This is a genomic window from Leyella stercorea (assembly GCF_021531355.1).
Lineage (GTDB): Bacteria > Bacteroidota > Bacteroidia > Bacteroidales > Bacteroidaceae > Prevotella.
Genome location: NZ_JADYTS010000021.1, coordinates 1 through 41,272, shown reverse-complemented (window position 1 = coordinate 41,272; position 41,272 = coordinate 1). Strand labels below are relative to the sequence as shown.

At 46.4% G+C, this 41,272-nt stretch carries 39 protein-coding genes, 5 tRNA genes and 1 pseudogene; 22 read left to right on the top strand and 23 right to left on the bottom strand.

Annotated features, from left to right (window positions below; all coding sequences use genetic code 11):
- The first annotated feature begins 370 nt into the window (after nucleotides 1-370).
- Nucleotides 371-2,413, top strand: coding sequence for a ComEA family DNA-binding protein (locus tag I6E38_RS06600; RefSeq protein ID WP_235393202.1), 2,043 nt, complete (start codon nucleotides 371-373; stop codon nucleotides 2,411-2,413).
- Between the two features lie 393 nt (nucleotides 2,414-2,806).
- Here the strand turns inward: I6E38_RS06600 and I6E38_RS06595 are convergent, their stop codons facing one another.
- A complete protein-coding gene (locus I6E38_RS06595) occupies nucleotides 2,807-3,646 on the bottom strand; it encodes a carboxylesterase family protein (RefSeq protein ID WP_235393201.1) in 840 nt (279 codons plus the stop codon).
- A 121-nt stretch (nucleotides 3,647-3,767) separates the two neighbouring features.
- Between I6E38_RS06595 and rfbC the strand changes: the two genes are divergently transcribed.
- The 3 genes from rfbC to rfbB all read left to right on the top strand — a co-directional run bounded on the left by rfbC (nucleotide 3,768) and on the right by rfbB (nucleotide 6,538).
- Nucleotides 3,768-4,337: a dTDP-4-dehydrorhamnose 3,5-epimerase gene (gene rfbC / locus I6E38_RS06590; RefSeq protein WP_235393200.1), complete on the top strand. Its 570-nt coding sequence runs from the start codon at nucleotides 3,768-3,770 to the stop codon at nucleotides 4,335-4,337.
- A gap of 123 nt (nucleotides 4,338-4,460) precedes the next feature.
- The gene (gene rfbD / locus I6E38_RS06585; protein WP_235393199.1) at nucleotides 4,461-5,327 is read left to right on the top strand and encodes a dTDP-4-dehydrorhamnose reductase; all 867 of its coding nucleotides are present in this window, start codon (nucleotides 4,461-4,463) and stop codon (nucleotides 5,325-5,327) included.
- Between the two features lie 80 nt (nucleotides 5,328-5,407).
- A complete protein-coding gene (gene rfbB / locus I6E38_RS06580) occupies nucleotides 5,408-6,538 on the top strand; it encodes a dTDP-glucose 4,6-dehydratase (RefSeq protein WP_235393198.1) in 1,131 nt (376 codons plus the stop codon).
- A gap of 105 nt (nucleotides 6,539-6,643) precedes the next feature.
- Here the strand turns inward: rfbB and I6E38_RS06575 are convergent, their stop codons facing one another.
- From I6E38_RS06575 to I6E38_RS06565, 3 genes are read right to left on the bottom strand one after another with little or no spacing between them, the layout of a single operon-like run.
- Complete coding sequence (locus I6E38_RS06575) at nucleotides 6,644-7,096, bottom strand: DUF4293 domain-containing protein (protein WP_235393197.1); 453 nt, start codon at nucleotides 7,094-7,096, stop codon at nucleotides 6,644-6,646.
- Nucleotides 7,096-7,440, bottom strand: a complete 345-nt coding sequence (locus tag I6E38_RS06570) for a DNA-directed RNA polymerase subunit omega (protein WP_235393196.1) — start codon at nucleotides 7,438-7,440, stop codon at nucleotides 7,096-7,098. Before I6E38_RS06570 ends, I6E38_RS06575 begins: the two co-directional genes overlap by 1 nt.
- 38 nt (nucleotides 7,441-7,478) lie before the next feature.
- Nucleotides 7,479-8,303 (bottom strand): outer membrane protein assembly factor BamD, encoded by an 825-nt coding sequence (locus I6E38_RS06565; RefSeq protein ID WP_235393195.1) that lies wholly within the window; start codon nucleotides 8,301-8,303, stop codon nucleotides 7,479-7,481.
- A 194-nt stretch (nucleotides 8,304-8,497) separates the two neighbouring features.
- Between I6E38_RS06565 and uvrB the strand changes: the two genes are divergently transcribed.
- The 4 genes from uvrB (at nucleotide 8,498) to I6E38_RS06545 (ending at nucleotide 14,026) form a co-directional block, all read left to right on the top strand.
- Entirely contained in the window at nucleotides 8,498-10,585 is a 2,088-nt protein-coding gene (gene uvrB, locus I6E38_RS06560) for an excinuclease ABC subunit UvrB (RefSeq protein ID WP_235393194.1), read from the top strand.
- Nucleotides 10,586-10,668: 83 nt separating this feature from the next.
- Complete coding sequence (locus tag I6E38_RS06555; RefSeq protein WP_235393193.1) at nucleotides 10,669-11,349, top strand: DUF4468 domain-containing protein; 681 nt, start codon at nucleotides 10,669-10,671, stop codon at nucleotides 11,347-11,349.
- Between the two features lie 44 nt (nucleotides 11,350-11,393).
- Nucleotides 11,394-11,648, top strand: coding sequence for a hypothetical protein (locus I6E38_RS06550; protein WP_235393192.1), 255 nt, complete (start codon nucleotides 11,394-11,396; stop codon nucleotides 11,646-11,648).
- An 8-nt stretch (nucleotides 11,649-11,656) separates the two neighbouring features.
- Nucleotides 11,657-14,026 carry a putative porin gene (locus I6E38_RS06545; protein ID WP_302973717.1) on the top strand — a complete coding sequence of 790 codons (2,370 nt, stop codon included), beginning with the start codon at nucleotides 11,657-11,659 and terminating at the stop codon, nucleotides 14,024-14,026.
- A gap of 77 nt (nucleotides 14,027-14,103) precedes the next feature.
- Here I6E38_RS06545 and menA read toward each other — a convergent pair whose 3' ends face one another.
- Nucleotides 14,104-15,033 carry a 1,4-dihydroxy-2-naphthoate octaprenyltransferase gene (menA, locus tag I6E38_RS06540; RefSeq protein ID WP_235393191.1) on the bottom strand — a complete coding sequence of 310 codons (930 nt, stop codon included), beginning with the start codon at nucleotides 15,031-15,033 and terminating at the stop codon, nucleotides 14,104-14,106.
- Nucleotides 15,034-15,153: 120 nt separating this feature from the next.
- On the opposite strand from menA, the gene I6E38_RS06535 reads away from it, so the two are divergent.
- The gene (locus I6E38_RS06535) at nucleotides 15,154-15,795 is read left to right on the top strand and encodes an HD domain-containing protein (protein WP_235393190.1); all 642 of its coding nucleotides are present in this window, start codon (nucleotides 15,154-15,156) and stop codon (nucleotides 15,793-15,795) included.
- Nucleotides 15,796-15,909: 114 nt separating this feature from the next.
- Here I6E38_RS06535 and I6E38_RS06530 read toward each other — a convergent pair.
- The 4 genes from I6E38_RS06530 to I6E38_RS06515 form a co-directional block, all read right to left on the bottom strand.
- A tRNA-Glu gene (locus I6E38_RS06530) sits at nucleotides 15,910-15,981 on the bottom strand.
- Between the two features lie 61 nt (nucleotides 15,982-16,042).
- Nucleotides 16,043-16,114, bottom strand: a tRNA-Glu gene (locus I6E38_RS06525).
- Nucleotides 16,115-16,140: 26 nt separating this feature from the next.
- Nucleotides 16,141-16,227 (bottom strand) — tRNA-Ser (locus I6E38_RS06520).
- Nucleotides 16,228-16,376: 149 nt separating this feature from the next.
- Nucleotides 16,377-17,411, bottom strand: a complete 1,035-nt coding sequence (locus I6E38_RS06515) for an ABC transporter substrate-binding protein (RefSeq protein WP_235393189.1) — start codon at nucleotides 17,409-17,411, stop codon at nucleotides 16,377-16,379.
- A gap of 168 nt (nucleotides 17,412-17,579) precedes the next feature.
- Between I6E38_RS06515 and I6E38_RS06510 the strand changes: the two genes are divergently transcribed.
- From I6E38_RS06510 to I6E38_RS06495, 4 genes are read left to right on the top strand one after another with little or no spacing between them, the layout of a single operon-like run.
- Nucleotides 17,580-17,786: a hypothetical protein gene (locus I6E38_RS06510; protein WP_235393188.1), complete on the top strand. Its 207-nt coding sequence runs from the start codon at nucleotides 17,580-17,582 to the stop codon at nucleotides 17,784-17,786.
- A 19-nt stretch (nucleotides 17,787-17,805) separates the two neighbouring features.
- Nucleotides 17,806-19,269 carry an SLC13 family permease gene (locus I6E38_RS06505; protein ID WP_235393187.1) on the top strand — a complete coding sequence of 488 codons (1,464 nt, stop codon included), beginning with the start codon at nucleotides 17,806-17,808 and terminating at the stop codon, nucleotides 19,267-19,269.
- A gap of 9 nt (nucleotides 19,270-19,278) precedes the next feature.
- The gene (gene dprA, locus I6E38_RS06500; RefSeq protein WP_235393186.1) at nucleotides 19,279-20,409 is read left to right on the top strand and encodes a DNA-processing protein DprA; all 1,131 of its coding nucleotides are present in this window, start codon (nucleotides 19,279-19,281) and stop codon (nucleotides 20,407-20,409) included.
- Nucleotides 20,410-20,426: 17 nt separating this feature from the next.
- Complete coding sequence (locus I6E38_RS06495; RefSeq protein WP_235393185.1) at nucleotides 20,427-21,668, top strand: hypothetical protein; 1,242 nt, start codon at nucleotides 20,427-20,429, stop codon at nucleotides 21,666-21,668.
- Here I6E38_RS06495 and coaW read toward each other — a convergent pair.
- The 14 genes and pseudogenes from coaW to I6E38_RS06425 all read right to left on the bottom strand — a co-directional run.
- Nucleotides 21,663-22,499, bottom strand: coding sequence for a type II pantothenate kinase (gene coaW / locus I6E38_RS06490; RefSeq protein ID WP_235393184.1), 837 nt, complete (start codon nucleotides 22,497-22,499; stop codon nucleotides 21,663-21,665). The genes I6E38_RS06495 and coaW overlap by 6 nt on opposite strands.
- 50 nt (nucleotides 22,500-22,549) lie before the next feature.
- Complete coding sequence (locus tag I6E38_RS06485; RefSeq protein WP_235393183.1) at nucleotides 22,550-23,215, bottom strand: B3/B4 domain-containing protein; 666 nt, start codon at nucleotides 23,213-23,215, stop codon at nucleotides 22,550-22,552.
- Between the two features lie 31 nt (nucleotides 23,216-23,246).
- Complete coding sequence (ligA, locus tag I6E38_RS06480; protein WP_235393182.1) at nucleotides 23,247-25,316, bottom strand: NAD-dependent DNA ligase LigA; 2,070 nt, start codon at nucleotides 25,314-25,316, stop codon at nucleotides 23,247-23,249.
- An 8-nt stretch (nucleotides 25,317-25,324) separates the two neighbouring features.
- The gene (locus I6E38_RS06475; protein ID WP_235393181.1) at nucleotides 25,325-26,338 is read right to left on the bottom strand and encodes an iron ABC transporter permease; all 1,014 of its coding nucleotides are present in this window, start codon (nucleotides 26,336-26,338) and stop codon (nucleotides 25,325-25,327) included.
- A 29-nt stretch (nucleotides 26,339-26,367) separates the two neighbouring features.
- Entirely contained in the window at nucleotides 26,368-27,255 is an 888-nt protein-coding gene (gene dapA / locus I6E38_RS06470) for a 4-hydroxy-tetrahydrodipicolinate synthase (protein ID WP_235393180.1), read from the bottom strand.
- Between the two features lie 125 nt (nucleotides 27,256-27,380).
- Nucleotides 27,381-28,298 carry a DMT family transporter gene (locus tag I6E38_RS06465; protein ID WP_235393179.1) on the bottom strand — a complete coding sequence of 306 codons (918 nt, stop codon included), beginning with the start codon at nucleotides 28,296-28,298 and terminating at the stop codon, nucleotides 27,381-27,383.
- Between the two features lie 56 nt (nucleotides 28,299-28,354).
- A complete protein-coding gene (gene truA, locus I6E38_RS06460) occupies nucleotides 28,355-29,086 on the bottom strand; it encodes a tRNA pseudouridine(38-40) synthase TruA (protein ID WP_235393178.1) in 732 nt (243 codons plus the stop codon).
- A 21-nt stretch (nucleotides 29,087-29,107) separates the two neighbouring features.
- On the bottom strand, nucleotides 29,108-29,548 hold the full coding sequence (locus tag I6E38_RS06455) for a hypothetical protein (RefSeq protein ID WP_235393177.1): 441 nt from the start codon (nucleotides 29,546-29,548) through the stop codon (nucleotides 29,108-29,110).
- 20 nt (nucleotides 29,549-29,568) lie between these two features.
- A complete protein-coding gene (locus tag I6E38_RS06450) occupies nucleotides 29,569-29,982 on the bottom strand; it encodes a hypothetical protein (RefSeq protein WP_235393176.1) in 414 nt (137 codons plus the stop codon).
- Nucleotides 29,983-30,094: 112 nt separating this feature from the next.
- Nucleotides 30,095-30,622: an RNA polymerase sigma factor gene (locus I6E38_RS06445; protein WP_235393175.1), complete on the bottom strand. Its 528-nt coding sequence runs from the start codon at nucleotides 30,620-30,622 to the stop codon at nucleotides 30,095-30,097.
- A gap of 8 nt (nucleotides 30,623-30,630) precedes the next feature.
- Entirely contained in the window at nucleotides 30,631-32,109 is a 1,479-nt protein-coding gene (locus I6E38_RS06440) for a L,D-transpeptidase family protein (RefSeq protein ID WP_235393174.1), read from the bottom strand.
- A gap of 101 nt (nucleotides 32,110-32,210) precedes the next feature.
- The gene (locus I6E38_RS06435; RefSeq protein WP_235393173.1) at nucleotides 32,211-32,531 is read right to left on the bottom strand and encodes a T9SS type A sorting domain-containing protein; all 321 of its coding nucleotides are present in this window, start codon (nucleotides 32,529-32,531) and stop codon (nucleotides 32,211-32,213) included.
- Nucleotides 32,532-32,650: 119 nt separating this feature from the next.
- Complete coding sequence (locus tag I6E38_RS06430) at nucleotides 32,651-33,157, bottom strand: C-GCAxxG-C-C family (seleno)protein (protein WP_235393204.1); 507 nt, start codon at nucleotides 33,155-33,157, stop codon at nucleotides 32,651-32,653.
- Between the two features lie 24 nt (nucleotides 33,158-33,181).
- A pseudogene (locus I6E38_RS06425) lies at nucleotides 33,182-33,754 on the bottom strand (HAD family hydrolase); the annotation flags it as partial.
- 309 nt (nucleotides 33,755-34,063) lie between these two features.
- Here I6E38_RS06425 and rlmN point away from each other — a divergent pair.
- The 9 genes from rlmN (at nucleotide 34,064) to I6E38_RS06380 (ending at nucleotide 41,102) form a co-directional block, all read left to right on the top strand.
- Nucleotides 34,064-35,110 carry a dual-specificity RNA methyltransferase RlmN gene (gene rlmN / locus I6E38_RS06420; RefSeq protein WP_235393172.1) on the top strand — a complete coding sequence of 349 codons (1,047 nt, stop codon included), beginning with the start codon at nucleotides 34,064-34,066 and terminating at the stop codon, nucleotides 35,108-35,110.
- A gap of 91 nt (nucleotides 35,111-35,201) precedes the next feature.
- Nucleotides 35,202-36,218: a DUF4837 family protein gene (locus I6E38_RS06415; RefSeq protein WP_235393171.1), complete on the top strand. Its 1,017-nt coding sequence runs from the start codon at nucleotides 35,202-35,204 to the stop codon at nucleotides 36,216-36,218.
- Between the two features lie 27 nt (nucleotides 36,219-36,245).
- Entirely contained in the window at nucleotides 36,246-37,445 is a 1,200-nt protein-coding gene (locus I6E38_RS06410) for a PdxA family dehydrogenase (RefSeq protein ID WP_235393170.1), read from the top strand.
- A 99-nt stretch (nucleotides 37,446-37,544) separates the two neighbouring features.
- On the top strand, nucleotides 37,545-38,828 hold the full coding sequence (locus I6E38_RS06405; protein WP_235393169.1) for a sigma-54 interaction domain-containing protein: 1,284 nt from the start codon (nucleotides 37,545-37,547) through the stop codon (nucleotides 38,826-38,828).
- 45 nt (nucleotides 38,829-38,873) lie between these two features.
- Nucleotides 38,874-39,371, top strand: coding sequence for an LptE family protein (locus I6E38_RS06400; RefSeq protein ID WP_235393203.1), 498 nt, complete (start codon nucleotides 38,874-38,876; stop codon nucleotides 39,369-39,371).
- Nucleotides 39,372-39,409: 38 nt separating this feature from the next.
- Nucleotides 39,410-40,192 carry a tetratricopeptide repeat protein gene (locus tag I6E38_RS06395; RefSeq protein ID WP_235393168.1) on the top strand — a complete coding sequence of 261 codons (783 nt, stop codon included), beginning with the start codon at nucleotides 39,410-39,412 and terminating at the stop codon, nucleotides 40,190-40,192.
- Nucleotides 40,193-40,279: 87 nt separating this feature from the next.
- Nucleotides 40,280-40,672 (top strand): preprotein translocase subunit SecG, encoded by a 393-nt coding sequence (secG, locus tag I6E38_RS06390; RefSeq protein WP_235393167.1) that lies wholly within the window; start codon nucleotides 40,280-40,282, stop codon nucleotides 40,670-40,672.
- Between the two features lie 234 nt (nucleotides 40,673-40,906).
- Nucleotides 40,907-40,982 (top strand) — tRNA-His (locus I6E38_RS06385).
- A 44-nt stretch (nucleotides 40,983-41,026) separates the two neighbouring features.
- Nucleotides 41,027-41,102, top strand: a tRNA-His gene (locus tag I6E38_RS06380).
- Nucleotides 41,103-41,272 lie beyond the last annotated feature (170 nt).

Below are 41,272 nucleotides of genomic sequence, written 5' to 3'. Positions count from 1 at the left end.
TCTTATGTAAATCTTTTCAAAGAACTCTTTCTTTTAAAACTTTCTTCACCAAACTTATCTCGTTTTGCTTGAGATATCGTTCGTTCTCGAAAGCGGATGCAAAGGTAGTACTTTTTCTGTTATCTCCAAAACTTTCAAAGAGAAAACGCGCAATTTTATCACGATTTTAACATTGCTTTACAATTATGACTTTAAAATGTGGGCGTACACATTATATAATATATATCATATACATTTAGGCATATTTGGAAGAAGAAGGTGTTTAGAAAGAATTTGCAAAAAAATCGGCTAAAGACATGTTCAGTTCGAAAATATTATATAAATTTGTAAAAGAAGTTGCTAACCTATACCACAACCTAATATAAAAGACATGCTTAAAACCACAATTACACTGCTTCTATCGGCAATAACAGTCGTGTGTTCAGCCCAAACTGATAACAAACAAACCATGCCTCGCTCCACATGGCAACAATATTTCGACCAGCTGAACGACATTGACGATATGGAATCGAGCAACCTTGAGGAACTGTACGACCAGATGTGCGAACTTGAAGACTCGCCCGTCAATCTGAATAGCGCCACTGCCGACGACATTAAACGCCTGATGTTTCTGAACGCTGCGCAGACAGAAGAGTTGACCGAATACATAGACCGTCATCGTCCGTTGCGCTCCATAGGCGAACTCGCTATGATAAAATCTATTGATCCCATACGTCTTCAGCTGCTCATGTGTTTCACATACATTGGCGAAGAGACCGACAAGAAGGGCTATCCCAAATTGGGCGACATCTTGAAATATGGCAAACACGACGTTGTGGCTACCGCAAAGATTCCTTTCTATACTCGCAAGGGCGACCGCGAGGGCTATCTTGGTAGCAAATACAAGCACTGGACAAGATATACTTTCCGCTACGGACAGTATCTGCAAATAGGTTTACTGGGGACGCAGGATGCCGGCGAACCCTTCTTTGCCCACGGCAACAGCATGGGCTACGACCATTATGCCTACTACGCTGTGATAAGAAAACTGGGACGTCTGAAGACACTTGCGCTCGGACAATATAAGTTGCGCTTCGGCATGGGGCTGGCCATGAACACCGGATTCACACTCGGCAAGACAACGGCAGCCACTATGTCAGTGCCCAACAACAGTATTACGCCCAACTCGTCGCGCTCGGATGCCTACTATCTGCAGGGAGCTGCCACCAGCATTGAAGTAAGCCGAAATATGGACATTACGGCTTTCGCATCATACCGAAAGATTGATGCTACACTGAATAAAGACGGAACAATAAAGACATTGCTGAAGACTGGCTATCACCGCACCGAGAGTGAGATGCAACGCAAGCATAACGCCTCGCAGACGACCACTGGCGGCAACATACGATGGCACAGCGGCGGATGGCACGTGGGGCTGACCGGCGTATACACAGCTTACAGCGACTCGCTCAAACCCGACAAGCGACAAGCCTACCGCAAATACAACCCTACAGGAATACACTTCTACAACACAAGCATTGACTACGGATATATCAATCATCGCATGAACATCAACGGCGAGACAGCCTTGAACGACAAGGGAGCTGTAGCAACCATCAATGCTATTACGCTGAAAGCCAGCCAGTCGCTCACGCTCACTGCCATACAACGTTTTTACAGCTACCGCTACTACTCGATGTTCAGTTCGGCATTCAGCGACGGTGGCAAGGTGCAGAACGAGAGCGGTATATACCTCGGTGCAGCGTGGAACCCATCGTCAAGACTATCTGTCTTGGCATATAGCGACTATGCCTATTTTCCATGGGCACGCTATCTGGTGAGCGAGAAAAGCCATTCGTTGGACAATCTGATTCAGGCTTCATATCGCCTGTCACCACTGCTGACGCTCAACTCACGCTATCGCCTTAGGATGCGCGAGGAAGACTATAACGACAAAGAGTTGAAATCGAAGTATCTGATAGACAAGACCGAGCATCGAGCACGCCTGTCGCTGGTATACGCCAACACCCACTGGTCGGCAAAGACGCAGGGCGACGTATCGTATGTTGTATATCCCGACGAACTAAGCGACAAGCCGAGCAGCTTCGGATGGATGGTGTCGCAAAACATGGCTTATACCAACAGCTGGATATCCGCCGCCGCAAATGTCGGCTATTTTCACACCCACGACTACAACTCACGAATATACACATACGAGAATGGCACTCTATACACGTTCTCTTTCCCAATGTTCTATGGTGAGGGTATGCGCGGAGCAATGCTTTTGCGTGGCAATATTGGGTCGCACCTTATCATATTATATAAGGTAGGGGCTACAAAATACTTCGACCGCGACAAGATTTCGAGCTCATACCAGCAAATAAACTCGTCGTGGCAGGCTGACATAGACCTGCAAATAAGGTGGAAATTCTGATGCAAATATAAGACAGGCAGTAAAAAAGTGTTACAAAATAAAAATCAATTATAGAGTTTCGTGAAGCTGTTTTTACTGTCTTTTTATTGGAGTTTAGCCACCCCACTCTTCATTTAAGCCTTCTTTGCCTTCCAACTGTAGCCCTTTTGCATTGTAAAAGGACTACAGTTGAAGAGCAAAAGGAGTACAATTAGAACATAAAAACCCTCCATTTGAAATGAAATGGAGGGTTTTTATGTTGATAGACATTTTAAAATTCAGCCGCAAATCATGCAACTATCTGAATATAAGCACCTTAACCATATACGCTTAAAACTCAAGAATTTCGGACCAAAGATTTCTTTGTGCGTTCAACTGACAGTATTGAGCGATAAAAATGCAAATATTGGGATTTTAATATTCGTGGCCCTCACCTTTTATTACGCTCGGACCCTCGATGAGTTCGGGTGCTCCGGCATTGCGATTTACATCGCCATAGGCACGGCGCAGATCGTCGAGACCGATGGTAAAGTCGCGACATACTGGGCGGTCTTTGTCGCGCAGGCTATGCGAGAAGAGCCAGTCGTAAGTCTTGCGAAGATAGAAGATGCGAGCCGGTGCACCATGATTGGCACCTTTGAGCCAATCGTACAAGAGGCGCGTATCGTTGCCATCGCGCTTCAGACTCTCAACCACCGTCTTCGACTTGCTTACCGGTACAGCTCGGTCGGCTGTGCCATGAATAATCCAGAACGGCAACCGCCCCAATCCGCTGACATCCTTGAGCGACGAGCCTCCACACAACGCCATGCCAGCAGCTATGCGGTCGGGATAAGTGCCGCATACATCCATAGTACCATAACCGCCGAGACTCATGCCCAAGACATAGACACGCGTAGTGTCGCAAGCATAGCGACTCTTCACCCAGTCGAGCACATCCATTATCTTCTTCGGGCTCCATGCCCCGCCGGGATTCTGAGGAACAATTGTCAGGGCATCGATGTCGCGCCCCTTGACAATGGCATCAAGCGGACCGTATCGGCGCACCCGCTCAAGATTTCGACCACAAAGGCTGGCACCATGCAGGAAGATGATGACGGGAGTCTGCTCCTGCGAGTAGAAATAATCAATCGGGGTATATACCCAGAAGTTGTAGCCTCCGGGGATGGAATCCTTGACTGCACGCAAAAAGTCGTAAGCCGAAGCCTGCATTGTAGAAACAAGCAACAGCAGCATCAATAAAGTCTTCTTCATATATAGATGTTAGAATAATTAATAGAAACCTTATATTTCACAAAGGTAATAATAATAACATTAACTATTGCACTTAGTTGAAAATAAATAAGTAACTTTGCATATATATAACATACTATATATGGAAATAATAAAAACAGAAATAGAGGGCGTGGTTATTATCGAGCCACGCATCTTCAAAGACGCAAGAGGCTACTTTTTTGAGAGCTACTCGCAACGTGAGTTCAACGAAAAGGTAGCACCTATCGACTTCTGTCAGGACAATGAGAGCATGTCGTCGTACGGAGTGATGCGCGGTCTGCACTTTCAGCGTCCGCCATTCACGCAAAGCAAACTTGTGCGCTGCGTAAAGGGTGCCGTGCTCGACGTGGCTGTTGACATACGCAAAGGGTCGCCAACATACGGCAGGCACGTAGCCGTAGAACTGACTGAGGACAACCACCGACAGTTTTTCGTGCCACGAGGTTTTGCCCACGGATTTGCGGTGCTGAGCGACGTGGCTGTGTTCCAATACAAATGCGATAACTTTTATCACCCAGAGGCCGACGGTGGCATTTCGATACTCGACAACTCATTAGGAATAGACTGGCGCATACCTACCGACAAGGCCATACTAAGCGAGAAGGACACAAGACACGAAATGCTGAAGGATTTCGACTCGCCGTTCAGCATTGACGAACCGTTATACTAATTAAGTTTACAAGTTGACAAGTTAACGAGTAGACGAGCTGACGAGTAAACACATCTCCTCATCAACTCGTATCTCGTAAAACAAGCAGCTCGTCAACTTGTAAACTCGTTAACTATATAAAAAATGAACATTCTTGTTACAGGTGCCAACGGACAGCTCGGACACGAGATGCAACGTGTGGCAAAATCAAGCAATCACAACTATATCTTCACCGACGTAGCCGACGGCTACGAGAAACTCGACATAACGAGCCTTGAGGACATTCGCGAAACAGTGAAGAAGAACGATGTGGACATAATCGTAAACTGTGCTGCATATACCAATGTAGATAAAGCGGAGAGCGACTACGACACAGCCAATCTGATAAACAACACGGCTGCCGGCAATCTTGCAGCTGCCATGAAGGAAGTCGGCGGGACACTGATACACATCAGCACTGACTACGTATTCCAGGGCGACCGCAACACTCCATGCCAGGAAGACTGGGCTACAAAACCACTCGGCGTATACGGCAAGACCAAGCTGGCAGGCGAAAAGGCTATAGAGGCTACTGGCTGCAACCACATCATAATACGCACAGCATGGCTCTACTCGCAATGGGGCAAGAACTTCGTGAAGACCATGCAGAGCCTGACAGCATCGCACGACACTCTGAAGGTGGTGTTCGACCAGGTGGGCACACCGACATTTGCAGGCGACCTTGCCGACGTTATCGACCACATCATAAACAGCGGACAGACCGACAAGACGGGCATCTACCACTTCTCGAACGAGGGCGTGTGCTCATGGTATGACTTTGCCAAAATGATATGCAAACTGTCGGGCAACACATGCGACATCACCCCATGCTACAGCGAAGAGTTTCCAAGTCCGGTGAAACGTCCGCACTTCTCTGTGCTCGACAAGAAAAAGATAAGAAACACCTTCGGCATAAAGGTACCATACTGGACTGACTCGCTCGAAGTATGCATAAAGCAGCTTGAAAAATAGTTGACAAGTTGACGTGTTGACAAGAGACGAGGAGATATACGATATTTAATTTAATTATATACTTTAATAAATCAAACATTATGCAAAGCATCATCATCACAGGAGGCGCTGGATTTATCGGGTCACATGTAGTGAGACTGTTTGTGAACAAATACCCCGATTACCACATAATCAACCTTGACAAGTTGACGTATGCCGGCAATCTCGCTAATTTGAAGGACATTGAGGACAAACCCAACTACACATTCGTGAAAGGCGACATCTGCGACTACGAGCTGATACTCGAACTAATGAAAAAACATAACGTCACGGGCATAATACACCTTGCAGCAGAGAGCCACGTTGACCGTTCGATCAAGGACCCATTCACCTTTGCACGTACCAACGTAATGGGAACATTGTCGATGCTGCAGGCTGCCAAGACCTACTGGGAGAGTCTGCCGGAGGGATATGAGGGCAAGCGATTCTATCACATCTCTACCGACGAGGTGTACGGAGCGCTCGAACTGACCAATCCGGAGGGCATCGAGTCGCCGTTCACGACAAAGGCTTCGTCGGAACATCACCACGCATACGGCACTGAGTTCTTCCTGGAGACAACAAAATACAACCCCCACTCGCCCTACTCGGCTGCAAAGGCATCGTCCGACCACTTCGTGCGAGCATTCCATGACACCTACGGCATGCCTACCATCGTGACCAACTGCTCGAACAACTACGGTCCGTATCAGTTTCCCGAGAAACTGATTCCGCTCTTCATCAACAACATACGCCACCGCAAGCCACTGCCGGTATATGGCGAAGGTCTGAACGTGAGAGATTGGCTGTACGTAGAAGACCACGCCCGTGCCATCGACCTGATATTCCATAAGGGCAATGTGGCTGAGACATACAACATAGGCGGATTCAACGAGTGGAAGAACATTGACATCATACACGTGCTGATAAAGACCGTAGACCGTCTGCTGGGACGTGAGGAGGGCGAAGACCTGAATCTCATCACACACGTGACCGACCGCAAGGGACACGACATGCGCTATGCCATCGACTCGCGCAAGCTACAGCGCGAACTGGGATGGGAACCGAGCCTACAGTTTGAGGAAGGCATCGAGAAGACCGTACGCTGGTATCTCGACAACCAGGACTGGATGGACAATGTGACTTCGGGCGACTATCAGAAATACTACGACAGCATGTATACCAACAGATAAACAAAAACAAAGGCATACAGGCAAACAAGACAAATAAAAAAACGCCTTGAAAGCGGAAGACAATCAAAGTTCTTCAACTTTCAAGGCGTTGTTTTTTTCTTTATATTAGCGTATGCGGTCGGCCGCACGCACCATTTTCTCGTCGTGAATAACACCTGCACGAGCCATAAAGTTAAGCACTAATGAAACGGCAGGAAGACATGCTGCAAATGCAATGTGGAAGTTGGCATCGGCCGACACGACGTTGCGTGTAACGACACCGAGCACTATATACCATGCCAGAAGCAAGAACACATTGCACAAACACAGACTGCTCTGCAACTTACGGTTGCGATAAAGGAATATTGTGGCGAGACTCATGGCACTGCTGATGAGCAATATGCCGAAGAGACCGCACGGCGAATAGTCGACGCTTGCACCCTTGTCGAGCATGAGGTTGTACAGTTTGAAACCGACACCCATACCTGCTGGCTCAATATCGCCAATGCGCAGGCACAGACACACAACCGAAGCGATGAATGCGAGCAGCAAGAAAACGCTTTGCTTACGCTGTATCATTATGCCTGCTCCTGTGTGTTAGCGTTGTCCTGAGCGGGGTCGCGATAATAGACGTGGCCCTCGATGAATTCCTCGGTAGCGAGAAGTGTAGGCTTCGGAAGTTTCTCGTAATAGCGCGAAATCTCAATCTGCTCACGATTCTCGAATACCTCCTCAAGTGAGTCGTTGTACGAAGCAAACTCGGCCAACTTCTTGTTGAGGTCTTGCTTAATTTCGACAGCAATCTGATTGGCACGCTTCGAGATAATTACAACACTCTCATAGATGTTGCCTGTCTCATCACACAAATCCATAATGTTGCGTGTGACGGTGTTGACCGGCGCTTTTGACTTTTTGTAATCCATTAATCTATTATTTTATATATGTTTTATTAAATCAAATATTAGTCCTTCGTGTATGTCTTACACTTGCTGATGAACTTCTCAGCCATTGCCTTATCCTTAGAGTCGGGATATTCGTTAAGGAATCCGTAGCACTCATCCTCGGCATCCTGGAATCGCTCAAGTTTCTTCTCTTCAACGCTCTGCTGAGCCAACTCAAACTTACTCTTCATCACGAGCACTGAGAATTTCTCGCGCAGACTTGAGTAAGGATAGTCCTTCAATGCGTTCTGAGCGGTGATGATGCAAGCCTCGTAGTTGTTGCCACCGTAAGTACAGTTGCCGAAGTACTGACCAAGGTCGTAATAGAGCTGGGCAGAATAAAGCTCCTTCTGCACCAACTTGTCCTGCAATTCGAAGAGACGCTGCTGTGCATCCTTCTTCTGATTGCCATCAGGATAAAGATCGATATATTCCTGAAAAGCTGCGATGGCATTGACAGTCTGCGACTGATCAAGACGCGGCTCGGGTGTACAATTGTACAAACTCATTCCGATAAGAAAGCGAGCCTCCTGAGTATAGTATCCCTTGGGATAGCTCTGACAGTACTTCTTGAAAGTTGCCGCTGCTCCTTCATAGTCACGGCTATTGAATTCGGACAATCCAAGCATGTAAAGACTCTCCTGGGCATTCTCCGATCCTTTCTGCATCGTCACCAGTCCCTGAAGCAAAGATGAAGCACGAACGTACTTGCCCTTTACAAAGCTTTCCTTGGCATATTCATACTTGAAGTTGTTATCGGTGCTCTTGTATACCTTGTTGAACTCATTGGCACAACTTGAAAGCAACAGTGCCATAAATACAACAGCGTAAATGGTTTTCTTCATATACTATATCGTTTTGAACTGCAAAAATACATATTATTAGTCTATCTACAAAGCAATGAGCTTATTTTTTAGAAATTCTTCACGCTGAAAACGCAATTCTCTTAAATATTATTGGCTATAGAGTCTTTTTTTAGCAAAAACCGTGCTTATATATACAATTATTCCTAATTTTGTAATCTTAAATACTATGTCTCATGGACTTTAAGATCACTTCGAAATTCGCCCCTACAGGCGACCAGCCTGAAGCCATAAACAAACTGACAGACGGCATATGGCAAGGCGACAGGGCACAGGTATTGCTGGGCGTAACAGGCTCGGGCAAGACCTTCACAATGGCAAATGTCATAGCCAACATAGGACGTCCGACACTGATACTGAGCCACAACAAGACTCTTGCGGCACAGCTGTACGAGGAGATGAAGAGCTTCTTCCCGAACAACGCTGTGGAGTATTACGTGTCGTACTATGACTATTATCAGCCGGAGGCTTATCTGCCTTCGTCGGACACATACATCGAGAAAGACCTCGCCATAAACGAGGACATCGACAAGCTGCGACTGTCGGCAGTAAGCGCACTGCTGTCGGGACGCAAAGACGTGATTGTGGTGTCGTCGGTGTCGTGCATATACGGTATGGGCGGCCCTACAGCCATGGCCAACAGCATCATCAACGTGAAACGCGGACAAATTGTAGACCGTAACGACTTTCTGCGCAAGCTGGTCGACGCCCTGTATCTACGCAACGACATCGAACTGAAACGCGGCTGCTTCCGCGTGAAAGGCGACACAGTGGACGTATCGATGGCATATAGCGACAGCTTGCTGAGAATCACGTGGTGGGACAACGAGATTGACTCGATAGAAGAGCTGGACAGCGTTACGTTTCAGCGCATTGCGTCGTTTGACGACTATCAGATATATCCTGCCAACCTGTTCGTGACATCAAAGGAACAGACCGAGCATGCTATACGACTAATACAGGACGACCTGACACGACAGATAGACTTCTTCAATGAGCTGGGCGACCCGATCAAAGCACAGCGCATAAAGGAGCGCGTAGAGTACGACATGGAGATGATGAAAGAGCTGGGACACTGCTCGGGCATTGAAAACTACTCGCGCTATTTCGACGGACGCGAGGCAGGACAACGCCCCTACTGTCTGCTCGACTTCTTTCCAAAAGACTACCTGATGTTCATAGACGAAAGCCATGTGAGCGTGCCACAGATAAGCGCCATGTATGGCGGCGACCGTGCACGCAAGCAGAACCTTGTGGAATATGGCTTCCGTTTGCCTGCCGCATTCGACAACCGTCCGTTGAAGTTTGACGAGTTCATGGACATGGTAAACCAAGTTGTGTATGTATCGGCAACGCCTGCCGACTTCGAAATGAACGAGGCTGAAGGCGTTGTTGTAGAGCAGATTATACGTCCTACCGGACTATTGGACCCGATAATAGAAGTGCGCCCGAGCGAGAACCAAATCGACGACCTGCTTGAGGAGATACAGCAACGATGCGAACGCGACGAACGTGTGCTGGTGACGACACTGACAAAGCGTATGGCAGAGGAACTGACCGAGTATCTGCTGAACCACGAGATACGTGCCAACTATATACACAGCGACGTGGCGACACTCGACCGTGTGCAGATAATGAACGACCTGCGTGCCGGACTGTACGACGTATTGGTAGGTGTGAACCTATTGCGTGAGGGACTGGACCTGCCGGAGGTTTCGCTGGTAGCCATTCTCGATGCCGACAAGGAAGGATTCCTGCGCAGCCGCCGATCGCTGACACAGACAGCTGGACGTGCTGCCAGAAACATCAACGGCAAAGTGATAATGTATGCCGACACCATAACAGCCAGCATGCAGCAGACCATCGACGAGACAGCACGCCGACGCCAGATACAGCTGAAATACAATGCCGACCACGGCATTACGCCACAGCAGATACGCAAGGACATAAAGGGAGCGCTATCGGCTTTTGCCGACGCACAGCAGCATGACGCTCCAAAAACTGCAAGCGCCGGCAAGGCTGCCGACAGCAAGCAGGCACCCAAACGCTATCAGCCGTATATCGAGCCGGAAGGCTATGCATATGCAGCCGACCCGATAGTGAAACGCATGTCGCGCAAGCAATTGGAAAAGAGCATTGCCGACACAACAGAGCTGATGAAAGAAGCTGCCAAACAACTGGATTTCCTACAAGCTGCACAATACCGCGACGAGATTGTACGACTGCAATCGCTGCTTGATGAGGAGACGGAGAAATTACGTTAAATAATCAATAATATAAGTTTCATACCATATTATTTAGTAATTTTGCATGATATAGACATAAACGAAGGAACAAAATAACGACTATGAAAAAAATAATTATCGCATTGTTGATGTGCTGCCCTCTGATGTGTGCAGCACAGAGTGAATGGGAAGCGCCCGTCACCAAGAAAAATAATGAAGCAAAAGAGGTGAAAGATACTGCTAAAAAGTCAAATAAAGCCGACTCTAAGGACGCAACGCTTGCTGTCAAAGATATAAAGGACTGGAAATATATACAAAAAGGAGCAGTACCTGAAGTTGACGGCAAGGTGGTTTTCACACACGACATTGACGTGAACGGCAAGAGTGCCCAGCAAATATACGACATAGTATACACCACACTCGACAGTCTGACAGCAAAGCCAGAACAGATAAACAGCAGCATTGCCCTCATCAATCGTAAGGCATTCAGCATTGTGGCACGCTATCAGGAATGGCTCGAATTCAGCAAAAGCTTCATCTCGCTCGACCGCACAAAGATGAACTATGTAATTATAGCCAACTGCTCGGACAACAAGCTGCACCTGTCGCTTGAACGCATCAGCTACGCTTACGAGGAGAACCGTTCGACCGGATTGAAGACAACTGCCGAAAAGTGGATTACCGACAAATATGCTGTCAACAAGAAAGGCACTAAGCTTATTCCGGGTTCGGCAAAATTCCGCAAGAAAACCATCGACCGCAAGGACCAGATATTCAAAATGTTTGACGATGCACTAAAATAAAGCACAGTTACAACAAACAGAAAAACAAGATATATACAACATATATGATTGACCAGGAACCGAAAACAACGGATATAGAGCAAAACAGCAGCGCGATACATCCGAGACATAGAAGACCTGACAAATCTGAAGACAAATACTTCAAGATACGCAACGTGCTCAACATTATATTCATGTTGGGTGCGATTGCAGGTATGGCAATCTTCTATTTTCAAGACCGTACAATAGGCACAATAGTAATACTCACCGCAATGGCGTTCAAGATAGCTGAATGTTGTTTCAGATTTATACGCCAATAACAACGAATATGATAAAGTCAGCAACAAGACTCATACTGGTCGTCGCACTATTACTGACAACGGCAGTCGGCAAGACTGTGGCGCAGATAGACAATAGAAACGGTAACCAGTTTGATCAATTCGGCCAGATGTCGCCCGACGGCACAGCCAGCCAAAGATCGAGCCGCAATATGGCAGACTCGCTCGGTACAGACAAGGAGATTCCAAAGGGCATAAAGGTATGGACTGTCGACCAAAGATTTGGCGACCGCCGTACGGCTGAGGTGGACACAATGTCGTACATGTATCCGAATACAATTTTCACCACCGGACTGCGTGGCGAATACAATACCACCGGAAACCTCGGAGCACCACGAATCAACCGTATCTTCATAAACAGGGCAGAGACCGACCAGTTTCTGTTCACTCAACCATACGACTATGTTGTATCGCCGGTTGACCAGTTTCACTTCACAAACACCCTTTCACCACTCACCAATCTGGACTACAACACAGCAGGCGACCGCACCAACGGTGAAGACCGATTCAAAGCCAAATTTGCTGTAAATGCCGGCAAACGACTTGGCGTTGGTTTTAACATCGACTATCTATACGGCCGTGGTTACTACTCTAACCAAAGTACATCACACTTCAAATACCTGATGTACGGTTCATACATTGGCGACCGATACCAAGCTCACCTCATATTCTCAACTCTCAATCAGAAAGTCACTGAGAATGGCGGTATTACCAATGACGAGTACATCAAGCATCCGGAGAGTTTCAATGACGACTATGCCACCAACGAAATTCCAACTGTACTTGAGCACAACTGGAACCGCAACAACAATACACATATATTCCTAACCCACCGCTATAGTCTCGGCTTCAGCAGAAAGGTGAAGATGACCGACGAGGAAATCGAAGCGCGTAAGTTTGCTATGGCTTCACAAAAGGAGAACAAGGAACAGAAGGACATGGAAGAGGCACGTCGCAAAGCCAAACGCGAGGGACGCGACTTTGACGAAAAGAAATTCAAGAAGCAGACCTTCAGCGGACGACCAACCAACGCACGAGTTGTAAATACTAACATTCCAACAGATTCGACAGCAACTAAAGCTCCGTCAGAGCGAATAGCAGTAAACGGAAAAGCTGCTGCCGACAGTTTGAATGCACTTGAAGCCAAAGCAGCGCAGGACACAATGTGGCTGAAAAGCGAATACGTTCCAGTGACAAGCTTCATACACACACTGAAATTCGACACATACAGTCGCATCTATCAGGCATACGATACGCCACAAGACTTCTATGCCGAGACTTATAAAACAGAAGGATGCTATTCGGGCGACTCCATCTACGACAAGACAACTCACTATCGTCTGCAAAACACATTCGCCATATCACTGCTTGAAGGTTTCAACAAATGGGCCAAGGCAGGATTGAAAGCTTTCGTGACATCCGACTTGCGACACTTCACTCTGCCCACCGAAACAGAAGCAGCAAAGGCGTATGACGAGCATAACCTCAGTATAGGCGCACAGCTGATAAAGTCGCAAGGCAAGACATTGCATTACGATGCTACTGCCGAGACATGGATTACAGGCAAAGATGCCGGACAAATTAAGATTGATGCAAATGCAGACGTTAACTTCAAACTGTTTGGCGACACAGTACGCTTGCAGGCAAGTGGTTTCTTCCACCGACTGAACCCTACATTCTACTATCGTCACTACCACTCAAAGCACTTCTGGTGGGACAACGACGATATGTCGAAGATAACCCACACTCGTGTAGAAGGTAAATTCAGTTACGAGAAAACCAATACTACCATTCGTGTTGCATTCGACAACATCAAGAACCATACGTTCTTTGCAATGGGATATAACATAACAGACGACTTCGGACGCACCGGAAACACGCTCAGCGTGGAGCAGAAAAGTGGAGCAATAAGTCTGTTGACACTCGAATTGCAACAGAAACTGAAACTCGGACCGCTGCATTGGGACAACGTCATCACATACCAGAAGTCATCGGACGAGGCTTCGCTGCCTGTGCCCGACATTAACATATACACCAATCTGTTCTTGAGGTTCAAGATTGCACGTGTATTGAAATGCGACTTCGGAGCCGATGCACGATTCTTCACAAAGTACTATGCTCCCGACTACAATCCAGCACTCGGACAGTATGCCGTACAGAAGGGCGACAACCGCACAGAAGTGGGCAACTACCCTATCGTGAACGTATACGCCAACTTCCACCTGCAGCGTACTAGATTCTTCGTGATGATGAGCCACGTCAATGCAGGACAAGGATCACGCAACTACTTCCTTACACCGCACTACCCGCTCAACCAACGAGTGTTCAGATTTGGTGTTAGCTGGAACTTTTTCAACTAATATTCAAAACAGCATAAACAAAAAAATCCGCAATACCGAATTCTCGAGTATTGCGGATTTTTTTGTTTATAAAAACTTTAAAGCCAAGCAAATAATAAGGCAACCGATACGAGCACACCGAATATAAACATATTACGCGCCGTCATTCCAAGCACCTTATTAAGTTCAGCTCCTTTCCTTATGCGTCGCATCTCTGTGAAGGCTCTCACATGGAAAGGTATATACAGCAACATTATCTCCTGCATGAATTGCCCATCGTGCCAATTAAGAAATATGATGCCAGCAATCGCCAACATAGTACCTGCCATTCCGAGCAACATATAGAGCAGCAGTCCGCCACGCTCGCCTATTCGTACAATCAAAGTACGCTTGCCTGCACGTCGGTCGTTGTCGATGTCACGATAGTTGTTGACTACAAGCAACGTATCGATGATGAGTCCGCAAGCTATAGACAACACTATCACTGGCCAAGGTATCGACATAAGTGGCGTAGGAGGTGACACAAGCCAATAAGTCATGCACACGGGAACGACTCCGAAGAATACGAGTACAAGCACATCACCAAGTCCAATATACGAGAACGAAATGGTGTATAGAAAACAGAACACCACACACGCAAAGCCTATGAGTATCATCTCCCATCCACCAAAGTACACCAATGGCAGTCCTATAGCACAAGCCAGGATAGTAGTATAAAGCAAACCGCGACGCATAGCCGCAGCCGTTATCCATCCTTGTGCACACGCACGCTTCGGTCCAAGGCGTTGCTCATCGTCGGTGCCTTTCATAAAGTCAAAATAATCATTGACAAAGTTGGCATCTATCTGCATCACCAACGCAAAAAGCATACACAACACAGCCGGTACAACCCTGACACTACTGCCATACATAGCTATAGCAGCCGAAATGCCTATCATCACGGGCACAGCAGCACCCGTCAACGTCTTGGGTCGTGCAGCAAGAAGCCACGCCTTGGCAGAGTTTACCTTTACATTCGATTCTATCATCTTTATTTTTCAGATTATTATTTGAATAACTTTGAATTTATACGTTTAAAAGCAAGTTGTTTCTTGCAAAATTAACCATAATAGATTAATTTTGCAAGTAAATCATAATATCATTCGCTCATGGATACAAGAATCGTAAACCTCGACCTTATGGAATTTGTCGAGCGCAACATATTGCCAAGATATAATAATTTCGATAAAGCCCACAATCTGAACCACGCAAATAATGTGATAAAGAACTCGCTCGCTCTCGCCCTTTCAACAGGTGCCGACATTAACATGGCTTACACCATTGCAGCTTATCACGATCTGGGACTTGAGGGCCCAAGAGCCATACACCACATCTCAAGCGGAAAGATACTGATGGCAGACCGCAGACTGAGACGGTGGTTTAGCGAGGAACAGATAAAGATAATGAAGGAGGCTGTGGAAGATCACCGTGCCTCAGCATCACACGCCCCACGAAGCATATACGGCAAGATTGTTGCTGAAGCCGATCGCGACCTTGAACCCGAACATATCTTCCGCCGCACCATTCAGTACGGGCTCTCACACTATCCTGAAAAAACTAAGGAAGAACATTGGGAGCGCTTTCTGCAGCACATGGACCAAAAATACTCATCACACGGATACATCCGACTATGGATGCCAAACTCGCCCAACGAGAAAAAGCTGAAGGAAATACGCGATGCCTTAAACAACAAGGATGCGCTAAGAAATACATTCGAACGTATATTCAATGAAGAGGAACGGATCAAATAATATTGGATTGTTAAAAACACAACAATATTATATGAGCCACCGTAATGCGGTTCCTTTTTTTGGAATGTATATATACAAAAAAGCAAGCTAAATAACTTAGCTTGCTTTTTTGTGTAGTGGATAGGGGAATCGAACCCCTATGCCAAGATTGAGAATCTTGTATCCTAACCATTAGATGAATCCACCATCAATTTCAAAGAGACCGCTTGGGCATTTAATCAAACTTGCTAAGGTTTGTTTTTCTGCGTAGTGGATAGGGGAATCGAACCCCTATGCCAAGATTGAGAATCTTGTATCCTAACCATTAGATGAATCCACCGCGGTTATTTTGCATCAAGAAAACAGCGGAAGCTGGGGGATTCGAACCCCCGGTACAGTCACCCGTACGGCAGTTTAGCAAACTACTGGTTTCAGCCACTCACCCAAACTTCCATACGATTAAGTTTTTAACCGGAGCACTGTTTCTCAATTGCGAGTGCAAAGGTAGTCTTTGTTTTTAATACCGCCAAACATTTCAAGCACTTTTTTCATCAAAAATGCCATTTTTATTCAAAAAAGTGCATTTTTCTATGTTTTTCGACCTATTTCAGTGGTTTATAGTAGTGCTGAGATGGCAAAATACGTAATTCAGGATGAAACCAACTGATGAAATCAGCCAACAAAAAGTCGGGACGGAATGAAATTTGTTCGAAATACGGATTGGAAAAACCTGGTACACACTCAAGAACATTGCCCTGACGGAAAGCTTTTATCAATTTATAGCCCGCATATTCAGTTAGCAGGCCGTTGCGATCGAGATGGCCAGCGCTACTATTCACAAAAAGCCACCAGTCGGCATTGGCTGCCTTCTCTATTACTTTCTCGGGCGAAAAAGTAAGCGAACCGCTGTGCTTGTCGTCGGCAAAGACATAATCCACACCGGCATCACGCAACAACTGCCCCATTGAACTCTCTCCACCAGGACAATACCACACACCACTGACTACACGCTCGGTGATGACACGAGGACGTGATGCTGACTTCATCGCCTTCTGTCGATAATCAGAATAATTTCGCTTGACAACATTGAAGAGGCTGTCTGCCTCATTCTCACGCCCAACAAGCATGCCGTAGAACTTCATCCATTCGGCACGCCCCAATGCCGATGTCTCCATATAGTCGGCACACTCTACAAGCGGCACACCGATATTGGCGAGCTGGCCATAGTTGACTCCTTCAAACGGAGTAACAAACAAAGCGTCGGGCGAAACCGATACTATACGCTCTACCGACGGCGACATGCCATTGCCACAATCGGCTACACGCCCCTCCGATACAGCCTTGTGAAGATATGGGAGATTAATGTAGTTCAAGTCGCACACGCCACGCACAGCATCAGCAGCACCAAGTTCGTCCAACAAATAGCAATGCGGGGCAGAGAATATTATCCCACTGTGCACCGGTGTATAGACTATTGTACCGTCGAGCGAAGACACCTTAGAAGCCATACGTGCAGAATCCTTACGATTTACTAATACATAACGATGCAACACAGCGTCAGAATGCCATGGATTGGACAGTTCGGCAGTGGTGTAGCCATCATGCTTGACTATAGTGATGTGCTTAGCATAATCCATGTGAAGTGTATCACCACCTTGACTGAAAGAAGAAGTTCGCTTATCACCACATGCTAAAACCGAAAGCAAAGCTAATGCAGACACGCCAAGGCGCAAGCCTGAAAGAAAAGGGAAACTTGAATATTTAAACTTCATATATACATTATTATATAATAATACCATTGACTTATGAGACATATAAAAAGGGAAGACCCAATACATGCTGTGCAAAGTTACGAACATAATGAAAATAACATTCAAAAACCCTTCAAAAATTTTGGCGTTGTACCAAATTTGATTAACTTTGTGAGCGTAAAACAATCCCGGAAAGAACCAACAAATATAAAGAAAGTTCTGACCGGGATTTGTACTAACGAAAAACAAAGAATTAATTAATCTAACCTAACAAAAACTTATGGCAACAGAAAAAAGAAACCTTCTTACTGGTAATTTCAGTAAGAAAAATGCTACACTTTTCGCTATCGCCGTCATTGTCACATTAGTGATTTGGAATCTGCCAATTGACAGCTTCGGCATTGACGGGCTTACTGTAATCCAACAGCGTGTCATTGCTGTGTTCGCTCTCGCCACAATATTGTGGGTGACCGAAGCTATCTCACCATGGGCAACATCAGTTTCGCTTATCGGCTTACTACTTCTCACTACATCCGACAACGCATTCCACTTCTTCCGATCGGGAATAGACAAGAGCGAATTGCTCGACCACAGTGCACTTATGGCAACATTTGCCGACCCAATCATCATCCTCTTCCTCGGCGGTTTCATCCTTGCTATTGCAGCCACCAAGTCAGGACTTGACGTATTGCTGGCACGCACACTGCTCAAGCCTTTCGGACAGAAGAGCGAGAACGTGCTATTGGGCTTCATACTCATCACCGGCGTATTCTCGATGTTTGTCAGCAACACTGCAACCGCAGCCATGATGCTTACATTCCTCGCACCAGTGTTCAAGGCTCTTCCTCCTGAAGGCAAGGGACGTGTGGCTCTGACTCTCTCAATCCCTGTAGCTGCCAACATCGGCGGTATGGGTACTCCTATCGGAACTCCTCCAAACGCTATTGCACTAAAATACCTCAACTCGCCCACCGGCCTCAATCTCGGCATAGGATTTGGCGAATGGATGATGTATATGCTTCCACTGACTGTAGTTCTGTTGCTTATCGGCTGGTATTTGCTGAAGACCTTCTTCCCGTTCAAGAAAAAGACTATCCAGCTTGAGATTGAAGGCGAAGTACAGCACAACTGGCGCACTATGGTTGTGGCAGGTACATTCATCGCAACTGTATTGCTTTGGATTTGCGACCGTTGGACTGGAGTTGGTTCTAACACTGTAGCCATGATTCCTATAGTAGTGTTCGCATTCACTGGCGTAATCAAGGCACGCGACTTGGAGGAAATCAACTGGAGCGTTATCTGGATGGTAGCCGGCGGTTTTGCACTCGGACTTGCACTCAACGAATCAGGACTTGCAGAGAACGTTATCAAGAGCATTCCGTTCGGATCATGGTCACCAGTTATGATTCTGCTTGCATCGGGCATCATCTGCTACATCCTTTCAAACTTCATATCAAACACCGCTACAGCAGCTTTGCTCGTTCCAATCCTCGCTGTTGTATGTAAGGGTATGGGCGATTCGCTCAACAGCATCGGCGGAACACCTACCGTACTCATCGGTATTGCCGTTGCAGCATCAGTAGCCATGACTCTGCCTATCTCTACTCCTCCTAACGCCATTGCCCACTCTACAGGTCTGGTTAAGCAGAATGAAATGATGAAGATTGGTCTGACCATGGGTATCATCGGACTCGTACTCGGCTATTCACTGCTCTTCGTATTAGGAGAACTGCACGTTTGGTAAAACAATAGAATGAACATAAACCAAGAAACTCTATATGCTGTCGCTCTGACACGCATCAACCACTTTAACGTTGCCACAAGCTTGCAACTTTATCGCAAGCTTGGGTCGGCAACAACCATCATGGAGCACCGCCACGACATTCGGGCGGTGCTTCCTGATGCTACGCCCCGACTGATTGAGGCTTTCAAAGATATTTCGGACGCAATGCGACGCGCCGAGAAGGAACTGGAATTTGACGAAAGCCACCGAATAAAGCCACTTGTTTTCAACGATGACGAATATCCACAACGCTTGAGCGAATGTGAGGATGCACCACTCGTACTATATTATAGAGGTACAGCCGACCTAAACAAGCAACGCATAATATCCGTAGTCGGCACACGACATTGCACAGTCTACGGACAAGAAATAATAAGCAAGTTCATAAGCCAGTTGAAAGAATTATGTCCTGACACACTTGTAGTAAGCGGACTGGCATACGGTGTGGACATCCACGCACACCGAAATGCATTGAAAAACGGACTTGAAACAGTGGGCGTGCTCGCCCATGGACTCGACTACCTCTACCCTACCGCACACCGCGAAACAGCAACCGAAATGCTGAAACAAGGCGGACTTCTAACTGAATTCATGACCGGAACAAACGCCGACAAGATGAACTTCGTACGACGCAATCGTATAGTCGCAGGAACAGCAGATGCAACCATTCTGGTAGAGAGTGCTGCTCATGGCGGCGGACTGATAACAACCGACATTGCCAACAGCTATAGTCGCGATGTTTTCGCATTCCCTGGAAACATAGGAATGCCATACAGCGAAGGATGCAACAATCTTATACGCGACAATAAAGCAGCTCTTATCACATCAGCAGAAGACTTCGTAAAAACAATGGGATGGGAACAAGACTCCAAACTGAAGAAAGCACGCGAAAAAGGAATTGAACGACAGATATTCCCCGAACTAACAGACGACGAAGCCCGCATCGTAAACACCCTGCAACAGACCAATGATTTACAAACAAACATTATTGCCGTAAAATGTGGTATGCCAATAACCACAATAGCCTCAACACTATTCAGTCTGGAATTGAAGGGAATAGTCAAGCTGTATGCAGGAGGCGTTTACCATCTGATGAACTAAAATAAAAAAACAAAATAATGAGAAACATATTAGATTTTGTCGCTGTCGCATTATGCTTGATGTTCACCACAAATACATCGGCACAAAACGACTCTCTACTTTATGAAAGCAGCAGGATAGATACTACTGCTCATGGAGAAGTCAGGCTAAATATAGACGGTATGGGATTTTTCCGCGACAACGAATACAAAGGTAATTTGGTAAAAGGATACACTCTTCCTGGCTTTTGGCTACAGCCGACAATAAGCTATCAGCCTCTTAAAAAACTAAAATTAGAGGCTGGTATATATATGCTACATTATTGGGGAGCCAACAAATACCCTAATATGAACTATAAGGATATCGCTACATGGAAAGGACAGCAGACACAGGAAGGATTCCATATCCTACCTTTCTTCAGGGTACAACTGACTGCTGCGCGTAATGTAGACATCGTGATCGGCAATATTTACGGCAAAAGCAACCACCATCTTATCGAACCTCTATACAATCCTGAAACCTCGCTATCAACCGACCCCGAAGCAGGATTGCAGATACTTTGGCGCAATAAATTCATGGATTTTGACACATGGATAAACTGGGAAAGCTTCATCTTCAATAACGACAAACACCAAGAAGCCTTCACATACGGATTATCAACACGATTCAAAGCAAACAATCCCAACAATGCAACACATGTTTACTTCCCCGTACAGTTGATTATGCAGCACCGTGGAGGTGAGATAAATCCGGAAGCAGAATCGCGCGAGGTGAAGACATGGACAAATGCAGCTGCAGGCATAGGAACAACCATACACACTCGCAACAGTATATTGACCAGCATCAATATAGAGGCAGCTGCACTATACTACAAGCAGATGTCGGGCGGAATGCTTCCACTCGAAAAAGGTTATGGATTCTACACCAGAGCCGACTTCAACCTATGGCGTTTCTGTCTGCATGCAGCATATTGGAGAGCACACAATTTCATAACCGTATTCGGCAATCCGCTGTATGGCTCGATTTCGATGTTCAAGGACAACTATATCGTACCTAACCCTCAGATGATAAGCACCCGCATCAGTTACTCACGCGACTTGGGACACGGATTCTCTTGGGGAGCCTATGCTGACGTTTTCGACAATCTGCCAACAAATGCGAAAACAGCAGAGAACGGATCGTATCGCGAAGCTAACCAAATCAGCGTGTCGGCTGGTATATGTCTGCGAATCAATCCGTCCTATCTGCTTAAGAAAATAACATTGGGCAATAAACTATAATTTAGCGTCTATCTTACGGTAACACAATGCCGCACCAATAGCTGTACAGAATTCAGAATATTGAGGAATTCGGAATTTCACGCCATAAAGTCGTTCAGTAGCTGGGAACACACGCTGACACTGCGGAAGGAGAGTGAGATTGCCAATCATAACAAATTCCTTTATACCGCTACCAAGTGACGACAATATCGTAGCACTGCAAATAGACTGCAATACCATCCATATCAATCCAAGAGCAATGTCTTCGCGCGAGGCATTGCTTTTTGCATTTCCCCAAAGCGAAGCGATAGCATCCATAGGCAATCCCTGCAGCGGATTGGCGCAAATGTCCTTAATAAGCACATTGATGTGAGAAATGTCGCCTTCCTCTGCAAGTGCTGCAACCTGCTTGATGTCGTCGGTCTTTAGAAGTAGACGCGAAAGACCTTGAAGTGTTCCGCCACCAATACCAATACCACCAATATGCTTGATATCATCGCCGTCGCACTTTACTATTGAAGTTCCAGTACCAAGACTAACAACAAGCATACGGTCGAGCTTGGTCTCATAACGCGCTCCGAGTCCGTCAGCTACAAACTCCTCTGCCTTATCAGTAGAAAGTCCATATACAGGTTCGTTGATGTATGCGCTTCCTACACCCGTAAGCATAACCTTCTCCACATCGCTGAGCTTGATGTGATTCTCATGCAGATACTTGCCGAAGGCTCCATAGAGTGATGTCACTGGGTCGGTAGCACGAATGCGTATTGGCGACAACACCTTGCCTTGCTCGTCAATGCCGACAATCTTTGTCGTACTTATACCTACATCTATGCCTATTACTATTCCCATATTTTTTGAAATGTTTTAATGATTAGCGTTATTTTGTTTCTTGTAAAGTGCTATTTATATAATGTATAGGAACCATCTGCCGCTTCACAATATTTATTAAGCAGTTCTATTATATACTCTGCTGTGTCGCGAACACCCTGCTCATTACCGTCATATCCATTCACAAGAACAAGCAAATGAGTTGTACCGACGCTTACCTTAGTACGCTCGTGGTCGCTCGTAGGAGTTCCTACGCCACCTATATTATCACGATACACCGGCAGACCGGCTATGTTTATCATTCCACGTCCAATACCTTCGTAAGGTTCACCCTCACGACCGATGCCGAGTGTAAGGGTGTCACCCGAGAAATGGTCGGCATCAAAGGCACCAATGCTATAGCCATACTTCATACTGGCAAGATTTATCAAATCGACAAGTGTGTCAATCTGATAAAGCTGTTTGCCTTGCAACACACGACGAACAAGAGCCTCACCTGACGGACGATAACGCGACGGGTCCTTACCACAAAGTTTGTAGATGCGTCGGGTGGCCTGAATTGACTCCATCTGCTTCAACGACTCGATGGTGAGCGTGGCGCGATACTCTTCGCTCAAAGCATCAATCTCACGCCATAACTCGGCTGAATATTCTGTATTCTTTATGTTTGCAGTGATGCAAGCGCCTACAAATACGGGGCAGACAGAATGCATCTCAGCAGAAACCTCAACTTTCATATTTACTTGTATTTATAAATAGCTCTGTTACTTAAAACAACGACAACTGGCCATCGGGGGCAACGGTGGGAGTCGTTGCGCTTTCGCTTTCGGCAGAAGCCTCGCCTATCATTTCCAAAAACGTAGCTTCATCAACCAATGGGACTCCAAGTTTTTCGGCTTTTTGAAGTTTTGACGGTCCCATATTCTCACCGGCAAGTATGAATGAAGTCTTGCCACTAATCGAACCTACATTCTTGCCTCCATTCTTCTCAATCAAAGCCTTGTACTCGTCGCGGCTGTGTTTTGCGAATACACCACTTATGACGATAGACTTACCAGAAAGTTTTTCGCTCGTCCCTTCAATCTGCTCCTCTGAGAGCTGCATCTGAAGGCCATAAGAGCGCAAACGTTCAACGATTTCTTGATTCACTGGATTGGCAAAATAGGTTATTACGCTCTTGGCTATCACCTCACCAACTCCATCAATATCCATAAGCTGCTGCATAGTGGCAGCCTGCAAAGCATCCATTGTTTTGAATCTACGTGCAAGCAAGCGGGCAGAAGTCTCACCAACGAATCGTATGCCGAGGGCGAAGACAACACGTTCGAACGGAACTTTCTTTGAAGCCTCAATACCATTCACTATCTTCTGCGCCGACCGTTCACGATTGCCAGTTCCATTGATATCCTGCACCTGTATTTTATAAAGGTCGGCAATGTTGTGAATCAATCCGCGACGATAGTACTCATCAACTGTCTCTGGGCCAAGCGAATCAATGTTCATAGCACGTCGGGCTATGAAATGCTCTATCCTACCCTTTATCTGAGGAGGACAACCTGTATCATTGGGACAGTAATGGGCAGCTTCGCCCTCATATCGTACAAGTGGTGTTCCACATTCAGGACACGTCTTGATGAATTCAACGGGCAGAGCGTCCTTTGGACGTTTTTCCTCTGCAACACCTACAATCTTAGGTATAATCTCACCACCTTTCTCTACATACACATAATCACCAATGTGCAAATCAAAGCTACGAATGAAATCCTCATTGTTCAGTGTGGCACGCTTGACAATAGTTCCAGCCAATTGTACGGGATCCATATTGGCTACAGGCGTCACAGCACCAGTTCTACCAACTTGGTATGAGACCTCATTAAGTCTTGTACAAGCTCGTTCAGCCTTAAACTTATAGGCAATTGCCCAACGTGGAGACTTGGCAGTATATCCAAGAGCACGCTGCTGGCGCAACGAATTCACCTTCAATACAATACCATCAGTAGCAACCGGCAGATTCTTGCGCTCTTTATCCCAATAATTTATGAAGTCATATATTTCCTCAAGACTGCTGACCTTCTTCATGCCTTGCGAAATCTTGAATCCCCATTGTGCCGCAGCTTGCAGATTCTCAAAATGTCCTTCTGCCGGAAGAATGTCACCCAACAGATAATAAAGGTAAGCGTCAAGGCGTCGACTGGCTACAAGTTTGGAGTTCTGGCTCTTCAATGTACCGCTCGCAGCATTGCGCGGATTGGCAAACAAGGGTTCTTCAGCAGCCTCACGCTCGGCATTCAGTTGCTCAAACACCTTCCACGGCATAAGTATCTCACCACGTATCTCAAACTCTTTAGGGTAGTCGGTACCCTCCTTCAATACGAGCGGTATGCAACGAATGGTCTTCACATTAGCCGTAACATCATCGCCATGAACACCATCGCCACGCGTTACGCCACTCACAAGTTTACCGTCAACATAAGTAAGCGATATAGACAAACCATCGTATTTCATCTCACAACACACCTCAAAAGGCTCACCACCAAGTCCACGACTTACAGACTCATACCAATCGGCAACATCCTGCTCATTGTAAGTATTTGCAAGCGAGAGCATAGGATACTTATGGGCAACTTGAGTGAAGTTCTGATTCAAGTCGCTACCTACACGCTGAGTTGGCGAATTGGCATCGTACATTTCTGGATGTTTAGCCTCAAGATTCTGCAATTCATGCATAAGAAAGTCGAACTCCTGATCGGAAATGTCAGGCTGATTGAGCACATAATATTTATAGTTGTGCTCATGCAATTGTTCGCGTAGATATAATATTCGTTCTTTTTCGTTCATGATAATCTCTAAAAATATTTTTTCAGCATGATATAAAGTATAACGGGCACACCGATTAAAGGCGTAACCGCATTCAAAGGAATTATGCTGCCATTGCCTGGCAACACACATGCAGCATTGCATGCCAATGCACTAACTGAGCCACAAAGCAAAACGGCAGGAATAAGCACACGGAAGTCGTCGGTCTTGAAAATAAGACGCGCCATATGTGGAACAGCAAGTCCAAGAAAGGCTATCGGTCCACAAAAAGTAGTTACTACGGCTGTCAATGTACCACTTGCAAGCAGCAAGGCATTACGTACTGTACGAATGCCGACACCGAGATTTTCGGCGTATTTGGTTCCTAAAACAAGTAGATTCAGTGGTTTGGCAAGCAATATAGGAACAACAAGACACAAGATTATTGCCATTGCAAAAATGGGTATCATGCTATGAGGAACGCCAGAAAACGAACCCATTCCCCACATCATATATGCACGGACACCATCTTGTGATGCAAAAAAGTTCAGCAAGACGATAAATGAGGAAGATACGTAACCTACCAACACACCAACTATCAACAACATGGTGTTGCTACGTATCACGAGTGACAGCAAATACATGATAAGCGTTACCGAAAAAGCTCCGATAAACGCAGCAACAAGCACAGCAACAAAGCCACCAACCGCCAAGCTGCCTACTGCAAATCCGCCACCCCACAATAACATAACAAGAGCCACGCCCAACCCGGCACCGCTACTAATACCAAGAATAGAAGGGTCGGCCAATGGATTGCGGAATACAGCTTGAAGCATCAATCCGCACACAGACAGAGCACAGCCAGCCAAAAGAGCAGTTAAGGCTTGGGGCAATCGCGATTGGAGAATGATGAATTGCCAGCTCGCATCAGGCAGCTGATGCCCCAAAAGGGCATCAACCACAGATGAAAAAGGTATTGTCACTGCTCCATAAAAAAGGTTTATGAGAAACAGTGCTACAATTCCAATACCAAGACTAATAAATATGACAACGTTGCGTGCCAAATCCTCATTCTATATGATTTCTAATGAAATCAGATTTTCAATGTTTTCAATATCTCTGTCATCTTCTGCAATGTAGTAATACGTGTAGGCACAAGAGGCAATCGCAACACGTTTTCAATAAATCCCATTTCATGCAGAAGAGCCTTTACACCAGCAGGGTTACCGTCTACAAACAACAGAGAATACAGTTCGGTAAATCTGTGGTGAATAGTACGGGCAGCCTCATACTCGCCCTTAAACTCCAGGCGTATCATACGCGACACCTCCTTAGGCAAAGCATTGCCTATAACAGAGATGCTTCCAGCCGCACCACTTGCTACCATTGAGAATGTCAAAGCATCGTCACCACTAAGTACGTCAAAACGCTCTGGCTTGTTCTTAATGATTTCGTCTACCTGCTCAAGACTGCCACTGGCCTCCTTCACAGCAACAATATTCTCGCAGTCGCGTGCAAGACGCACGGTCGTCTCCGACTTCATATTGATACCTGTACGTCCAGGCACATTATATAATACCACTGGAAGTGGACTGGCTTCAGCAATTGCCTTGAAGTGCTGGTAAAGTCCTTCTTGCGAAGGTTTGTTGTAGTATGGACACACGCTGAGCACACCGTCAATTCCAGTCCAGTCAGCTGTCTTCAATTCTTCAACCACAGCACGCGTGTTGTTACCACCGCATCCCATGAGTATAGGCAGACGACCACGATTGGTGTCCACAACCAGTTTCTTTATATTCTCTTTTTCTTCTGTCGACAGACAAGGGGTCTCGCCCGTGGTGGCCAGTATACACAAGAAGTCAGCTCCATTCTGTATCTGATATTCTACAAGACGGACAATCGCCTTGTAATCAACTTCGCCATCGGCAGTGAATGGGGTCACCAGAGCTATACCTAATCCTTTGAAGATGTTTCGTGCCATATATTTTATACTTATAATATGTTCAATTTGTCTACAAAGTTAACATTTTCCTGTGAAATAAGAAAAATGTAGAAACAAAAATTACATAAATTGTAAGACTATACATTTTTTATTTACGCAAATCGTCAATGCGTACCAATATACAAGAATATCATTCCCAACAATACCAGCAACATGTCGATGGCCTTGCTTCTAAGATTCCGTTCCTTGAACACAGCAGCACCGCAACAGAAGCTCACTACTACACTGCCACGGCGCACCATTGACACAATGCTTATCATTGCTCCTGGCAGACTGAGTGCATAGAAATACACGAAGTCAGCAGCACTAAGGAACAAACTTATAAACAATATGCTCCAACGCCAAGTGAAGGCTGTTGTCTTCTTGCGTGTAGGCCACCAAATAAGTAGCATAGTAAGTCCCATCAGGAACAACTGGTAGACATTATACCAACTTTGCACCACCATTCTACTCAACCCTACTCCGCCATTTTCAGGCGATGCCATAAGATATTTATCGTAGAGTCCGCTTACGGCACCAAGCACAGCAGCAAGCACCAAAGAGAAAATCCATTTGTTGTGACGGAAGTCAACCCCTTCCTTCTTACCACTTCTACTAAGCAGGAAGAACGAGACGATAGCAAGCAACACACCGCACCACTGCCATACATTAAGTCGCTCGCCAAACACAAGCATTGCTCCTACAAGCACCATCACCGGACGTGTGGCGTTGATAGGACCGACAATGGTAATGGGTAAATTCTTCATTGCAAAATAGCCGAACACCCACGACGAAAGAACTATACACGCCTTGAGCACTATATACTTATGTTGTTCCCATCCGCACGGTTCGACATAAAACATCGAACCGTCGAGCATATTAGTATATGACGACAGCAATATGAACGGCAAGAACAGCAACGAACATATCATCGTGTTAAGAAAAAGCACCGGTAGAACGGCATTGCCAGACAATGCCAGTTTCTTGAATACATCATAAAAGCCCAGCAAAGCCGCTGAGCAAAAAGCCAATATCAGCCACATAAAATAATTATTACAAATAATCGACACTACATTATCATACAATACGCCCAATCTTCTCAATACCTTACATCCTCAAGGAATAAAGCATTTCCTGGCATACTTTCACCGGCATTAGAGCGACTTCCACTCGCTATGACCTGATCAAACTGTTCCAATGTCATACGATGACGTCCCACCTCGATAAGCGTACCTACTACGGCGCGCACCATATTGCGCAGGAAGCGGTTGGCAGAGATTCGGAAATGCCATGAATCCTCAGCATCACGCACCCATACAGCTTCTGTGACATTGCACAGAGTGGTCTTTACATCGGCATGCGCCTTGCAGAAAGCACCGAAATCATCTACTGCAAGCAGACGTTCGGCAGCCTTGTTCATAAGTTCAAAGTCGAGCTGATAATGTAGTTCGCAAGAATAGTGACGCAAAAAAGGATTCTTGCGTGTATGTATATAATAATGGTATGTACGCAACGTAGCGCTAAAACGTGCATGCATGTCAGCATCAACCGGATAGACATCAAAAACAGAAATGTCGCGTGGCACCAAACGATTGAGTTTATAAGCCAATTGCGCACAATCGAAATTGGCTTCTGTCTCGAAATGTGCGGTCATACGTCGTGCGTGCACACCAGCATCAGTGCGGCCAGCCCCTACAATATCAATGTCTTCACGCAATATAGTAGAGAGAGCTTTCTGCAACTCTTCTTGCACAGAGTTGCCATTGGGCTGAATCTGCCAGCCATGATATGCCGTACCGTCGTAGGCGAAGGTTATAAAATAGCGTTGCATCTCAAATGTATACTATATAGTTTATTTGGTTTTCTTCTTTGCCCCATTGTTAGGCTTGAACAATCGACGATGGAAATTATCCTCTGCCTTAATAATCAGATATACTTTTGATGCCGGCAGAATTGTCATAAACTTCTCGTGATACGTCTGCTGGATACGTTTCAACTCCAAGTCGCCAGCATCACGCTTGCGAATGGCCTCAGCACATGCCTTGTCGTCGCTTGTATCGATATGACGCAGACGACGTTCGTTTGCGAAATACGCCCATTGCTTATTGCGCATTTCACGGTAAACCGGGAAAAACTCTGCCGACTCTGCCGGCGACAAACATGCTTGTGTAGCTATAAACTGCTCAAGTTCGCGCTGAAAGCGTTCCGGATCAAAATGCTTCGGCTTCTGGGCTTGCGCCAATGACACTACAAAAGTCATGAGTGCAATTATCAGAAATTTACTTATTCTCATTCTTTCCTGTTTTTTCAACATTAATTACTTGCTAAAAGCGAATAAATATCATCATTATCGAGCATAGTATAGTCGGCCATTTCATTGTATGATGCCGAAGTTCCCATCTCTACATTATGATTCGAATTGGATGCTGCAACATTAGAAACCGGCTCGGCATGATGCTCTGAATCCATATACGTATAAAAAGCCGTACCGCCAGCCACCAACAGACAGGCAGCCGCCGCAGCTATACGCACACGAGTACGTCGCCACCAAGGTTGCATAACAACAACTTTTGCATTGGCTGTTTCCTTATTAGGCATATTACATTCCGTCTGCTTGCTGACATTGGCCATTACAGATGCGGTCAAGTTCTGCAAGTATCCATCGGGGACAGCGAAATGATTCTGTCTTCCGAATTTCCTCTCTAAATATTTTTCATCAGATTCCATATTCCTTCAATAATTTTATGTATTTGACTCACAAAAAACAGAAAGGTTTAATTTGCTCATCAATTTTATACACATAATTTATATATAGCATTAGTTTTAATATCTATGCTTCTCACTCATGACTCTTTACAAATGCCGTTATCTTCTTCACCGCTATGTGATAACTCGCCTTTAATGCTCCTTCAGAAGTATTGAGCATCTGGCTTATGTCCGAATATTTCATTTCGTCGTAATATCGTAGGTTGAATACCACACGCTGCACATCAGGCAGCGAGGCGATAGCAGCCTGCAGCAGAGCCTGCGCCCGGTCACCGTCAAAATAATCGTCGGCCATCAACCGATTGGCTACAGCCACGTTGCCCTCCTCGCCAAGCGATGCTATATCCTTCTTGCGACGAACAAAATCGAGCGCCTCATTCACAGCAATACGATACAACCATGTGGATATTTTCGAACGGTTCTGAAAATCGTCCATATTGCTCCACGCCTTAATAAAAACATTTTGCAACACGTCGTCAGCATCGTCATGGTCAAGCACTATACGTCGAACCGTCCAATACAGCCGCTCACTGTACTGGGCAACAATATTGGCGAAAAACGCTTGTTTTTCTGCTTCTGTTGTCGGCAAGTTGGTTGACATCGTTATTATTATTTTATGAAATTCTGTATTTTAGCATATATCACGGGGTCAAAGCCATATATGTCGTCATAACCCACCATTACACCATCGGCATTGGGATATAATGTGTAATAGGTGATGAACAGCGGAACGGTAGGCTTCACGCTCAAGCTACGCAGCAGCTTACTCTTGTCAATCACCGGACGTTCGTCGGCATCGCCACCATCGTTGCCATAATCCACAGCTATTGAGTATTTCATCTTTTCCATAACCCGCTCGTCCTTGTCGGCAAGCATGAATACGGCAAGATCGTAAGGCCGCTCCACACGTATACAACCATGCGAAACTATACGTTTACGATTGGCAAACACCGAAGGATTTGACGTGTCATGCAAATATATACTGTAGTCGTTGTCAAAGCGGAAGATGATGCGTCCCAAGGCATTGCCTTTGCCTCCGCGCTGAACCACATGATAGTCGTGGCTCATCATCATGCCGGCTGTCACAAGCGAAGGATTCACCTCCTTACCCGTCTTGCGCTCGCGTACAAAATAGTTATGACGCTCAAAGTAGCCCACATCGCCAGCATGATGGCGCACCGATGTCTTGATAATGCTCTTGGGAATGATCCATTGCGGATTGAAGTCAATACGCTTGATACGTCCTGTGAGCAATGGAGTCTTGGTTTCCAGACTTCCGAGTGCAATACGCATAGTCATTCGGTCGTCCTTGTCAACTGCTTCAAGCTGCTGCGTAGGCACGTTCACAAGCACATACTTGTCGTGCAGCTGCGGATAGTCGCCATGACGCCATCGGCTGCGTTCTATATTGCAGAACACACGGCGGCGTTCGGCAGCCGACAACGGGCGCGACAGCATCTTACAAAATTCCGGGAAAAGAGGGTTTTCTGGATAAGAGGCATGCATGAATGCCCCTACCTTTTCATATCCACCCGCTATTGCAGCATAAGCTTCATCAAGAAATTCGCGATTTGCCAACTTTGTAGGCACCCCATAAAGCGAGCGATAGGATACGTGAATCGAGTCGCTGTCGCGCACATCAAGGCGATTGAACATATCATAGGGATTGGCAAAACCAAAGCGCTGACCTTCGCAATAGCGCAGGAAAGCCTTTGTCAGACTGTATTCCAGTCGGGCATACACACGATTGATGCCATTGACGGCATCGGGAATAGTATCGAAGTCGAGGTTCTGTACACGTGCCAGGTCACTACTTATTGTAGCATAACAGAAGTCTTCACGCGAAAAACCGAACGAATCCACTTTTGCAACATACTTGAGCACACTATCCACTCTGCTATCGGCACCTCTGCGCGAGAGCCACATGGGTCGTCCGCCTTCAAGATAATAGGTACGGGTATGTCGGTCGGCTGTCATTTGCGGTCTATCCGCCAAAGCAATACGACGTATGTTCTCACTTACCTTGCCCTCATCTATTTGCCAATAATCCTTCTGCAAATCAGAGAACATATCAAGAGAAACGTGCATATCAACCTTTCTCTCATTGCACGAGCACAATGCACATGCTATAAGAGCTATAAAAACAAAGAACCTTAAAGGCTCAAAATGCAGATTTCTCAAAAGCGATATTATTTTATGACTATTTTACGTACGGCCTTACCAACCTGAACGATATAAATACCTCGCGGCAAATTCAGGTCAAAGCGCTTGTCCGGGCCGTCAATCTTAACTTTCATCACAGGCACACCGCCAGTGATATTATAAACAGACATTGTCATTCCCGCAGCACCCGTAACGCGCAGCACCGACTCATTGACCGAAATGGTTATCTTCGACAGGTCATTATTGTCTATCATTTCCATTTCTGTCAAACAAACTGCCTCGGCACTGCATGGCACAAACATGCCGGCAACAGCCATAAACATTGCTATGAGTATATTTTTTGACATAATATCTATTTTTTACTACAATCCGTTGTATGTGTTTCTGCAAAGATACAACAAAATATTTTCACAAGTACCAAAAATGCGGACAATTTTAGCATTATCCGCATTTTTAGCAATCAATATCATCTGTAAACCGTCTTACTGTCGTCGGCAGCACACTCCTCTGCGAAGAGTTTGTCCTCCAGATAGTCGGCAAATATACGTGCTGCGCTCTCCACCTTGGCGGCACACGGGCGCTTCTTGTAATATTCTGCCGTACGTGCCGAAGCCACATACGACGACTGCGCCTTCTCCACACCTTTCAGTCCGAGTATCTCGGCACATATGAGCGACCCGTTCTGCTCTTTCGATTTGGCGAGCAAATCCTGCACCACCTTGTAGCAAGCCGACTTACCATCACGGTCGGCACCGTCGGTCTGTCCGCAGTCGAGTCCGACACAGGTCACAATACCCGACACTGCACCACACATCATACGCATGCGTCCTACTCCGCCACCAAAACCGGCACCAATGCGCTTGGCAAGATTATCGTCAAGACCGTACATATCAGCAAATGCTGCCACTACCGACTGGCAGCAGCCATAACCCTGCATGAAATTGTCTACGGCACGCCCCACCCTACTCTCGATGTCAAGAATACGACGCAAATCGGCCTCATACTGACGCGCATCTCTAAACACAATGCCACGCATACCGTAAGCACGGGCAGCCTCAATATTGTCCATTCTGTCGTCGGCAAAAACGCACTCTTCGGGTTTCAATGCGAACTTCTCGCACATACGCTCATATATTGCACGTTCGGGCTTTATCAGATGCTCTTCCGACGACACCAGTCGACCTTCTAACAGCTCGAATATCGGATACTGCTTCATTGTGACATGCACCTTGCTGCACCAGTTGGTCAGTCCAAAGAGTCTGTATCCCTCCTGCTTCAAGCGTTCAAGCAGAGACCGCATCCCATCAATCTCGCCAATGACAAACTCCGTATATCGCTTGCCAAACTTATGTATTTCGTCGACATACTGTGGCATCGCTTCTGCCATATCATCAATGATAGCCTCAAAAGGCTTATCCTCACGGTCCAAGCGTTTGTTCCATCCCTCAGCCATAAGATGGTTGTAGAAGTCAACCGACTGCCCATGAGTACTGAACACCTGGTCCAACACCAGCATATAATCATAATCGACAAGTACCTTGCCGAAGTCGAAAATCAAATTCTTTATCATAATCGTTATTGTTGTCTTTATTCAATAATCAAGCACAAAGGTAACAGATATTTTCCGAAAAAGCCCTACATGCAACCATAAAAACCATACCAAACGACATTATTACGAATCAGTTTGCCCAAAGTTGTTCTTATGACATGCAAAAGGACTTCATTTGAAGTGCAAACGCACTACATTTGAAGTGCGAGTGCATTCCATATGAAGTGTATATGAGCTACATTTGAATTACACCCCCAAACATTTGGTATTCTGCGAATAAAACATTAATTTTGCAGAAATATAAACGAAACAATTCGCTAACAAAATCATATGACAGACAATAAGAAACCCCTACTCGGACTATCGCTCTCAGAACTGAAAGAAGTGGCAAAGTCGCTCGGCATGCCAGCCTTCACTGGCGGACAGATGGCAAAGTGGCTTTACGCACAGCATGTGGAGTCGATTGACGAAATGACCAACATATCAAAGGCAAACCGCGAGAAACTTGCCGCCGAATACACCATTGGCTGCATGCCACACATCGAATGCCAGAAGTCGAAGGACGGCACCATCAAGTATCTGTTCCCTACCGCATCGGGCAAACATGTAGAGACGGTATACATCCCCGACCACGACCGCGCAACACTATGTGTATCGTGCGAGGTAGGCTGCAAGATGAACTGCCTGTTCTGCCAGACGGGCAAACAGGGATTTGAGGGTTATCTTACCGTGACAGACATTCTAAACCAGATATACGCTCTGCCCGAACGCGACAAACTCACCAACGTGGTGTTTATGGGACAGGGCGAACCTATGGACAATCTCGACAACGTACTGAAGGCTACTGAGGTGCTGACATCAGACTATGGCTACGCTTGGAGCCCCAAGCGCATCACAGTAAGCAGCGTTGGTGTGAAGAACAAGCTGAAGAGATTCCTCGACGAGAGCGAATGCCATGTTGCTATCAGCATGCACTCGCCCATACCCGAACAGCGCGCCATGCTCATGCCTGCCGAGCGCGGAATGTCGATAACCGAGATTATCGACCTCATGCACCAGTACGACTTCACTCATCAGCGCCGTCTCTCGTTCGAATATATCATGTTCCGTGGCGTTAACGACTCGATGACTCACGCCCGCGAGATTGTGAAGCTGACCAAGGGACTCTTCTGCCGCATCAATCTCATACGCTTCCACAAGATTCCTAACGTTGACCTCGAAGGTTGCGACGAGCAGAAGATGGAGGCTTTCCGCGACTATCTCAACAACCACGGCATTATCACCACGATACGCGCAAGCCGCGGACAGGATATCTTCGCTGCGTGTGGACTGCTGTCTACGGCTAAGACGATTGAGGAAGAAAGAAAAGAAAAGTAAAGTTGAGAATTGTGAGTTGAGAGTTATGAATACCCTCTACTCTCTGCCCAAAACTCTCAACTCTCAACTTTCAACTCTCAACTAAAACGGAATGTACAAGTTTGGTTATTGTCTACTGTTTACCATCTGCTGCCTGCTCTTTGCATCCTGCAACGACCGCAAGAGCATGTTGCCCACAAGTGGCGGCAGACCGTACGAAGTGACTGTAGTGGGCGATGTTGACAGCATATTGTACAATACACTAAGCATTGACGTAGAAGGATTGCCACAATCCGAGCCAATGTTTGATGTGCGCGAGACTGATGTAAAGCCGACTGACGCATTGACAGGAGTGTTGCGATATGCAAGATCGCTGGTCGTGGTAGACATCAACCCCAAGAAATACGACAAGTTGCGTCTTGAATGCAAACGCAATATGTACGCCGAGCCACAATTGATAGTGCGTATATGCGCACCGTCTGTCCGATGCCTGCATGACACCACACCCGATGGCACAGCCCTACAAGGCAACGCACACACATTGGTCGAACTACTTAAAACCCACGAATCAAAAGCCTACATCGAGACTTTGCAGCGCAAGCACAACCAGAAGATGGAGGCAGAGGTGAAGCGCATGTTCGGGTTTGACATTCCGATTCCTGCCGATATGAAATCGTGCAAGCGTGGCAAGGACTTCCTATGGATATCCAACGACTCGCCAACGGCTATGCAGAATATCTGCATCTACAAACAGCAGTTCCGCAAGCGCGACAGTGTGATGCAAGTCAACATCAAGGGCGAAACCGACTCTATGTATATGACAACAGTGCACGATGCATGTAGCGTTATATATAAGCACGACGAGCAGGAAGGCATCCTTACGCAAGAATGGCGCGGACTGTGGGAAATGAAAGGCGACGCCATGGGCGGACCGCTTGTGGCTCGTTCGATATGGGGATATTATCCTCGTGAAGTAGTCACCATAGAAGGCTTTGTCTATGCCCCCGGCAAGAAGAAGCGCAACCTCATGATGCAGCTCGAAGCTATCGTGTATGCTACGCATAAGCAACAGGTCAAAAAGAAGCAGGAGCCGACAAGGCATCTGTCGGGCAAAACACATACAGACTAATTATTTATACACAATATATAATATACAATGGAAGATAGAAAAATACGCGTTGCCATAACGCACGGCGATACCAACGGTATCGGATACGAACTCATTTTTAAAACCTTTGCTGAGCCTGAGATGCTGGAACTGTGCACTCCCATCATCTACGGTTCGCCTAAGATTGCTGCCTATCATCGCAAAGCTATGAACATCCAGGCCAGCTTCAGCATCATCAACCGTGCAGAAGACGCACAAGACGGACGTGTCAATCTGCTCACATGCTTCGACGATGAGGTGAAAGTAGAGATTGGCACACCTACCAAGGAGTCGGGCGAAGCTGCCCTGAAGGCTCTCGACCGTGCCATGACCGACTTCCGCAGCCAACTGTACGATGTGCTTGTGGCATGTCCGGTAGACAACACCAACATGTCAGCCGACAACTACAGCTACAAGAATCTGAAGGAATACTCGGAGACAAGCATCGGCGACGGCGCCAAGGGCGTGAAGATAATGATTAACGAATCGCTGCGCATAGCACTCGCCACCGACGGACTCGCTATCAAGGATGTGCCGGCAAGCCTCACCGAAGAGCGTCTCATAGCCAAAATCAAGGCTGTGCACACAAGCATACAGCGCGACTTCCGTATCTCAAATCCGCGCATAGCCGTATTGGCACTCAACCCTAATGCCAATGGCACTGAAGAGAAAGACACTATCATTCCGGCCATCAAGAAATCGGAAGAGGACGGCATCAACACATACGGACCTTATGCCGCCGACGAATTCTTCGGACAAAACCTCTACGAAGCCTTCGACTGCGTTCTGGCAATGTACGACGACCAGGCCAACATACCGTTCACCACACTCATGCAGAACGACGGCATATGCTACATAGCATCGCTACCGCTGGTATGCACGGCACCCGCCCTGACTCCCGACTTCGCCAATGCCGGCAGCGGCGAGAACGATGAGAGCGCACTACGCCATGCCATATTCAGAGCCATCGATATAGTACGCAACCGCGACGAGCACGACTTGCCACTTGCCAATCCATTGCAGAAACTCTATCACGAGAAACGCGACGACAGCGAGAAGGTAAGATTTGCCATACCCAAGAAGCGCGAACCGTTCAACCGCAACGAACATAACGACCGCCGTCCGGCACAACACCCCGGACAGACAGACAACCGAAACAGCGCAACTCCACAAAAGACTGATGCCAACAAGCAGCAGGCTGCTGAATAACGGATGTAAACAGCAACGGGCACCAAACCTTTAAATTCACTAAAAAAACAGAAAGCCCGTTGCCTATATATCAATTATAATGTGTAATTTTGTTAGCAAATGGACACATCAGAACTGCAAAGAATAAAACAAAGATACAATATTGTGGGCAACTGCGAAGCCCTCAATCACGCACTCGACGTAGCTCTTCAGGTTGCGCCGACCGATCTTAGTGTGCTTATCGTAGGCGAAAGTGGCGTGGGCAAGGAGATTATACCACGCCTGATACACGACAACTCAACACGAAAGCGCGAAAAATACTTCGCCATCAACTGCGGCTCCATCCCCGAAGGCACTATCGACAGCGAACTGTTCGGACACGAAAAGGGTTCGTTCACGGGCGCTATAGGCGAGAGTGAGGGCTATTTCGGTACAGCCAACAAGGGTACGATATTCCTCGATGAAGTGGGCGAACTGCCCATTGCCACACAGGCAAGATTGCTGCGTGTACTCGAAACCGGCGAATACATACGTGTAGGCGGTCAGAAAATAATGAAGACCGATGTGCGCATCGTGGCTGCCACCAATGTCAATATGCACAAGGCAATAAGCGAGGGACGCTTCCGCGAGGATCTGTTCTATCGTCTCAACACCATACCTATACAGATTCCGCCATTGCGCGATAGAGGTGAAGACATACTGCTGTTGTTCAGACTCTTCACAATGCAGATGGCTGAGAAGTATCGCATACCACGCATCACACTCACCGACGACGCCAAGCAGATAATGATCAAGTACAAGTGGCCGGGCAATGTGCGCCAGCTCAAGAACATAACCGAGCAGATGTCGATATTAAGCCAGAAGCGCGAGATTGATGCCGAGACATTGAGCAAGTTCATACCTGAGAACCAGGAAAGCACACAGCTTACCACAACCACAGCTCCGGGAAGCCACTCTTACGAGAGCGAACGCGAAATACTATATAAGATATTGTACGAACTGCGAGGCAACGTGAGCGACCTGCGACGCGAGATGGCAGACATGCGCAAGAAGATGGACACCACTCACGCACTCGACAATCTGTCGGCGCTGAACGGTATGCACTCGCTTGGCGGACCAGAGACTCACGGTTACGGCAATCCCGCAGCATCAATACAGCAGTATCGTAATCCGCAAAACCGCTTCAATGCCTTCCAGGATGTTGAAGCCGAAGAGATAAACGACAACGAGAATGCCGGACTGTCCGAAAACGACAGCCTCAACCTCAACGACATAGGACGTCATGTCGTGGAGAAAGCTCTTGAGCGTAATGGCGGCAACCGCAAGAAAGCGGCACAAGAACTCGGCATCTCCGACCGTACACTCTACCGACGCATCAAGCAGTATGGACTGGATAAACAATAAAGCATATCTAAAATGATAAACAAACATAAACACCTGACCATTAGAATGGTGGCTTTTGCCTTGATGGCAATGACATGGGTTTCGTGCGCTTTCTCCGGATACAAGTTCAACGGAGCCAGCATCGACTACACCAAGACCAAGACTATACAGATAGCCGACTTCCCCATACGCTCAAGCTATGTATGGGGACCTATGGGACCGATGTTCAACAATCAGCTAAAGGACGAATTTGCCAGCCATACCAAGCTTAGTCAGGTTAAGCGCAACGGCGACTTGAAGATTGAGGGCGAGATTACACAATACTCTCAGCGCAACAAGTCGGTTTCAGCCGATGGTAGTTCGGCACAAACCGAATTGTCAATAACGGTCAACGTGCGATTCACCAACAATGCCAACCATAACGAGGACTTCGAACGACAGTTCACAGCATCAAAGTCGTACGAAACCACACAAAGCCTCGCATCGGTGCAGGAAGAACTCGTAACGCAAATGATAAAAGACCTGACAGAACAGATATTCAACGCCACCGTGGCAAACTGGTAATCCAACATTTAACACCAAACATTTAACATAACAACAACGTGGACTTAGTGCGCCTCATACAACATCCCGAGCTAATGAACAAGGAGACTCTGTACGAGCTCCGAAGCCTTGTCGCGCTCTATCCTTACTATCAGACAGCACGACTGCTGATGCTGCAGAACATGTATCTGCTGCACGACTCGGCATTCGACGATGAGCTGCACCGTGCTGCATTGTACGTATCCGACCGTTCGCTGCTATTCGAACTTGTTGAAGGTGCACATTATAAGATAAAGACAGCTCAGGAGATTGCCGACGAGAAATCAGCCAACTCCGCAGCCCAGCGAGACAACGCCACTGCAGGCAACCGTACCATCTCGCTTATCGACAGCTATCTTGAAACTGCCAAGCCCGACAACGACAACGAAGCACAGCAATCAAAAAGCAAACCCACTCCTGCCGATGCCGCTATCGACTATGTAGCCTATCTGCTCAAACAAGAGAACGAAGACGAAGAGAAGACCGATAACGACAGTCCGCAACTGAAAGGACAGGAACTCATCGATGACTTCATCAACAACGACGGTGGCAAGATACAACTGCAAGACAAGCCCACATACAAACCAGAAATAAACAACGAAGACAATACGTCAAACGACAACGATGAAGGCTATTTCACAGAGACTTTGGCCAAAATTTACATAAAACAAGGCAGATATTCAAAGGCACTTGAAATTATTCAACGCTTAAATTTGAATTATCCAAAAAAAAGTGCTTACTTTGCAGACCAAATACGTTTCTTGAAGAAACTTATTATCAACGAGAAGAGCAAAAAGCAGTAAAAACTGTACAAAAATACGCTCGTAATGAAGTGGTAAAACCACAAAAAACAAGCAATAAATAATAAATAATAAATAACAAATAAGGAAATGATTTACTTTTTATTCGTAATCTTCATTGTGATAGCATCGTTGCTGATGATCGGCATCGTTCTTATCCAAGAATCTAAGGGCGGCGGACTTGCCTCTAACTTCTCTTCATCAAACGCCATCATGGGCGTACGCAAAACTACCGACTTCATCGAGAAGGCAACATGGGGTCTCGCCATTGCAATGGTATTCTTCAGCATCGTATGCGCTTATGTTGCTCCGGTTTCTTCTACCGAAAGTAGCGTTATGGAGAAGGCAGCTACTGAAACACAGAACACAAACCCGAACACAACTCCTGGTTTCGGTGCAAGCCAGCAGCAGGCTCCGGCTACAGGTGCTCAGCAGGCTCCGGCAGCTGACGCACAGCAGACACCTGCCCAGCCCGCAAAATAATACAAACAAGACAGTTTGATTAAACTCCACATAAGAGTTCAGCAAGCACACGCTACATGCTGAACTCTTATTTTTTTGCTCATGAAACATCACTCAAACTGTTATTGACGACAAAAAACGCACCTTTAACACAAAAAATTGCACTTAAAGACTAAAAAAGTAAGAAATACGTTTGGTAGTTTAGCAATAATTCACTACCTTTGCACTCGCTTAAAAATCAAAGCTCATTCACATGGTGGCCGTAGTTCAGTTGGTTAGAGCGTCAGATTGTGGTTCTGAATGTCGTGGGTTCGAGTCCCACCTGCCACCCTCAGCTTGAGTGAGGGAATAGAGATAGATAAGCAAAACATACATGGTGGCCGTAGTTCAGTTGGTTAGAGCGTCAGATTGTGGTTCTGAATGTCGTGGGTTCGAGTCCCACCTGCCACCCAACCTTTAAAAAGGAAACTCAATATTTGAGTTTCCTTTTTTTTAATTTCACCCACATTGTGACACATGTACGGCACACGATAGTCGGCACCTTTCAAGGCTCATCCGATAAACCAGGGGGATTAAGCATATAGTTTTGTAAGTCTGAAAAGAAAGAATTTTATATCCGTT

Bases quoted from the DNA above. Each gene is read 5' to 3' on its own strand.
- I6E38_RS06415 (WP_235393171.1), top strand. From the start codon at position 35,202: ATGTACAAGTTTGGTTATTGTCTACTGTTTACCATCTGCTGCCTGCTC.
- I6E38_RS06485 (WP_235393183.1), bottom strand. From the start codon at position 23,215: ATGAAAGTTGAGGTTTCTGCTGAGATGCATTCTGTCTGCCCCGTATTT.
- rfbC (WP_235393200.1), top strand. From the start codon at position 3,768: ATGGAAATAATAAAAACAGAAATAGAGGGCGTGGTTATTATCGAGCCA.
- I6E38_RS06555 (WP_235393193.1), top strand. From the start codon at position 10,669: ATGAAAAAAATAATTATCGCATTGTTGATGTGCTGCCCTCTGATGTGT.
- I6E38_RS06495 (WP_235393185.1), top strand. From the start codon at position 20,427: ATGAGAAACATATTAGATTTTGTCGCTGTCGCATTATGCTTGATGTTC.
- I6E38_RS06600 (WP_235393202.1), top strand. From the start codon at position 371: ATGCTTAAAACCACAATTACACTGCTTCTATCGGCAATAACAGTCGTG.
- I6E38_RS06545 (WP_302973717.1), top strand. From the start codon at position 11,657: ATGATAAAGTCAGCAACAAGACTCATACTGGTCGTCGCACTATTACTG.
- I6E38_RS06450 (WP_235393176.1), bottom strand. From the start codon at position 29,982: ATGGAATCTGATGAAAAATATTTAGAGAGGAAATTCGGAAGACAGAAT.
- dapA (WP_235393180.1), bottom strand. From the start codon at position 27,255: ATGGCACGAAACATCTTCAAAGGATTAGGTATAGCTCTGGTGACCCCA.
- I6E38_RS06400 (WP_235393203.1), top strand. From the start codon at position 38,874: ATGGTGGCTTTTGCCTTGATGGCAATGACATGGGTTTCGTGCGCTTTC.
- I6E38_RS06510 (WP_235393188.1), top strand. From the start codon at position 17,580: ATGAGACATATAAAAAGGGAAGACCCAATACATGCTGTGCAAAGTTAC.
- uvrB (WP_235393194.1), top strand. From the start codon at position 8,498: ATGGACTTTAAGATCACTTCGAAATTCGCCCCTACAGGCGACCAGCCT.
- coaW (WP_235393184.1), bottom strand. From the start codon at position 22,499: ATGGGAATAGTAATAGGCATAGATGTAGGTATAAGTACGACAAAGATT.
- dprA (WP_235393186.1), top strand. From the start codon at position 19,279: ATGAACATAAACCAAGAAACTCTATATGCTGTCGCTCTGACACGCATC.
- I6E38_RS06445 (WP_235393175.1), bottom strand. From the start codon at position 30,622: ATGTCAACCAACTTGCCGACAACAGAAGCAGAAAAACAAGCGTTTTTC.
- I6E38_RS06515 (WP_235393189.1), bottom strand. From the start codon at position 17,411: ATGGATTATGCTAAGCACATCACTATAGTCAAGCATGATGGCTACACC.
- I6E38_RS06575 (WP_235393197.1), bottom strand. From the start codon at position 7,096: ATGATACAGCGTAAGCAAAGCGTTTTCTTGCTGCTCGCATTCATCGCT.
- I6E38_RS06595 (WP_235393201.1), bottom strand. From the start codon at position 3,646: ATGAAGAAGACTTTATTGATGCTGCTGTTGCTTGTTTCTACAATGCAG.
- rfbB (WP_235393198.1), top strand. From the start codon at position 5,408: ATGCAAAGCATCATCATCACAGGAGGCGCTGGATTTATCGGGTCACAT.
- I6E38_RS06440 (WP_235393174.1), bottom strand. From the start codon at position 32,109: ATGCACGTTTCTCTTGATATGTTCTCTGATTTGCAGAAGGATTATTGG.
- I6E38_RS06410 (WP_235393170.1), top strand. From the start codon at position 36,246: ATGGAAGATAGAAAAATACGCGTTGCCATAACGCACGGCGATACCAAC.
- rfbD (WP_235393199.1), top strand. From the start codon at position 4,461: ATGAACATTCTTGTTACAGGTGCCAACGGACAGCTCGGACACGAGATG.
- I6E38_RS06570 (WP_235393196.1), bottom strand. From the start codon at position 7,440: ATGGATTACAAAAAGTCAAAAGCGCCGGTCAACACCGTCACACGCAAC.
- rlmN (WP_235393172.1), top strand. From the start codon at position 34,064: ATGACAGACAATAAGAAACCCCTACTCGGACTATCGCTCTCAGAACTG.
- I6E38_RS06535 (WP_235393190.1), top strand. From the start codon at position 15,154: ATGGATACAAGAATCGTAAACCTCGACCTTATGGAATTTGTCGAGCGC.
- I6E38_RS06550 (WP_235393192.1), top strand. From the start codon at position 11,394: ATGATTGACCAGGAACCGAAAACAACGGATATAGAGCAAAACAGCAGC.
- I6E38_RS06565 (WP_235393195.1), bottom strand. From the start codon at position 8,303: ATGAAGAAAACCATTTACGCTGTTGTATTTATGGCACTGTTGCTTTCA.
- I6E38_RS06435 (WP_235393173.1), bottom strand. From the start codon at position 32,531: ATGTCAAAAAATATACTCATAGCAATGTTTATGGCTGTTGCCGGCATG.
- secG (WP_235393167.1), top strand. From the start codon at position 40,280: ATGATTTACTTTTTATTCGTAATCTTCATTGTGATAGCATCGTTGCTG.
- ligA (WP_235393182.1), bottom strand. From the start codon at position 25,316: ATGAACGAAAAAGAACGAATATTATATCTACGCGAACAATTGCATGAG.
- truA (WP_235393178.1), bottom strand. From the start codon at position 29,086: ATGCAACGCTATTTTATAACCTTCGCCTACGACGGTACGGCATATCAT.
- I6E38_RS06405 (WP_235393169.1), top strand. From the start codon at position 37,545: ATGGACACATCAGAACTGCAAAGAATAAAACAAAGATACAATATTGTG.
- I6E38_RS06505 (WP_235393187.1), top strand. From the start codon at position 17,806: ATGGCAACAGAAAAAAGAAACCTTCTTACTGGTAATTTCAGTAAGAAA.
- menA (WP_235393191.1), bottom strand. From the start codon at position 15,033: ATGATAGAATCGAATGTAAAGGTAAACTCTGCCAAGGCGTGGCTTCTT.
- I6E38_RS06455 (WP_235393177.1), bottom strand. From the start codon at position 29,548: ATGAGAATAAGTAAATTTCTGATAATTGCACTCATGACTTTTGTAGTG.
- I6E38_RS06465 (WP_235393179.1), bottom strand. From the start codon at position 28,298: ATGTGGCTGATATTGGCTTTTTGCTCAGCGGCTTTGCTGGGCTTTTAT.